The sequence below is a fragment of the Streptomyces sp. SAS_270 genome (genome assembly GCF_052543295.1).
Window position 1 is genome coordinate 1 of sequence record NZ_JBMNDS010000060.1, and the last position, 57434, is coordinate 57434.

General features: G+C 69.6%; 50 protein-coding genes and 2 pseudogenes (1 of these 52 running past the window's edge). 33 read left to right on the top strand and 19 right to left on the bottom strand.

Annotation, left to right across the window (positions count from 1 at the left end):
* Positions 1–100 precede the first annotated feature (100 nt).
* A pseudogene (locus ACN6LB_RS31580) lies at positions 101–1043 on the bottom strand (subtype B tannase); the annotation flags it as partial.
* Positions 1044–1390: 347 nt separating this feature from the next.
* On the opposite strand from ACN6LB_RS31580, the gene ACN6LB_RS31585 reads away from it, so the two are divergent.
* Entirely contained in the window at positions 1391–2341 is a 951-nt protein-coding gene (locus tag ACN6LB_RS31585) for an alpha/beta hydrolase fold domain-containing protein (RefSeq protein WP_445028829.1), read from the top strand.
* 52 nt (positions 2342–2393) lie between these two features.
* Here the strand turns inward: ACN6LB_RS31585 and ACN6LB_RS31590 are convergent, their stop codons facing one another.
* From ACN6LB_RS31590 to ACN6LB_RS31600, 3 genes are all read right to left on the bottom strand, one after another.
* Positions 2394–2909: a MarR family winged helix-turn-helix transcriptional regulator gene (locus ACN6LB_RS31590; protein ID WP_445028830.1), complete on the bottom strand. Its 516-nt coding sequence runs from the start codon at positions 2907–2909 to the stop codon at positions 2394–2396.
* Between the two features lie 188 nt (positions 2910–3097).
* Positions 3098–4033, bottom strand: a complete 936-nt coding sequence (locus tag ACN6LB_RS31595) for a bacteriocin fulvocin C-related protein (protein WP_445028831.1) — start codon at positions 4031–4033, stop codon at positions 3098–3100.
* A 222-nt stretch (positions 4034–4255) separates the two neighbouring features.
* A complete protein-coding gene (locus ACN6LB_RS31600; protein ID WP_445028832.1) occupies positions 4256–5560 on the bottom strand; it encodes a cellulose binding domain-containing protein in 1305 nt (434 codons plus the stop codon).
* Between the two features lie 559 nt (positions 5561–6119).
* Here ACN6LB_RS31600 and ACN6LB_RS31605 point away from each other — a divergent pair.
* Together ACN6LB_RS31605 and ACN6LB_RS31610 are read left to right on the top strand one after the other, a co-directional pair.
* Complete coding sequence (locus tag ACN6LB_RS31605; RefSeq protein ID WP_445028833.1) at positions 6120–7742, top strand: glycoside hydrolase family 43 protein; 1623 nt, start codon at positions 6120–6122, stop codon at positions 7740–7742.
* 44 nt (positions 7743–7786) lie between these two features.
* Positions 7787–8821 (top strand): annotated as a pseudogene (locus ACN6LB_RS31610) (endo-1,4-beta-xylanase); the annotation flags it as partial.
* Between the two features lie 60 nt (positions 8822–8881).
* Here ACN6LB_RS31610 and ACN6LB_RS31615 read toward each other — a convergent pair.
* A complete protein-coding gene (locus ACN6LB_RS31615; RefSeq protein WP_445028834.1) occupies positions 8882–11113 on the bottom strand; it encodes an alpha-L-fucosidase in 2232 nt (743 codons plus the stop codon).
* Between the two features lie 465 nt (positions 11114–11578).
* On the opposite strand from ACN6LB_RS31615, the gene ACN6LB_RS31620 reads away from it, so the two are divergent.
* From ACN6LB_RS31620 to ACN6LB_RS31675, 12 genes are all read left to right on the top strand, one after another.
* Positions 11579–12640 carry a sugar ABC transporter substrate-binding protein gene (locus ACN6LB_RS31620; RefSeq protein WP_445028835.1) on the top strand — a complete coding sequence of 354 codons (1062 nt, stop codon included), beginning with the start codon at positions 11579–11581 and terminating at the stop codon, positions 12638–12640.
* Positions 12641–12684: 44 nt separating this feature from the next.
* The gene (locus tag ACN6LB_RS31625; protein WP_445028836.1) at positions 12685–14247 is read left to right on the top strand and encodes a sugar ABC transporter ATP-binding protein; all 1563 of its coding nucleotides are present in this window, start codon (positions 12685–12687) and stop codon (positions 14245–14247) included.
* Positions 14240–15283 carry an ABC transporter permease gene (locus ACN6LB_RS31630; RefSeq protein WP_445028837.1) on the top strand — a complete coding sequence of 348 codons (1044 nt, stop codon included), beginning with the start codon at positions 14240–14242 and terminating at the stop codon, positions 15281–15283. Before ACN6LB_RS31625 ends, ACN6LB_RS31630 begins: the two co-directional genes overlap by 8 nt.
* 92 nt (positions 15284–15375) lie before the next feature.
* Positions 15376–16701, top strand: a complete 1326-nt coding sequence (locus tag ACN6LB_RS31635) for an enolase C-terminal domain-like protein (RefSeq protein ID WP_356143751.1) — start codon at positions 15376–15378, stop codon at positions 16699–16701.
* Complete coding sequence (locus ACN6LB_RS31640) at positions 16694–17593, top strand: amidohydrolase family protein (protein WP_445028838.1); 900 nt, start codon at positions 16694–16696, stop codon at positions 17591–17593. Before ACN6LB_RS31635 ends, ACN6LB_RS31640 begins: the two co-directional genes overlap by 8 nt.
* Positions 17584–18021, top strand: coding sequence for an RbsD/FucU domain-containing protein (locus ACN6LB_RS31645; protein ID WP_445028839.1), 438 nt, complete (start codon positions 17584–17586; stop codon positions 18019–18021). The genes ACN6LB_RS31640 and ACN6LB_RS31645 overlap by 10 nt, the downstream gene beginning before the upstream one ends.
* Complete coding sequence (locus ACN6LB_RS31650; protein WP_445028840.1) at positions 18018–19067, top strand: zinc-dependent alcohol dehydrogenase; 1050 nt, start codon at positions 18018–18020, stop codon at positions 19065–19067. Before ACN6LB_RS31645 ends, ACN6LB_RS31650 begins: the two co-directional genes overlap by 4 nt.
* Positions 19064–19825 carry an SDR family oxidoreductase gene (locus ACN6LB_RS31655; protein WP_445028841.1) on the top strand — a complete coding sequence of 254 codons (762 nt, stop codon included), beginning with the start codon at positions 19064–19066 and terminating at the stop codon, positions 19823–19825. The genes ACN6LB_RS31650 and ACN6LB_RS31655 overlap by 4 nt, the downstream gene beginning before the upstream one ends.
* On the top strand, positions 19822–20451 hold the full coding sequence (locus tag ACN6LB_RS31660; RefSeq protein WP_445028842.1) for a bifunctional 4-hydroxy-2-oxoglutarate aldolase/2-dehydro-3-deoxy-phosphogluconate aldolase: 630 nt from the start codon (positions 19822–19824) through the stop codon (positions 20449–20451). The genes ACN6LB_RS31655 and ACN6LB_RS31660 overlap by 4 nt, the downstream gene beginning before the upstream one ends.
* Positions 20448–21497, top strand: a complete 1050-nt coding sequence (locus ACN6LB_RS31665; RefSeq protein ID WP_445028843.1) for a sugar kinase — start codon at positions 20448–20450, stop codon at positions 21495–21497. The genes ACN6LB_RS31660 and ACN6LB_RS31665 overlap by 4 nt, the downstream gene beginning before the upstream one ends.
* Positions 21498–21555: 58 nt before the next feature.
* Positions 21556–22569 (top strand): aldo/keto reductase, encoded by a 1014-nt coding sequence (locus ACN6LB_RS31670; protein WP_445028872.1) that lies wholly within the window; start codon positions 21556–21558, stop codon positions 22567–22569.
* The gene (locus ACN6LB_RS31675; RefSeq protein WP_356149075.1) at positions 22560–23282 is read left to right on the top strand and encodes a FadR/GntR family transcriptional regulator; all 723 of its coding nucleotides are present in this window, start codon (positions 22560–22562) and stop codon (positions 23280–23282) included. The genes ACN6LB_RS31670 and ACN6LB_RS31675 overlap by 10 nt, the downstream gene beginning before the upstream one ends.
* A 60-nt stretch (positions 23283–23342) precedes the next feature.
* Here ACN6LB_RS31675 and ACN6LB_RS31680 read toward each other — a convergent pair whose 3' ends face one another.
* Positions 23343–23705 (bottom strand): hypothetical protein, encoded by a 363-nt coding sequence (locus ACN6LB_RS31680; protein ID WP_356149072.1) that lies wholly within the window; start codon positions 23703–23705, stop codon positions 23343–23345.
* A 107-nt stretch (positions 23706–23812) separates the two neighbouring features.
* Between ACN6LB_RS31680 and sigJ the strand changes: the two genes are divergently transcribed.
* The 3 genes from sigJ (at position 23813) to ACN6LB_RS31695 (ending at position 26274) form a co-directional block, all read left to right on the top strand.
* The gene (sigJ, locus tag ACN6LB_RS31685; protein WP_445028844.1) at positions 23813–24718 is read left to right on the top strand and encodes an RNA polymerase sigma factor SigJ; all 906 of its coding nucleotides are present in this window, start codon (positions 23813–23815) and stop codon (positions 24716–24718) included.
* Positions 24719–24925: 207 nt separating this feature from the next.
* The gene (locus ACN6LB_RS31690) at positions 24926–25276 is read left to right on the top strand and encodes a hypothetical protein (RefSeq protein WP_445028845.1); all 351 of its coding nucleotides are present in this window, start codon (positions 24926–24928) and stop codon (positions 25274–25276) included.
* A gap of 293 nt (positions 25277–25569) precedes the next feature.
* A complete protein-coding gene (locus ACN6LB_RS31695; RefSeq protein WP_445028846.1) occupies positions 25570–26274 on the top strand; it encodes a hypothetical protein in 705 nt (234 codons plus the stop codon).
* Positions 26275–26282: 8 nt separating this feature from the next.
* Here ACN6LB_RS31695 and ACN6LB_RS31700 read toward each other — a convergent pair whose 3' ends face one another.
* Complete coding sequence (locus ACN6LB_RS31700; RefSeq protein WP_445028847.1) at positions 26283–26855, bottom strand: TIGR03086 family metal-binding protein; 573 nt, start codon at positions 26853–26855, stop codon at positions 26283–26285.
* A 187-nt stretch (positions 26856–27042) separates the two neighbouring features.
* On the opposite strand from ACN6LB_RS31700, the gene ACN6LB_RS31705 reads away from it, so the two are divergent.
* Genes ACN6LB_RS31705 through ACN6LB_RS31720 form a run of 4 tightly spaced genes read left to right on the top strand, consistent with a single transcriptional unit; the run spans position 27043 to position 28578 of the window.
* Positions 27043–27405, top strand: coding sequence for an ArsR/SmtB family transcription factor (locus ACN6LB_RS31705; protein ID WP_356145675.1), 363 nt, complete (start codon positions 27043–27045; stop codon positions 27403–27405).
* Positions 27389–27910: an SRPBCC family protein gene (locus ACN6LB_RS31710; protein ID WP_445028848.1), complete on the top strand. Its 522-nt coding sequence runs from the start codon at positions 27389–27391 to the stop codon at positions 27908–27910. The genes ACN6LB_RS31705 and ACN6LB_RS31710 overlap by 17 nt, the downstream gene beginning before the upstream one ends.
* On the top strand, positions 27910–28203 hold the full coding sequence (locus ACN6LB_RS31715) for a hypothetical protein (protein WP_445028849.1): 294 nt from the start codon (positions 27910–27912) through the stop codon (positions 28201–28203). Before ACN6LB_RS31710 ends, ACN6LB_RS31715 begins: the two co-directional genes overlap by 1 nt.
* Before the next feature lie 45 nt (positions 28204–28248).
* Entirely contained in the window at positions 28249–28578 is a 330-nt protein-coding gene (locus ACN6LB_RS31720) for a dihydrofolate reductase family protein (RefSeq protein WP_445028850.1), read from the top strand.
* Here ACN6LB_RS31720 and ACN6LB_RS31725 read toward each other — a convergent pair.
* Positions 28562–29212 carry a TetR/AcrR family transcriptional regulator gene (locus ACN6LB_RS31725; protein WP_445028851.1) on the bottom strand — a complete coding sequence of 217 codons (651 nt, stop codon included), beginning with the start codon at positions 29210–29212 and terminating at the stop codon, positions 28562–28564. The genes ACN6LB_RS31720 and ACN6LB_RS31725 overlap by 17 nt on opposite strands.
* Positions 29213–29433: 221 nt before the next feature.
* Between ACN6LB_RS31725 and ACN6LB_RS31730 the strand changes: the two genes are divergently transcribed.
* On the top strand, positions 29434–30624 hold the full coding sequence (locus tag ACN6LB_RS31730; protein ID WP_445028852.1) for a CaiB/BaiF CoA transferase family protein: 1191 nt from the start codon (positions 29434–29436) through the stop codon (positions 30622–30624).
* A gap of 21 nt (positions 30625–30645) precedes the next feature.
* Here the strand turns inward: ACN6LB_RS31730 and ACN6LB_RS31735 are convergent, their stop codons facing one another.
* The 4 genes from ACN6LB_RS31735 to nhaC form a co-directional block, all read right to left on the bottom strand.
* On the bottom strand, positions 30646–31359 hold the full coding sequence (locus ACN6LB_RS31735) for a lysostaphin resistance A-like protein (RefSeq protein ID WP_445028853.1): 714 nt from the start codon (positions 31357–31359) through the stop codon (positions 30646–30648).
* 20 nt (positions 31360–31379) lie between these two features.
* Entirely contained in the window at positions 31380–32648 is a 1269-nt protein-coding gene (locus ACN6LB_RS31740; RefSeq protein ID WP_445028854.1) for an arginine deiminase, read from the bottom strand.
* Positions 32649–32691: 43 nt separating this feature from the next.
* Positions 32692–34149 carry a basic amino acid/polyamine antiporter gene (locus ACN6LB_RS31745; protein ID WP_445028855.1) on the bottom strand — a complete coding sequence of 486 codons (1458 nt, stop codon included), beginning with the start codon at positions 34147–34149 and terminating at the stop codon, positions 32692–32694.
* 114 nt (positions 34150–34263) lie between these two features.
* Complete coding sequence (nhaC, locus tag ACN6LB_RS31750) at positions 34264–35790, bottom strand: Na+/H+ antiporter NhaC (protein WP_445028856.1); 1527 nt, start codon at positions 35788–35790, stop codon at positions 34264–34266.
* A gap of 183 nt (positions 35791–35973) precedes the next feature.
* Between nhaC and ACN6LB_RS31755 the strand changes: the two genes are divergently transcribed.
* The 3 genes from ACN6LB_RS31755 (at position 35974) to ACN6LB_RS31765 (ending at position 38895) form a co-directional block, all read left to right on the top strand.
* On the top strand, positions 35974–36465 hold the full coding sequence (locus ACN6LB_RS31755; RefSeq protein WP_445028857.1) for a DUF1269 domain-containing protein: 492 nt from the start codon (positions 35974–35976) through the stop codon (positions 36463–36465).
* 79 nt (positions 36466–36544) lie between these two features.
* Positions 36545–37189 carry a hypothetical protein gene (locus ACN6LB_RS31760; protein WP_445028858.1) on the top strand — a complete coding sequence of 215 codons (645 nt, stop codon included), beginning with the start codon at positions 36545–36547 and terminating at the stop codon, positions 37187–37189.
* A 104-nt stretch (positions 37190–37293) separates the two neighbouring features.
* Complete coding sequence (locus ACN6LB_RS31765) at positions 37294–38895, top strand: alpha/beta hydrolase (protein ID WP_445028859.1); 1602 nt, start codon at positions 37294–37296, stop codon at positions 38893–38895.
* Positions 38896–39091: 196 nt separating this feature from the next.
* Here the strand turns inward: ACN6LB_RS31765 and ACN6LB_RS31770 are convergent, their stop codons facing one another.
* Both ACN6LB_RS31770 and ACN6LB_RS31775 read right to left on the bottom strand, forming a co-directional pair.
* Positions 39092–39436 (bottom strand): hypothetical protein, encoded by a 345-nt coding sequence (locus tag ACN6LB_RS31770; RefSeq protein ID WP_356145716.1) that lies wholly within the window; start codon positions 39434–39436, stop codon positions 39092–39094.
* Positions 39437–39692: 256 nt separating this feature from the next.
* Positions 39693–40712 carry a LacI family DNA-binding transcriptional regulator gene (locus ACN6LB_RS31775; protein WP_356145719.1) on the bottom strand — a complete coding sequence of 340 codons (1020 nt, stop codon included), beginning with the start codon at positions 40710–40712 and terminating at the stop codon, positions 39693–39695.
* 238 nt (positions 40713–40950) lie between these two features.
* Between ACN6LB_RS31775 and ACN6LB_RS31780 the strand changes: the two genes are divergently transcribed.
* The 7 genes from ACN6LB_RS31780 to ACN6LB_RS31810 all read left to right on the top strand — a co-directional run bounded on the left by ACN6LB_RS31780 (position 40951) and on the right by ACN6LB_RS31810 (position 51084).
* Positions 40951–42930, top strand: a complete 1980-nt coding sequence (locus tag ACN6LB_RS31780; protein WP_445028860.1) for a glycoside hydrolase family 127 protein — start codon at positions 40951–40953, stop codon at positions 42928–42930.
* Positions 42931–42986: 56 nt separating this feature from the next.
* Positions 42987–44228 carry a sugar ABC transporter substrate-binding protein gene (locus tag ACN6LB_RS31785; RefSeq protein ID WP_445028861.1) on the top strand — a complete coding sequence of 414 codons (1242 nt, stop codon included), beginning with the start codon at positions 42987–42989 and terminating at the stop codon, positions 44226–44228.
* Between the two features lie 70 nt (positions 44229–44298).
* Entirely contained in the window at positions 44299–45273 is a 975-nt protein-coding gene (locus tag ACN6LB_RS31790; protein ID WP_445028862.1) for a carbohydrate ABC transporter permease, read from the top strand.
* Between the two features lie 56 nt (positions 45274–45329).
* Positions 45330–46091, top strand: a complete 762-nt coding sequence (locus ACN6LB_RS31795; RefSeq protein ID WP_356142254.1) for a carbohydrate ABC transporter permease — start codon at positions 45330–45332, stop codon at positions 46089–46091.
* A 65-nt stretch (positions 46092–46156) separates the two neighbouring features.
* Entirely contained in the window at positions 46157–47926 is a 1770-nt protein-coding gene (locus ACN6LB_RS31800; RefSeq protein ID WP_445028863.1) for an RICIN domain-containing protein, read from the top strand.
* A gap of 132 nt (positions 47927–48058) precedes the next feature.
* Positions 48059–49273 (top strand): 4-hydroxybenzoate 3-monooxygenase, encoded by a 1215-nt coding sequence (locus ACN6LB_RS31805; protein ID WP_445028864.1) that lies wholly within the window; start codon positions 48059–48061, stop codon positions 49271–49273.
* A gap of 146 nt (positions 49274–49419) precedes the next feature.
* Positions 49420–51084, top strand: a complete 1665-nt coding sequence (locus tag ACN6LB_RS31810) for a serine/threonine-protein kinase (RefSeq protein WP_445028865.1) — start codon at positions 49420–49422, stop codon at positions 51082–51084.
* 39 nt (positions 51085–51123) lie between these two features.
* On the opposite strand, the gene ACN6LB_RS31815 is transcribed toward ACN6LB_RS31810, so the two are convergent.
* The 5 genes from ACN6LB_RS31815 to ACN6LB_RS31835 all read right to left on the bottom strand — a co-directional run.
* Positions 51124–54324, bottom strand: a complete 3201-nt coding sequence (locus ACN6LB_RS31815) for an amidohydrolase family protein (RefSeq protein ID WP_445028866.1) — start codon at positions 54322–54324, stop codon at positions 51124–51126.
* A 105-nt stretch (positions 54325–54429) separates the two neighbouring features.
* Entirely contained in the window at positions 54430–55386 is a 957-nt protein-coding gene (gene tgmB, locus ACN6LB_RS31820; protein ID WP_356142215.1) for an ATP-grasp ribosomal peptide maturase, read from the bottom strand.
* A 15-nt stretch (positions 55387–55401) separates the two neighbouring features.
* Positions 55402–55593: a putative ATP-grasp-modified RiPP gene (tgmA, locus tag ACN6LB_RS31825; protein WP_356142217.1), complete on the bottom strand. Its 192-nt coding sequence runs from the start codon at positions 55591–55593 to the stop codon at positions 55402–55404.
* Between the two features lie 266 nt (positions 55594–55859).
* Complete coding sequence (locus ACN6LB_RS31830; RefSeq protein ID WP_445028867.1) at positions 55860–57017, bottom strand: FAD-dependent oxidoreductase; 1158 nt, start codon at positions 57015–57017, stop codon at positions 55860–55862.
* Between the two features lie 130 nt (positions 57018–57147).
* Positions 57148–57434 carry the end of a TetR/AcrR family transcriptional regulator gene (locus ACN6LB_RS31835; protein ID WP_445028868.1) on the bottom strand. 442 nt of this gene lie beyond the right edge of the window, so only the last 287 of its 729 coding nucleotides appear in the window; its start codon lies off the right edge, out of view — the gene reads right to left on this strand; its stop codon occupies positions 57148–57150.

Here is a 57434-nt window from a genome sequence, read left to right on the forward strand (position 1 = left end):
GCGGAACTCCTCCGGATAAGGCTTGGGCACAGCGACATCCTTCCCACCCGCCCCACAGGGCAAGCCAGTTCAGATGTCACCCGATCGTGCGGCAGACCCTGTCGGCGTGCTCCAGGTCGGTGATGGGGCACCAGTCACCGCTGGCGAAGATCGCGTCGCTCGCGTCCGCCGCGCCCAGCTCCTTGAGGTACTTGTCGTAGAGCGGGCTGTCGCCGGACGCCCCGAGGAGGGCGGACAGCGCGCCGCCGGCGCTGGTGCCGGAGGAGACGATCCGGTCGGTGTTGCCGGGGATGCGGCCCTTGTTCGCGCGCACGTACCGCACGGCTGCCTTCAGGTCCACGATGGCGGCCGGGGCGGTGCCGTAGTAGGTGCCGTCCGCGTCGGTGAGGCTGCGGCCGCGCGCTCCCGGCTCCACGACGACGTATCCCGCGGCGAGAGCGAGCTTGGCGTTGCCGACCATTCCGCCCTGGGCGTTGACCTGCGCGTTGCCGCCGGACTGCACCTCACCCGTGCCGCTGGAGGCCGAAGCGCCGGCAGAGGCGCTCGCCGAGGCGCCGGGCGCACCGCCGCCGGGCATGCCGGTCATGCCTGCGCCGCCCACGCCGGTGGCGTCCGCCACGGACGACGGCATGTAGCCGCCCACCGAGTTGGCGAAGAGGATGGGGGCGTGGGTGGCGTCGACGGCCGTGCCGTCGATCTCCACGGGAACGCTGACGATCAGGCTCTGGTACTTCTCGTCCACCGGCTTGGTGACGTAAGTGACGGCCTTGTAGAAGTGGTACTTCACCGACTTGTCGCCGGCGTCCGTGGCGATGGTGGTGGTCAGTTCCGAATAGGCGTCCTTGTCGAACACCAGGGCGTCCGCGGCCGTCGACCCGTTCGTGCCCGACGCCTGGGCGTTCAAGGCGATGCCACCGACGGCCGCGACACCGGCCGTTGCGCCGAGCCCCATGACGACGGTCCTGCGCTTCACTGCCCTGTGCTTCACGGTTGCCTCTCCCCTACGCGACTCCGGACCGGCGCATGTCGTCCGGCCCGCTGATCTTGCACTTGCGAACGTAGGGGCCCGCATTCTCGATTGTCAACAATTCTGTTGACTTCACAGCACCTCCCTAGGCACTCACAGGCCAATCCCGACCGAGGCCGCTTTTCGGCCACCTACCGACGCCATGCAGCCGACCTCGAGGTGACGCGCGAAGCCTCCCCTCATTCCCTCGCGCACCTGCGCAACGCGGTGCGCCGCCTTGCACGCGGCCCCATGGCATCGCCGCCGTGCTACCTTCAACCCACTTAATTGCCAGGAATCCTGATAATGGGACTCGGCAATCAACCCAGCGATCGGTTCGGTGATCAGCTCACCGACCGAGCGGACTCGACCGAACGGAGCCGCATGTCTCTCCTGGCCCGGCCTGCGGTGGCCTCCATCGCCGCGAAGTCGATGCAACGTCTCGCCGTGCTGGCGGACCGACGCTCAGCGGGTCGCGGTTCCGCGGCCTCGCACCACACCCGTCTCCCCGAATTCCCGCGCACTGTCCACGAGTTGACGGTCCCCACCTCGGTCGCCCCGGCCCGGGCCACGGTGTACACGCCGGCAACGCAAGGCCCGCCCCCGCCGGTGCACGTGAACTTCCACGGTGGCGGATACGTCATGCCTCTGACGGAGATCGACGACCCGCTCTGCCGCTTCCTCGCCGCACAGGCGGGCGTCGTCGTGATCAACGTGGACTACGTGGTCGCCCCGCAGCACCGGTTTCCGGCCCCGCCGCGGCAGGCGTACGAGGTCGTTCGATGGGTCGCCGCGCACGGCGAGCAGAACGGCTGGGACGGGACTCGGCTCTCCGTGGGCGGCCAGAGCGCCGGAGGCGGTCTCGCCGCGGCGGTGGCCCGCCAGGCCCTGGAGGAGGGCGGGCCCTCACTCGCGCTCCAGGTACTCCACTATCCCCCGCTCGATCTCGCGACGAGTGCCAAGGACAAGCGGGCCGCCATCGCCAAGCCGCTGCTGCGCCCGTGGATGGCGGAGGTCTTCGACTCGTCGTACGTGCCCGACCCGCGGGACCGCGCCGACCGGCTCGTGTCGCCCGCCCATCCGTCGGACACCACCGACCTGAAAGGCATCGCCCCGGCCCTGGTGGTCACGGCGGAGTACGACCTGCTCAAGGCCGAGGGCGTACGGTACGCCGACCGCCTTCGCCAGGCGGGAGCGCTGGTCGAGCACTACGACGTACCGGAAGCGGATCACGGGTACGACGGCACCGACGACGAAAAGGCCCGAGAGGTCTACGCCCTGATCGCCCGTCAGGTACGGCGAGCTGTCAACGCCGGGGTGCCCGACGCCACTTGAGTGGGCCGGACGCACACCGAGGCGCCGAGGGACCGTCGAGGGGTCGAGGGGGTCAGGCAGTACCCGCCGGCTCGGTGGTCCCCTTGTCGAGCTCGGCGGCGGCGGAGAGGAAGTCGTCGACCATGCGGTGAAAGAGGGTCGCCAGCTGCCGCAGCTCCTCGGGAGACCAGTCGGCCAGGGCCATCTGCATGCCACGGGTACCCGCCTCGCGGATGCGGTCCACGGCGTCCTGCCCGGAGTCCGTCAGCTCGATGCGCTGCGCGCGACGGTCGTCGGGGTCGGGCACGCGTGTGACGTATCCCGACTTCTGCAGCTGCTGCACCTGCCGGGTCACGTGCGAGGCCTCCACCCCGAGCCGGTTCGCCAGCTCCCCCGGGCGCAGCGACTCCGTGTCCGCGATCTGCCGCAGCAGCGCCACCGCGGCCCGGTCGAGCGGGACGCCGGCCAGTGCCATCAGCCGTTCATGCTGCCGCGCCCGGCTGCCCAGGTACGTGACACGGGTCAGGGCCCGCTCGATTTCGGTCACTTCCGGCGATGCGGGACCGGCTCCCAGGGGTGGTGTGGACATACGCAACACTTTACCATCTTGTTGCGTAACTCAAGTAACTTCCTGAGGGCGCTCGTGCCGGGACCCGAGGGGTCAGAAGCGCTCGCAGTCGAATTCTGGAGCCGTGGTCAGTTCCGGAGCAGCGCACACACGAAGTTCTCCTCGACCGCGCGCGGACGAGTGGAGGCATTCATCGACCCCGGGTGGCCTCAGGGGGCGCAAACCCCGCTGCACGGGCCCAGCCACAGGGGACCGCAGCCGTAATCGGTCCAGTTGCACCACCACGGTGAGGAGTAGCACACCATGTCGCAGCTTCCGGTCCCCGCGCACTGGGAATTGCAGTCCATGACCTGGCTGCCCTCAGTGCTCCGAGGCGCCGCGCCTTGCGTGTCGGCAGGGCCCAGCGTCATGAGAATCGCCCGCGCCTCACTCTCGCCGAACGCCGCCGCAACCGCCGTCTCCAACCCTTCGGTTGCTCCCTGCCGGCGGCCCGCGATGATCTGCGGTGCCAGCCGCGTGGCGTCGTCGAGGACGGCGGACTGCTCGGCCGACAGACCGGGGTGTGCCTTCCGGTGGTTCGCGAAGTGCGCCACCCACAGATCGCTGCGAGCCGAAGCGGACAGCGCGCCGTAGATGGCGCGCCGATAGTCCGCGGGGTAGGCGGCGAACTCGGAGTAGCGGATGGGCAGTCGGTCACGGTTGGCCTTCACCCATCGCGACGCCTTGCTGCCCTTGGCGCGGGTCACAGCCTGCGCGGGTGAGGCTGCCAGACCGCCGGTGAGCAGAAACGTTCCCAGGGCCAGCCCCGGCACGGCCTTGAGGATTCCTCGACGGCTCGGGGGCCGCAGCGCATCGACGTCGCGGAGCGCACGCACCACCCGCAGCGAGTCCGACGGGCCCAACAGCCGCGCCAGGCGGAGGGACAGCGCGGTTCCGGTCCAGGCCCGCACACGGTCGCCGTTGACCGCCAACAAGGTCGGGGCCCACTCGGCCCCATCCCCCAGGGCACGCGTGCGCAGGCCGCGAATACGGGGTTCGGTGAGGCCCGCGATGGTCAACGTGCCGTCCACGGACGCGCGAACCCGGTCCACCACTTCTTCGCAGAATCGGCAGTCGGCGTCGAATGCCAATATCCACTCGGTCACAAGCCTCTCCCCACGTCTGGTGACAACCCGTCCCTGGTGCCCGTCCGCTGTGAGTTTTCAGGCCGACCCGTAGCGCGCCGTTCAGCACTTGCGCACTTCGGGTCCACCTGAAGAGAAGACATTTGCCGAGGTGTCTGGAAGCGTCAATCATTTCGAAGAGGATCGAAACGCTTTACATTCAGGCCGTGCTTGCATCGCGAGCACACCCGTTGCCAATCCACGTCATTTCGGTGAACTCCCTGTGGTGACGGCGCAGTCAGTGCCGTTGAGGGTGCAGGAGGTCGGCGGGGAGGTATCGCCGGTGTGGACGGCCTGGAAGCCGATGTCGACGGATGCGCCGGGGGCGATGGTGGCGTTGTGGGAGACGTTCCTGGCCGTCACCCGGCCGGAGGTGGGCGAGTAGTCGGCGTTCCATCCGGAGGTGATGCCCTGGCCGCCGGGCAGGGTGAAGGCCAGCGACCAACCGTCGATCGCGGTGGAGCCGGTGTTGGTGATGGTGATGTTCGAGGTCAGCCCGGAGTTCCACGCGCTGATGGTGTCGGCGACCCGGCAAGTCGCGGTTCCCGGCGGAGGGTTGGAGGTCTGGAACTGCGTGAAGAATTTCCACACCTCTGCCGGCAGCCAGGTCCTGGAGCCGCTGTCACCAGCGGCTCCGTCCTGCGGAGCGGCGATGTGTCCTTCGTCGAACGCCGCCCAGACGACCGGATGCCCGGCCGAACACCCCGAATAGGCGGTCACCCGGTGCGTCAGACTGCCCTGCGAAGGCTCGGGCGGGTTCTGTGCGGCGCAGCCGTTGTTCCTGACGAACCTGTCCCGCAGCGTACGTCCGCCGGAGATGCCGAGGACGTTGTCCCTGATGCCGTGCACCCCGAGGTAGGCGATGGGCTGGGTGCCGCCGCTGCATCCGCTGAGCTGCCCACCGCTCTGGACGGCGACCGCGCGGAAGACCGTCGCCCGGGAACACGCGAGCGCGTACGACATGGCGGCGCCGTAGCTGAAGCCCAGGGCGAAGCGCTGTGTCGTGTCCACGCACAGGTCCGCCTCGATCCGCCTGATCATGTCGTCGACGAGGGTGACGTCTTCCCCGCCGGAGTTGGCCCAGCCGTTGTCGAGGCCTTGGGGTGCCACGAAGACGGTGCTGTTGTTCGCCAGCCGCTGGAGCCCGTAGTAGGCCCAGGTGCCCGTTTCCACGGTGCGGCCCGTCGCGACGTCGGTGGAGGTGCCGCCCAGCCAGTGGAACCCGAAGACCAGCCGGTAGGGGTGGTTGCGGTCGTAGCCGTCCGGGACCTTCAGGATGAAGCTTCGGTTCTTGCCGCTGCTCTGGATCGTGTACGTGCCGCTCGTCAGGCTGGGGGTCTTGCCGCATCCGGCGCTCGCGGCAGCGGTGCTGACGGTCGCGGCGGCCGGGCCGGAGGCCCCGAGCGGGGTGCTCACGTCCTGGCCGCGACCCAGAGCCGTACCGCCCATGCTCAGGACGACCAGCACCGCGACCAGGACCGGCCATAAGAGGGATCTTGTCCTTGCCATCGTGCAACTCCCCTTCTGTTGGAGCATCGCCATAGGCGGACAGGGGTCCGCCGCGGGAGTGCCGGACGCGAAGCCCACGCCTGACCGCCCGGGCGCCATCGGCCCCTTTCGCGGCGGGAACCGTCGACTGGGACGCCTACGACTCTCGCGAGCACCTGGCGGGCGGTGCTGTCGTCGGCAGGCCGACACAAGACAGTGGATGACTGTCGCTCAACTGCGCACTCATGTCATGTGCATGACACTCACGGATTGTTCGGCATTCGATCCACTTTCGAATCGTCGATGTGACGGATATTAGGGAGATTCGTGAGGCTGTCAACTCTGCCCGCTGCCCAAAAATCTCCGTCACCGCACCCGACCAGCGCGTAGCGGTGCGAAACATTTCGATGCTACTGACGAATCATGCGCAACATATTGACGGGAGCTCTCAACCACCTACCATCCAGAATGCTCACCCGTCGACAACCGTTCGCAACCTCGAACGTCACGGGATCCATCCACCGAAGCGCATCACCGGCAGAGGGAACGACACATGGATATGTCATGCTCTCGTCAGCCAATGGACCGCCGCCGAGCGCTGGTCGCCGGAACCGGCCTGTTCACCGGTGCCTTCCTGCCTCTGGCCGCAGCCTCCGGGACCGCAGCGGCCGCTCCCGTGCCGGAGTCGCTCCTCGCGGCCGCCCCGGCGTACACGAACCCGGTCATCTGGCAGGACTTCGCGGACATCGACATCATCCGCGTCGGCGCCACCTACTACGCCTCCGCCTCGACGATGCACTACTCGCCGGGCGCACCGGTCCTGCGCTCGTACGACCTGGTGCACTGGGAGATCGCCGGTCACTCGGTGCCCGTCCTCGACTTCGGCTCCAAGTACGACCTGAACGGGGCCCGTGGCTACGTACGGGGTGTCTGGGCATCGTCGCTGGCCTACCGGCCGAGCAACAGGACGTTCTACTGGCTCGGCCAGATCGACTTCGCCAGGACCTACGTCTACACCGCCACCGCCGTCGAGGGGCCGTGGAGCCGGCTCACGACGATCGGTACGCCGTACTACGACGCGGGGCTGCTCGTCGACACCGATGACACCCTGTACGTGGCGTACGGGAACACCACCATCAGCGTGGCCCAGCTCTCTTCCGACGGCCGCAGCCAGGTCCGTAGCCGGCAGGTGTTCACCACGCCGTCGAGTGTCGGCACCCTCGAAGGCTCCCGGTTCTACAGGATCAACGGGCAGTACTACATCTTCCTGACCCGCCCCGCGAACGGACAGTACGTCCTCAAGTCGTCGGGCGGCCCCTTCGGCCCCTACACGATGCGGCAGGTCCTTCTCGACCTGCGCGGGCCGATCGCCGGCGGCGGCGTCCCGCACCAGGGCGGGCTGGTGCAGACGCAGGGCGGCGCCTGGTACTACATGGCTTTCGTGGACGCCTATCCCGGCGGCCGGGTACCGGTCCTCGCGCCGGTCACCTGGACCTCGGACGGCTGGCCCGTCGTTCAATTGGTGAACGGCGCCTGGGGCGCGTCGTATCCCAGCCCGGCCGTGCCCCCTCCGCCCCGCCAGGTCGCCCCCATGACCGGCGTCGACACGTTCGACGGCACCGGCCTCAACCCGAGTTGGGAGTGGAACCACAACCCCGACAACACCAAGTGGTCGCTCGGCAATGGACTGACTTTGCGCACCGCGACCGTCACCAACGACCTGTACTGGGCCCGCAATACGCTCACCCACCGCATCCAGGGCCCCACCTCCACCGCCACGGTCGACCTCGACCACTCGGCGATGCGGGACGGCGACCGGGCCGGACTCGCGCTGCTGCGTGACTCCTCCGCGTGGATCGGCCTCAAGCGCGACGGCGGCGTGACACGGGTGGTGATGGTCGGCGGGCTGACCATGGACGGCAGCTGGAACACCACCAGTACCGGCACCGAGCTCGCGAGCGCCGCCGTCCCGGGAGGCCGTATCCGGCTGCGCGCGACCGCGGACATCCGCCCCGGCGCACCACGTCCCGGAACCTTCTCCTACAGCACCGACGGAACCAACTTCACCCGCCTCGGCCCCGCCTTCTCCATGGGCAACGACTGGCGGTTCTTCATGGGCTACCGATTCGCACTCTTCAGCCACGCCACCCAGGCACTCGGCGGCGCGGTCCGCATCCCGCGGTTCGAACTGTCCACGCCCTGAACCGAGCACCACCCAACCCCCCACCAACCCGTACGAGGAGAACCATGAACCCACTGAACCGGCTCGGTCGTCGCCGAGCCTCGGTGTTGTCCCTGCTGGCCGTGGTCGCCCTGGTGACGCCGGGCGCAGCGAACGCCGCGCCCGAAGTGCCCGACGCCGTCCGGGCATCCACACTGGGCGCCCAAGCGGCCCAGTCCGGACGGTACTTCGGGACCGCGGTGGCCGCCGGAAGGCTCGGCGACGGCACGTACAGCGCGATCCTGGACCGCGAGTTCAACTCGGTCACGCCCGAGAACGAGATGAAGTGGGACACGACCGAGCGATCCCGCGGATCGTTCAACTTCGGCCCCGGCGACCAGATCGCCAACCGCGCGTCGGCCCGCGGTCAGCGCGTGCGCGGACACACCCTGGTGTGGCACTCGCAGCTGCCCGGCTGGGTGAGCTCCATCGGGGACGCGAACACCCTGCGCAGCGTGATGAACAACCACATCACCACGTTGATGAACCACTACAAGGGCAAGATCTACGCCTGGGACGTGGTCAACGAGGCCTTCGCCGACGGCGGCAGCGGCGGGCACCGCTCCTCGGTCTTCCAGAACCTGCTGGGCGACGGCTTCATCGAACAGGCCTTCCGCACCGCACGATCAGCCGACCCGGCGGCCAAGCTCTGCTACAACGACTACAGCATCGAGAACTGGAGCGACGCCAAGACCCAGGGTGTCTACCGTATGGTGCGCGACTTCAAGGCCCGCGGCGTGCCCATCGACTGCGTCGGCTTCCAGTCCCACTTCGGCGCCGGCGGTCCGCCGTCGAGCTTCCGGACGACGCTGTCGAACTTCGCCGCCCTCGGCGTGGACGTCCAGATCACCGAGCTCGACATCGCACAGGCGCCGACGGGCGCGTACGCGAACACGGTGAGGGCCTGCATGAACGTGCCGCGCTGCACCGGCATCACCGTGTGGGGCATCCGCGACAGCGACTCCTGGCGCAGCGGGGAGAACCCGCTGCTGTTCGACCGGGGCGGCAACAAGAAACCGGCCTACCAGTCGGCGCTCTCCGCGTTGGGCGGCAGTGCCGCACGCTGACAAGGTGGGCCCCGCCCTCGTGCGGGGCCCATCGCGCTTTCCCTTCCGTGCCGGTCAGAGGGTCGTGAAGGTCCACAGCAGATTGGTGCTACTGCCGTACGTCCACTGCTTGGTGACGGATCCCGAGGCCACGTTGCCGGCGCCGTCGAGCACCAGGCCTGTATTGCGGTTGGCGATCGAGCAGGTGCCGCCGCCCCGGTGGGTGATCGTCCACTGCTGGTTGGCGCCCCCGTTCCAAGCGGCCTGCCTGGCCGCGGACCCGTCGGACGTGGCGCCCCAGCCGTCGGCGACCATGCCGTTGGCGCGGTTGACCAGCTTGTAGTAGCCGCCTCCGACTTCCACCGCCTGCCACTGCAGGTTGGGGCTGCCGTCCCAGGTGTACTGCTTGAGATTGGAACCGGAGGCGACGTTGCCACCGCTGTCCAGGGCCAGGCCGTCGGTGACGTTGGTGATGCGGAAGTAGGCCGCCGGTTTGAACTGGACCTTCAGCGACGTGACCTTGTCGTTGTTGCCGGTGACCCGGAGGTCGGGGTTGTCGGCGGTGAAGGTCCAGGAAGTGCCGCTGAAGTTGTCGCCCGCGTAGCCGATGACCTGGTAGCCGGGGGCCAGTTGGAGGGAGGAGAGGGTGAGGGCGCCCAGGCCGGCCGAGGTCAGTTCGTCCGCCGTGTAGTTGCCGACGGCGAGCGCGGCGCTGGTGCCGGAGTAGTTGACGTCCCTGTATCCCGCGGCGCCGATGAGGGGCCGCAGGCCGGGGATGTCGCCGGAGAAGGCGAGCTTCAGGACGTAGGCGTTGGCGCTGTACGGCGCCGAGGAGGGCAGCGTGACCGCGAGGCCGGAGGAGTTCTGTGTGGGCGCGGGCAGGTCGATGTACGTGCCCGCGGTCGAGTCGAGCAGCTTCACGGAGGTCAGCGACGAGAGGCTGATCCGGTCCGAGTTGAGGGTTTTGATCGTCAGCGAGCTGCCGGGCCAGCCCAGGACGGTGGCGTACAGAACGTTGCCGGCCTTGTTGCGGGTGAAGCGGATGTCCTGCGCGGTACCGGCATGGGGAGTGGTGAACGAACCGCCGCCCATCTTGGTCGGTCCTTCGCCGTAGGCCGTCCAGGCGCGGGTCGAGTACACCGACTCGCCGAAGCGCTTCAGATGGTCGCCGATGCCGAGCAGGATGTCCTTCTGCTGCTGGGGGATGGTGCCGTCGGCCATCGGTGCGATGTTCAGCAGCATGTTGCCGTTCTTGCTGACCCGGTCGATGAACGAGTGCAGCATCTGCTGGGTGGTGTAGTAGCCGATGCCCTGGGTGTAGCACCAACTGCTGCTCGAGATGCTGTCGTCGGTCAGCCAGTAGGGGGCGGTCAGCTCGGCGGGACCTCCGCGCTCGTAGTCGAAGACCTCACCCTTGCCGTGCATGCCGTCCTTGTACGTGGCGACGACCTCACGGCCCCAGCTGTCCGCCTGGTTGTAGTAGTACGCCAGGAAGTTCAGACGTTGGGTCTCGTCGACGGCGTCGAGCTTGAAGTCCTGCCAGAGGATGTCGGGTTGGGAGCGGTCGATGACCTCCTTCAGCTTGTCGAACCAGAGCTGGTTCTCCGCGGCCGAGCCCAGCTGCCCGTAGAGCTTCTTGAGGCTGCTGTCCGTCTGGACGGGGACGTGTTCGTAGAAGCCGTTGAAGTGGTACGCGTGGTGCATGGCCACCAGCAGCTTGAGGTTCTTGGCGCGGATGGCTGTGGTGAAGAGCTGCAGCAGGTTCAGGCCCGGGCCCTTGTCCACCGAGTTCCACTCGTTGACCCGGCTGTCCCACATCGAGAATCCGTCATGGTGTTCGGCGACCGGGCCGGCGAACCTCGCGCCGGCGTCGACGAACAGTTGCGCCCACTCGTCGGGGTCGAACTTCCCGCCGGCCGACTTCAGCTTCGGCGCGAACTTCACGGTGTTGCCCGCCAGGTCCTTCGCTCCGTTGATGAAGTTGTGGTACGGCCATGCAGAGGGCTGGCCGTAGGTCGCGATGTGGTGCCGGTTGGCGTTGCTGCCGGCGTCGTACATGTTGCGCGGGTACCACTCGTTGTCGAAGGCGGGGACGCTGAAGGCGCCCCAGTGGAAGTAGATCCCGAACTTCGCGTCCTGGAACCACTCCGGGGCCGGCGTGTGCCGGTCGACCGAGTTCCAGTCGGGCGTGTACGTGCCGGTCGCCGCCTGCGCGACGGCAGTGCCGAACACGCCTCCGGCGACGGCGACCGCGGCCACGCAGGTGGCACCGGCCAGGAAGTGGCGTCGGTTGATCGAACTCGACATAGGACATCCCTGATGCGGAAGGGGGCGGGGGGAAGGCAGGGGAAAGTCAGGACCGGCGCGCTCTGAGGTACTGGGGCGCCGGATGTTACGCATGAAGGTCGACCATGTGCCCCGTGGATGTCAACGGGCGTGCAGGGATGTAAGACAGGACTTGACCAGGCGTTTTGCCCTATTTGCGCAGTTTCAAGCCATTTCCCGACCATCAAACATGGCATGTCTGCCGTAAGACAGATGGCCGGATCAAGGTCAACACCCCGCGTGATTGATGGGATGGATTCACACCTAGAGCCGCCCACCCTCGACGGCAAGGTCACCTGAGCTGCAACGATTACCTGGCTCGCACGAGAGGGTAGACAAGGCTCCCCGGCTCATCTAAAAATACATCCCATCTCTCCGCGACAGCTGCATACGGCTGTCGCTCCGGCGAAACATCTCCCGCTTCGGGACCAGCGCGAGGAAGTACCGATGAGACTCAGAACCGCCCTCTGCTCCGCCGCCTCCGCCCTGACCGCAATGGCTCTGCTGAGCGCATGCGGCGGCTCCGGCACCGCGGCCTCGTCCGACGGCAAGTCACTGGTCGGCGTGGACTACCCCCGCTCCGACACCGACTTCTGGAATTCCTACATCAAGTACACGCCCAGGTACGCGGGGCAGCTGGGCCTCTCGCTCAAGACCACCAACTCACAGAACGACGTCGCGAAGCTCACCGCCAACGCCCAGACGTTCATCAGCCAGGGCGTCAAGGGCATCGCCATGGCCCCGCAGGACACCGCCGCCATCGCGCCGACCCTCGCGCAGCTGGAGGCGAAGAAGATCCCGGTCGTCACCGTGGACACCCGCCCGGACAGCGGGAAGGTCTTCATGGTGGTGCGCGCCGACAACCGCGCCTACGGCGAGAAGGCCTGCCAGTACCTGGGCACCAAGCTCGACGGCAAGGGCAAGGTCGTCATGCTGGAGGGCGGCCTGGACTCCATCAACGGCCGCGACCGCACCGAAGCGTTCAACGACTGCATGAAGAAGAAGTACCCGGACATCAAGGTGTTCGGTGAGGCCACCAACTGGGACGGCGCCGTCGCCGCACAGAAGCTCCAGACCGACCTCACCGCCCACCCGGACATCAAGGGCATCTACATGCAGTCCAGCTTCGCCCTGTCCGGCACGCTCCAAGTCCTCAAGCAAAAGGGCCTGTTGGTCGGCCCGAAGGACAAGAAGCACGTCTTCGTCGTCTCCAACGACGGCATCCCCCAGGAGCTCAAGTCCATCACCGCGGGCAAGATCGACGCCACCGTCTCGCAGCCCGCCGACCTCTACGCCAAGTACGCCCTGTACTACCTCAAGGCCGCGATCGACGGGAAGAAGTTCAAGCCCGGCAAGACCGACCATGACAGCACCATCGTCCAGGTCCGCGCCGGTCTGCTGGAGGACCAGCTCTCCGCCCCGCTCGTCACCGCAGACGGCGGCACCTACGGCGGCGTTCCCAGCCTCAAGAGCGGCGACACGTCCCTGTGGGGCAACAACCTCGGCTGACCGCTGCCAACCATGCAACGGCTCACGAACACAAGGCGGTTGAGATGAGCAACGGGGAGCGAGCAGTCACCCCCGTGCCCGCCCCGGTGGACGGTGGGCGGGTCCTGGCGGACCCGCCTGTCGTCGAGGCGACGGGCATAGTCAAACGATTCGGTCCAACGGTCGCCCTCGACGGCGCCCGGATCACCATCAGGCCCGGCGAGACCCACGCGCTCGTCGGCCGCAACGGAGCCGGCAAGTCGACCCTGGTGTCCGTCCTCACCGGTCTCCAGGCGCCGGACGAGGGAACGGTCACCTTCGGCGGTGCCCCGGCACCGCGGCTCAGCGACCGCGACGCCTGGCGTCAGCGCGTCGCCTGCGTGTACCAGAAGTCGACGATCATCCCGACGCTGACCGTCGCCGAGAACCTCTTCCTCAACCGGCACGACCACGCGCGCAGTCGGCTGATCAGCTGGCAGGGGGTGCGCCGCCGGGCCCAGGAGCTGCTGTCGACCTGGTCCGTGGACGTGGATCCGCAGACCCCGGCCGGTGATCTCAACGTCGAACAGCGGCAGTTCGTCGAGATCGCCCGGTCACTGTCCTTCGGCGCGCGGTTCATCATCCTCGACGAACCGACCGCCCAGCTCGACGGCGCCGCGATCAACCGGCTCTTCGACCGGATCCGCGACCTGCAACGCCAGGGCGTGACCTTCCTGTTCATCAGTCACCACCTCCAGGAGATCTACGAGATCTGCGACATGGTGACGGTGTTCCGGGATGCCCGGCACATCCTGACCGCGCCGGTCGCGGACCTTCCCCGCGCCGACCTGGTCGCCGCCATGACCGGAGAGGCCGCCGCGGGCCGGCGCGAGGAACGTGCGAGCACCCTGGACGCCGCCGTCCCGGCCGCGCTGAGCGTCCGAGGACTCAGCAGCGGGACCTACGACGACGTCACGTTCCAGGTGGGCGCCGGCGAGATCGTCGGCCTCGCCGGGGCCGCCGGCAGCGGTCGTACGGAGGTCGCCGAGACCGTCGTAGGACTGCGCGGCGCCGAATCCGGGGAGGTGGAGATCGCCGGGAGGCGGCCACGGCAGGGCAGTGTGCCGGCCGCGCTGTCCGCGGGCGCCGGGTTCGTCCCGCAGGACCGGCACCACCAGGGGTTCGTGCCCGACATGTCGATCGCGGACAACGCCACCCTGTCCGTGCCCGGCCGGATCGGCAGCAACGGGTTCCTGAACCGCAGCCGTCGCGACCGGCTCGTCGAGGGCATGATCGAGAACCTGGCGATCAAGACGCCCGGCCCCGAGCTGCCCGTCTCCTCGCTGTCCGGCGGCAACCAGCAGAAGGTCGTCATGGCCCGGGCCCTCGCCGACGACCCCCGGCTGCTGGTCCTGATCAACCCGACCGCCGGCGTGGACGTGCGCTCCAAGGAGTTCCTCCTGGGCAAGGTCGAGGAGACCGCGGAGACCGGCACCGGGGTGCTCATCGCCTCCGACGAACTCGACGACCTGCGCATGTGTGACCGGGTCCTGGTGATGTTCCAGGGCCGAGTGACCTCAGAGATCGCCCGCGGCTGGCACGACCACGACCTGGTGGCCGCGATGGAAGGAGTGGATTTCCATGCCTGAAACCGTCCTCGCGGACACGTCCGCCCTCGAGGCCGCTCAGCCGCGCGCCAAGCGGACCGGCCTGTTCGGCGGCCGGATACCCGTGGCCAGGCTGCGGGACCTCGCGCTCGTCCCCGCGATCGTGGTCATCGCGGTCGTCGGCCAGATCGTGAGCCCGGTCTTCCTGCAGACGGACAACCTCATCAATGTCCTGCAGACCATGTCCGAGATCGCGCTGCTGGTCCTCGCACAGACGATGATCCTGATCGTCAAGAAGATGGACCTGTCGCTGGAGTCCACCATGGGCCTCGCTCCGGGTGTCGCGGCCTGGATGGTTGTGCCGGCGGGCGCCGGACACGGCCTGGGACTCCTGCCAGGTGCCTGGTCCATCCCCCTCACCCTCGCCGTGGGCGCCCTGGTCGGTGTGGTCAACGCGCTGCTGATCATCCGCTTCGGCCTCAACGGCTTCATCGTCACCCTCGGCATGCTGATCGTGCTGCGCGGCGTCCTCACCGGTATCTCCGGCGGCCAGACCTTCTTCCAACTGCCGGAATCGATGCTCTATCTCGGCACCGCCGAGTGGTTCGGGATGCCGGCCTCCATCTGGATCTGCCTGGTCCTGTTCGCCGTCGCCATCGTCGTCCTCGGCTGGACCGGCTTCGGCCGATCGCTGTACGCCATCGGCGGCAACGTCGACGCCGCCAAGGCCGCCGGCATCCGTACCGACCGGGTGCTGTGGATCGTCATCGTCACCGGCAGCGTGCTCGCCGCCCTCGCCGGACTGCTGCTGTCCGGACGCCTCGCCTCGGTCGCCTCCGCGCAGGGCAACGGCTACATCTTCACCGTCATGGCCGCCGCCGTCATCGGCGGGATCAGCCTCAACGGCGGCAAGGGCACCATGTTCGGGGCGTTCAGCGGCATCCTGCTCCTCTTCATGATCCAGAACGTGCTCACCCTGGGTGGCGTTCCCGCCCAGTGGATCGGCGCCCTGAACGGCCTCATCATCCTGGTCGCGCTGATCATCTCCCGCATCACGGGCGGCAAGGTCCAGGAGTGACCCGCGCGGCCCCTGCCGCCGGACTCCCCGCGCCGTTCCCCACCCCGTCACAGGTGGCCGTCCGCCCGCCTGCTCTCACAGGAGTTGCCGTCATGCCCTCAGCCGTGTCCGCATCCGCCCGCATCACCGCCCTGGACGTCCTCGACGTACGCTTCCCGACGTCCGAGCACCTGGACGGGTCGGACGCGATGAACCCCGAACCCGACTACTCGGCCGCCTACGTCATCCTGCGCACCGACGCCACGGACGGACTCGAAGGCCACGCGCTGGCCTTCACCACCGGCCGCGGCAACGACGTCCAGGCGGCTGCCGTCGCGGCCCTCGCTCCGCACGTGGTCGGCCTGTCCGTCGAGGAGGTCTGCGCAGACCTCGGAGCGTTCTCGCGCTCCCTCGTCCATGACCCCCAACTCCGCTGGCTCGGCCCGGAGAAGGGCGCCATCCACATGGCCACCGGCGCGGTCGTCAACGCCGCCTGGGACCTGGCCGCCAAGCGGGTCGGCAAGCCCGTATGGCGCTTCCTCGGCGAGATGCCACCGGAGGATCTGGTCGCACAGGTCGACTTCCGCTGGCTCAGCGACGCCCTCACCCCCGAGGAGGCGCTGGAGATCCTGCGCCGCGCCGAGCCCGGCCGCCAGGAGCGCATCGCCCGTCTGCTGGAGCGCGGTTACCCCGCCTACACCACCACCCCCGGCTGGCTCGGCTACTCCGACGAGAAGCTCGCCCGCCTGGCGCGGGAGGCCGTCGCGGACGGCTTCACCCAGATCAAGCTGAAGGTCGGCGCGTCGCTGGAGGACGACGTACGGCGCATGCGCACCGCTCGCGAGGCGGTCGGCGACGGCATCCGCATCGCCGTCGACGCCAACCAGAGATGGGACGTCGGTCCCGCGATCGAGTGGATGAGCGCCCTGGCCCCCTACGACCCGTACTGGATCGAGGAGCCCACCTCCCCGGACGACATCCTCGGCCACGCCGCCATCCGCAAGGCCGTCGGCCCGATCAAGGTCGCCACCGGCGAGCACATCGCCAACCGGGTCGTCTTCAAGCAGCTTCTCCAGGCCGGCGCGGTGGACATCGTGCAGATCGACTCGGCACGGGTCGGCGGGGTGAACGAGAACATCGCGATCCTGCTCCTCGCCGCGAAGTTCGGGACGCCGGTCTGCCCGCACGCCGGCGGCGTCGGTCTGTGCGAGATGGTGCAGCACCTGTCGATGTTCGACTACGTCGCCGTCTCCGGCACGGTCGAGGACCGCGTCATCGAGTACGTCGACCACCTCCACGAGCACTTCGTCGACCCGGTACACATCACCGACGGCCACTACGTGGCGCCCGCCCTGCCCGGACTCGGGGCGCAGATGCACCCGGAGTCGCTGAAGGAGTACACATACCCCGACGGCCCCGTCTGGTCCGCCCGTGTCTGACACACCGCACCTGGTCGACGCCCACCACCATGTGTGGGACCTCGACCACCGTTCGCAGCCCTGGCTGAACGAACCCGGCCTTGAACCCATCCGCCGTGCCTTCGCTCCCGAGGACCTGCGCACGTCGGCGACCCGGAGCATCGCCGGACGCCGTCTGGGCAGCACGGTGGTCGTCCAGTGCGTGACGTCCGTGTCCGAGACCCGTGAACTGCTGGCCCTGGCCGACGAGGACCCGCTCATCGGGGCGGTCGTCGGCTGGGCGGATCCGACCTCCCCTGCGGTCGGTGACGTACTCGACGAATTGCTGGCGGGGCCCGGCGGCCGCCATCTGCGTGCCGTGCGGCACCTCGTGCAGGGCGAATCCGATCCGCAGTGGCTCCAACGACCGGCCGTGGAACAGGGGTTGCGGGCGACGGCGGAGCGCGGACTCGGCTACGACGTGCTCGTCCGCAGTCACCAGCTGCCGCAGGCGGTCCGCCTCGCCGAGCGTCTCCCGGACCTGCCCCTGGTCCTGGACCACGCGGGCAAGCCGCCCATTGCCCAGCACGCGCTGGACGACTGGGAACGGGACCTCCGGAGGCTGGCCGCGCACTCCCAGGTGCGGTGCAAGGTGTCCGGTCTGGTGACGGAGGCCGATCACGAGAAGTGGACGGTCGACGATCTCCGGCCGGTGTGGAACATCCTGCTCTCCGCCTTCGGCCCCGACCGCCTGATGTTCGGCTCGGACTGGCCCGTCTGCGTCCTCGCGGGCGGCTGGAACCGCTGGGCAGCCGCCGTCGAGGAACTCCTCGCCGACTGCTCGGCCGACGAGACCGAGGCGGTTCTCGTCGGCACCGCGACCGACTTCTACCGCCTGTCACCCGACACGGAGGAGGGCACGCCGTGCTCCTGACCGAACTGCTGCACCCCGGCATGCTCGAAGCCCTGGCCGGAGCGGGCCACGGCGCCCGCGTCCTGCTCGCCGACGGCCACTACCCGGCGAGCACCGCCACCGCTGAGCGAGCGAGGACCGTCCACCTCAACCTCGCCCCCGGCCTGCTGGACGTCACCACCGTGCTCGACGTCCTGCTGCGGGCCCTGCCTGTCGAGTCGGCACACGTGATGGTGCCGCCCGAGGGTGAACCGGAGCCGCCCGCCATCGCCGAGTACCGCTCCATGCTGGCGCCCGTTCAGGTCGAAACGCTCGGCCGCTTCGAGTTCTACGACGCGGCCCGCTCCCCCGACCTGGCGCTGACCGTCGTCACCGCCGACATCCGTACCTACGCCAACCTGCTGCTGACCATAGGCGTCCGCGCCGAAGGGACCCTGACCCCACGATGACACTCGCTGTTCGCTACACCGCCGCCCGCACCCTGGACACGGCCCCCGCGCTCAGTGCGCCGCCCGGTCCCGGCGAGGTGCAGCTCGCCCCCGCCTACGTCGGCATCTGCGGCACCGACCTGCACATCTTCCACGGTGACATGGACGCCCGTGTCCACACACCCGCCGTCCTGGGACACGAGATGTCCGGCCGTGTCGTGCGCGTCGGCCCGGGCGTCGAGGGATGGCAGCCCGGTGACGCAGTCACGGTGATGCCGCTGCGCTGGGACGGTACCTGCCCGGCGTGCCTGAAGGGCCATCAGCACATCTGTCAGAACCTGGACTTCATCGGTATCGACTCGCCGGGTGCGATGCAGCAGCGGTGGACTGTCCCTGCCTCGACGCTGATCCGGCTGCCGGACTCCCTTCCCCTGGACCGGGCCGCGCTCGTCGAACCGACGGCGGTTGCCGTGCACGACGTGGGCCGGGCCGAGGTCGCCGAGGGTGAGAAGGTCGTGGTGGTCGGCGGCGGCCCGGTCGGCATCCTCATCGCGCTGGTCGCGCGGGCCGCGGGCGCCGAAGTCCGGGTGGTGGAACTGAGCGCCCACCGTCGGCTGCTGGCCGAGGAGTTGGGGCTGACCAGCTGGGACCCGGCCGACGTGGACGTGCCGGAGGCCGTCGGGCAGTGGACCTCCGGCGCGGGCGCGGACGTCGCCTTCGAGGTGTCCGGTGCGGCAGGCGGCGTGGACACGGCGGTGGAGGTGCTCGGCGTGCGCGGCCGTCTCTGCCTCGTCGCCATCCACCCAAGGCCCCGCGAGATCAACCTGCACCGCTTCTTCTGGCGCGAACTGACCCTCATCGGGGCCCGGTTGTATGACCGCTCCGACTTCGAGACGGCAGTGGCGCTGGTCGCGGACGGGACGATTGCGGCGGAGCGGCTGATCAGCAAGGTCGTGCCGCTCACGCAGGCGCCCGCCGCGTTCGAGGCCCTGGAGGGCGGCGGCAACGTGATGAAGATCCTCGTCGACTGCACCACCAACGACAACGCTCAGGGAGTCGCCGTATGACCGCCTTCGACCTCACGGGCAAGCTCGCAGTCGTCACCGGCGCCCGGCGCGGCATCGGGCGGGCCATGGCCCGCGCACTCGCCGAGGCCGGAGCGGACGTCATCGGGGTGAGTGCCTCGCTGGAGGAGTCCGGCAGCGCGGTGGAGAAGGACGTGGTCGCCGCGGGCCGTACGTTCGAGGCGATCCGCACCGACTTCGCCGATCCCGATGCCGTACGAGCCCTCGGCGCGGACCTGGCCGGACGTGAGCGCCCGGTGGACATCCTGGTCAACAACGCGGGCACCATCCGACGCGCGCCCGCAGCCCAACACTCGGATGAGGACTGGGAGTTGGTGCTCCAGGTCAACCTGAGTGCGCAGTTCGCGCTGACCCGGGCGGTCGGGGCGTCGATGGTGGCCCGCGGCCAGGGGAAGGTCATCTTCACGGCGTCGCTGCTCAGCTTCCAGGGCGGCATCACCGTCCCCGGCTACACCGCCGCCAAGCACGGTATCGCCGGACTGACCAAGGCGCTGGCCAACGAGTGGGCGTCGCACGGCGTCAACGTCAACGCCCTCGCACCCGGCTACATCGCCACCGACAACACCCAGGCCCTGCAGGACGACCCGGCCCGCAGCAAGGCCATCCTGGACCGCATCCCCGCCGGACGGTGGGGCCAGGCGGACGATCTGGCCGGCGCCACCGTGTTCCTCGCCTCGGACGCCGCCGCCTACATCCACGGCGTGACCCTGCCCGTCGACGGCGGATGGCTCGGCCGATGACCGCCGATCTGGCCACCGTGCTCCTGGGGGCCCGGCTCATGCCGGTGCTGACCGTCCCGTCCGCCGCGGCCGCCGGCCCGCTCGCCGACGCACTCGCGGCGGGCGGCGCCCGGTGCGCCGAGGTCACCTTCCGCACCCCTGACGCGGAGCACGCGCTCAAGGCGATGGCCGCGCACGGCGGGCTGACCGTCGGCGCCGGCACGGTCCTCACCCCCGAGCAGGCGGAACGGGCCGTGGCGGCGGGGGCCCGCTTTCTGGTCTCGCCGGGCTTCGACGAGGAGGTCGTCGCGAAGGGCCGGGAGCTGGGGGTGCCCGTGGTGCCGGGCATCGCCACCGCCACCGAGCTGATGCTCGCCCTGAAGGCAGGCCTCGACACCGTCAAGCTGTTCCCCGCCGAGCCGCTCGGCGGCCTGCGGATGCTTCGGTCGCTCGGGGCTCCCTTCCCGCAGATACGCTTCGTGCCGACCGGCGGCATCGGCGAGGACCGCCTTGCCGACTATCTCGCCGAACCCGCCGTCCTCGCCGTCGGCGGCAGCTGGATGGCGACGCCCGCGCACCTGGAGCGCGGCGACTACGACGAGATCCGCCGGATGACGGCCGCCGCCGTGGACAGGAGCGAGCGGTGACCGTCCAAGGCGCCGACGTCATCGCGCTGGGCGAGGTGATGCTCCGCTTCGACCCGGGCGAGGGCCGGATCCGCACCGCCCGGACCTTCCAGGTCTGGGAGGGCGGCGGCGAATACAACGTCGTACGAGGTCTGCGGCGCTGTTTCGGCCTGCGCACGGCCGTCGTGACGGCCCTGGTCGACAATCCGGTGGGCCGGCTCGTGGAGGACCTGATCCTGCAGGGTGGCGTCGACACTTCGCTGATCCGCTGGGTGCCGGGTGACGGCATCGGCCGTACCGCTCGCAACGGGCTCAACTTCGTCGAGCGCGGCTTCGGAGTGCGCGGTGCGCTGGGCGTCAGCGACCGCGCGAACACGGCCGTCTCCCAGCTGCGGAAGGGGGACGTGGACTGGGACGCGGTCTTCGCCTCGGGCCCACGCTGGTTCCACACGGGCGGTGTCTTCGCGGGGCTGTCGCAGACCACGGTGGACGTGGCGGACGAGGCCATGGCGGCCGCACGCCGGCACGGCGTCACGGTTTCCTACGACCCCAACTACCGCCCGAGCCTGTGGGACGGCCGGGGCGGTGCCGAACGGGCACGCGAGGTCGACCTGCGGCTCGCCCGCCATGCGGACGTCGTGGTGGGCGCACTGGGTCTGACCGGGCGGTACCCGGGCGATGTACGTGTCCCTCCCGAGGGGGTACCGGACGCCCTGGCGGAGGTGGCCGCCACGGTCCCCGCGGCCCAGGTTCTCGCGACGACGCTGCGGGAGGTCCCCTCCGCGGGTGTGAACGACTGGGCGTCGGCGGCCTGGTCCGCGCAGGCGGGGTTCGTCCCCGGCCCGATGATGTCCGCTCTGCACGTACTGGACCGCATCGGCTCCGGCGACGCCTTCGCCGCCGGCCTGATCCACGGACTGCTCACGGGCGCCTCCCTGGAGCGTGCCCTCGCCTACGGCACGGCCCACGGAGCCCTCGTCATGACCACCCCGGGGGACGTCTCCATGGCCTCCCTCACCGAGGTCGAGGCACTCGTCGACGGCGGCTCGGCCGCCGTCAGCCGCTGACCGGTCGCACAGCGGCCCGCACCACCCGCACTCCCGAGGAGCACCCTTGAGACAGTCCATCGGACGCCGGAAGATCACGAACACCTCTGTCGAGCTCACCGAACTCGGCTTCGGGGCCTCCGGCATCGGCAACCTCTACCGAGTCACCTCCGCTCGCGACGCCGAGGCCGCGGTCGAGACCGCCTGGGAAGCCGGCATCCGCTCTTTCGACACGGCACCGCACTACGGACTCGGTCTCTCCGAACAGCGGCTGGGCGCGGCGTTGCGGGGCCGGCCGCGTGAGGCGTACGTCGTCTCCTCGAAGGTCGGCCGCCTGCTCGTCCCCAACGAGCGGCCTCGCGGCGTCGATGACGAGGGGTTCGTGGTGCGGGACGATTTGCGCAGGCAGTGGGACTTCAGCCGTGACGGGGTGCTCCGCTCCATCGAGGGGACCTTGGAGCGCATGGGGCTGGACCGTCTGGACGTCGTCTACCTGCACGACCCCGACGACCACTGGAGGCAGGCCGCCGAGGAGGCCATGCCCGCCTTGGCGGACCTGCGCGATCAGGGGGTGATCGGCGCGATCGGGGCCGGCATGAACCAGACGGCCATGCTCGCCCGCTTCCTGCGCGAGACCGCCGCCGACATCGTGATGCTCGCCGGGCGCTACACCCTGCTCGACCAGTCGGCGTTGGACGACGTGCTGCCGGCAGCTCAGGAGACGGGCAAGAATGTGGTGGCGGTCGGTGTGTTCAACTCGGGCCTGCTCTCCCTGGACCGGCCCGCCGAGGGCATGAAGTACGACTACGAGGACGCCCCACCGGACCTGGTCGCCCGCGCCCTGGCGATCGCCGAGATCTGCGAGGCTCACGGTACGACCCTGCCCGCCGCCGCCATCGCCTTCCCCCACACGCATCGCACTATCATCAATGTCACCCTCGGTATGCGGAACCCGGAGCAGGTCGGACGAAACGTGGAACTCCACCATCAGCACATCCCCGAAGACGTCTGGGACGATCTTCGTGCCCAGGGGCTCATCAGGGCGGGCGTGCCCGCCGCGAACACGCAGGAGAGAGGTTCGCGGTGTCTTTGACGGACAAGGCCATCGAGCAGATCCGTGAGCTGATCAGCACCGGGGCGCTGCCCCCGGGGTCGAAGCTCCCGCCGGAGCCGGACCTGGCCGCCCAGCTGGGTCTGTCCCGCAACCTCGCCCGCGAAGCGGTGAAGGCATTGGCCGTCGCACGGATCCTCGAAGTCCGGCGGGGTGACGGCACGTACGTCACCAGCCTGCAGCCCAGCCTGCTTCTGGAGGGGCTCGGCGGAGCGGTGGAGCTGCTGCAGGGCGACTCGGGCGCCCTGCAGGACCTCATGGAGGTGCGGCGTCTCCTCGAACCGCTCGCCACCGCACTCGCCGCCACGCGCATCTCGGACGAGCAACTGGCCGAAGTGAAGAAGCACTTGGACGCCATGCGCGAGGCCCGTGACGATGTCGAGCAGCTCAACGCCCATGACGTGGCCTTCCACCGCGCCGTCGTCTCCGCCACCGGCAACGAGACACTCCTGACCCTTCTGGAGGGCATCTCCGGCCGCACACTGCGCGCCCGCATCTGGAGAGGTCTCGTGGACGACCAGGCCTCGGGCCGGACCCTCGCCGAACACGAGGCGATCTTCAAGGCTCTGGCCACCCGCGACGCCGCCCTCAGCCAGGCCGCCGCCCTGCTGCACGTGAGCAACACCGAACAGTGGCTCAGAGAGCATCTGCGCGCCAACGCACCCCTGCCCTCCGGAGCACGGCCGGAGAAATGACCGGTGGACGGCGCCTCACGCCGTCTCCGCTCCGATGCGCCGTCCAAACGCCTGACATCCTCAGCGCCGTGCCAGCGCCAGCACGCTCAGCCCGAACATCAGGACGCCCAGGGGGAGATGGACCGACGGTACGTGGGCGATGCCGAGCACGACCTGCACCGAGGCGAGGGCAAGGAAGCCGGACGCGTGCCAGATGGGCCGGGGGGAGCCGCCGCCCGGCTTCCACGCCAGCACCGCGGCAAGCACGTACAGCATCGAGGCCCCGTACATCACGCGGGCTCCGACGCTGTGCAGCGTCTCTCCGTAGGACGCGGTCAGCAACAACCCGGCGGAGACCGCCTGCAGGAAGATCGTCAAAGTCTGCAGGATGATCGCGATCTGCAGAAACGAGAAGCTGCGCTGTGTCGTCGCCTGGGTGGCCATGTCACGGTCCCCTGTTCCGCCCGGAGGCAGTAGATCGATAAGGTCTCATCAGCCCGACGACGCGGGCCCGCGAAAGGTAAGGCGACGAGGCGGTCGGGGGCACGGGGATGGCTGGGACGAACACCGATGAGTTCGCCGGTGAGATAGCCGGCGAGCGGCGCCAACTGATCAATGTCGCCTACCGGTTGCTCGGTTCACTGGCCGAGGCCGAGGACGCCGTGCAGGAGGCCTACGCGCGCTGGTACGCGTTGCCACGAAGCCGGCAGCGGGAGATCGTGTCCCCCGGCGCCTGGCTGACGACGGTCACCGGCCGTATCTGCCTGGACGTACTCGGCTCGGCGCGGGTCCGGCGTGAACGCTATGTCGGCGCGTGGCTGCCCGAGCCGCTGCCCGACCGTGCCGAGTGGGACCACGGCCAGGGCACCGACCCCGCCGACCAGATGGTCCTGGACGAATCGGTGACCATGGCCTTCCTCATCGTCCTTGAGTCGATGACGCCCGCCGAGCGGGTGGCGTTCGTCCTGCACGACGTCTTCCGCTACCCCTTCGCCGACATCGCCGGCGTCCTCGGCCGGACCCCTGCGGCCTGCAAGCAGCTGGCGGCCTCCGCGCGGCGCCGGGTGGGCGTCGCGCGCGCTCCCGTGACGGCGGCCGGACAGGCCGAAGCGGTGCGGCATGTCAAAGAGGCATGGGAGACGAAGAACATCGCGGCCCTCGTCGACCTCCTCGACCCGGCCGCCGTGATGACCGCAGACGGCGGCGGCATGGTCGGTGCCGTGCTGCGCCCGATCGAAGGCGGCGCGCGCATCGCCCAGTACATGGTCGCCATCGCCGACAAGGCTCCGGGGCTCGAACTCCTGGAGCGCTCGGTCAACGGTGCGCCGGGCCTGGTGGCCCAGCGTGCCGGAGTCGTCATGACCGTTGCCGCGTTCGATGTCACCGACGGTCTCGTCACCCGGATCTGGGCGGTCCGCAATCCGGAGAAGCTGCGGCCGTGGGCGCGGGACGGCTAGGGGGTGTCTTGAAAGTCCTGTGCGGTGCCCGCGGTGTTCGGTGCGTGCCCTCGGCGTGCCGGACGAAGGCCCTCGTACTGGACGTACTTGGGGCTTCGGCCGGTGCGGCGAGGGCGCGTGCCGGGCGCCGTGGGTGCTGTGCGGGACTTTCAAAACACCCCCTAGGGGTGCGGATCATGCTCGGGTAGGGCCCGCTACGCTGGCCGTATGTCTTCTGCTCTCGTTGTTGGTTACGACCCGCAAGCGATACCAGGCGTCGACGGAGAGGCTCTTCGCGCGGCTCTGGATGCGGAACTCGCCCGGTTCGGCGAGCACGGCATCGAGGCGGCCATGACGCTGGTCGTGTTCGACGAGTCGGCCGAGTCCATCCTCATCTCCTCGCTGACCGGGCACCCGTGGGATGTCGTGGTCATCGGCGGCGGGATCCGCAAGGCCGAACAGCTGCTTCCCCTCTTCGAGCGCATCGTGAACCTGATCCGCCGCCACGCGCCCCAGGCCGCCATCGCGTTCAACACCCATGGCGGGGACAGCGTCGAGGCAGCACAGCGGTGGCTCTGAACGCCGCCCCGCCGAACACGTCATGAGCCCGCGGGCCGAAAGCGGCAGCGGTGTCGGTGCCGGGTTCCTGCGCCAGTGGACCGCGTTGGCGTAACCAGCGGGCCGACCGCCCCGGCTGCCGCGACACTTGCGGATGTCCCGCTGTACCGCACTCTTGAGTCGCTCGAACTGACGGGGACCTTCACCGGGCGTAGCCTGATGACATGGACGCGGCCAGGGTGGTCGGTGTCGAACGGCTACTCAGGGGACCTACTCGTTCCGCCTGGCTGCTGCCCTGAAAGGGGTTGAGCGCCATGACGGAGGACCCGCCCGTTCCAGGCAGGGCCGGTGAAGACCCACTCAAGAGTTCTCCTGATCCAGAAGGACAAGCCCGTCAGGGGCAAGCAGTCGACAAGACCAAGTCCAAGAAGGAACCAGTTCTCGCGAATGTGATCGATCAGGCCAGGAACGCTCCGATTTGGTGGACGATTGTCGTCTGCGGAGGCGCAGTTGTTCTCGGGGAAATCCTGCTGTGGCTGGTCGATCTGTTCAATTGGCAGAACGGTCTGTCCCCGGCCCAAGTCGTAGGCGGAGTGCTCGCCATCGTCGCCATCATGTCCTACGGCGGTTTCTACATCGCCTCTCGACGAGCGCGGATCGCCATCACATCAAGTTTCCTGCTGACATTCCTCGTGATGCTGGCGTTCGTGCTCACAGTTCCCGCGATCGACAGCGGGGCGGACAAGAAACCTGTCCAGCACCCGGCAACGTCCGGCAGAGTTCCAGGTGCCGCCAGTAATGAGACTGCCGAGCAGGACTATGCCCACCAGTTGATGGGTGACTTCCGTTGGGTTGTGATGACCGTGATCATCGCGTACTTCGGAAGCGAGGCAGTGGTCGGCGGGACCAAGGTTCTGGCCGCGGGGAAGAAGGCCGACGACCATGCGGCCATGACGAAGATCCAGAGGTCCGATCGCGACCTGGTTGTCCCGCCCCCCAATGACGAGGAAGACGGTTAGCCGAACGGCTACGGGGACGGTACCGGCTCGCGTCCGAGGAATGCCACGAGCCGATCCACAGCTGACGCCTCATCGCCGACGGGAACGATCTCGCCGAAGGCCATGTCCTTGCCCCGGTACTCCGGCGGGAGGGTGGCCTCGGCACGGGTCAGGGTTTCCGCCGCTTCCTGGTCGGTGAAGGGGATCGGCTGCGCGGTGGCGACCGCCAAGTCCCAGCCGTGGGTCAGGTATTCCATGAGCGTCATGTTGAACACCGCTTCGGCCGGCAGTTTGTTGCTGCCGGTGACGGCGACTTCGCGGTCGAAGCCGTATTTCTCCCACCCGGCAACGAGGCCTGCCGCGGCAGCGCGGAATTCGGCTGCGGGGTCGTCGCCGCACCTGTGGTTCGCAGCGTCGCCCTCGTGGACCCGGCCGTGGCAGCCGGCCTCGAACAGCTGGAGCCACCCGACGATGTGGTTGACCAGGGTTTCGACGTCGTAGTCGGCGCACGGAGTGGGGAGGCCGAGCTGGTCGGCGTCGACGCCCTCGACAAGGTCGCCGGTCTTGGACAGGACACCCGCAAGAAGCTCGACTTTATCCATGGTCGAATTCTAGAAGCGGCTGTTGATCGCGGTCTTGAAGAAACGCGACACCGCGACTTCGCCCTCTCCATTCCGCCCCGATGCTTAAGCAGGGAAAACTCACCGGGTCCCGGCAAAACAGTCGGGCCGTGCCGGTCGTTGGTCACGCAGCCGTTGACACATGCCTATATAGGCATACGATGGCGTCATGGCACGAGCGGCGACGACCTCGGACGCGTTCAACGCGATCGCCGAACCGCAGCGGCGGGAGATCCTGGTGCTGCTGCGGGGCGGCGAGCGGCCCGTGACCGAGCTGGCGCGCGACCTGGGGATGAGCCAGCCGCAGGCGTCCAAGCACCTGCGGGTGCTCCGCGAGGTCGGGCTGGTACGGGTCCGCGGGGTGGGCAAGCAGCGGCTGTACGGCCTTGACGCCCAGGGTCTGCGGCCGGTCCACGAGTGGGTGGGCGGCTTCGAGCGGTTCTGGAACGAGACCTTCGACCGGCTGGACGAGTACGTGCGAGACCTGAATCAGGCAAGGCAGGAGGAACCACCGGATGACGACGACCAGTAGCGACGGAGAGCCTGACGGCGCGATCGCGGCCCGCGAGGTCGTGATCTCGCGAGCCATCGGCGCCCCACGGGAGCTGGTGTTCGAGGCGTTCACGCAGGTCCGGCACCTGTCGCGGTGGTGGGGACCGGAGGGGTTCACCACCACGACGCGGTCCTTCGAGTTCCGCGTGGGCGGGGCCTGGGACTTCGTGATGCACGGGCCGGACGGGACCGACTACCAGGAGTGGATCACCTGGCGGGAGATCGTCCCGCCGGAACGCATCGCGTTGCTGCACGGCGAGTCCCGCGACGACCCCAACGCCTTCGAGTCGGTCCTGGCCTTCGAGCCGGCCGGCGACGGGACCCGCATCGTGATGCGCACGGTGTTCCCCACCAAGGAACTGCGCGACGAGGCGGTGGAGAAGTACCACGCGATCGAGGGCGGCGAGCAGACGCTGCGCAACCTGGCGGCCTACGTCGCCGAAGTCACCCGGAGCCAGACCGCGCCGAAGGGCGCGGAAGGCTGATGGCCGGGAAGGTGTTCTTCAGCGTGACGATGTCGCTGGACGGGTTCATGGCGCCGGAGGCCGTGCCCGTCGAGCTCGTCTTCTCGCCCGAAGGCCGAAACGACCCGAGGGTCCGGCGCTGGATGACGAAGTGGTCGCAGCTGCAGGCGTGGGCGTTCCCGCAGCGGTTCTTCCGGGAGAACCTCAAGCTCGGCGAGGGCGGCGAGGAAGGACTCGACAACGACATCGCTCGGGCGACGTACGAGCGCACCGGCGCGAGCGTCATGGGCAAGCGGATGTTCGACGCCGGCTAGCCGGCATGGCCGCAGGAGGCGCCGTTCCACACTCCGGTGTTCGTCGTGACCCACACCAGGCGTGACCCGTGGGAGCGGCCGGGCGGCACGACCTTCCACTTCGTCAACGACGGCATCAACAGCGCCCTCGACCAGGCCCGCAAGGCCGCCGGCGACCGCGACGTCCGCATCGCAGGCGGCGCCGAGACGATCCAGGAGTACCTGGACAGCGGCCTGATCGACGAGTTCTCGATCACCCTCGCGCCCGTACTGCTCGGCACCGGCATCCGCCTGTTCGACCGCGTGGACCCGGACCGCCTCACCCTCGACCAGACCCGCGCGGACGCATCATCCCGGGTGACCCACCTGACCTACACCGTCAGGACCTGTGGGTGACGGGCGCCAGCCACAGCCCGAGCAGTGCGTCGATCAGGCCGGTGGCGGCGTCGTGCCAGTTGGCGCGGGGCGTGGGGGTGTTCTCGGCGAGCGCGCGTTCCCGCTCGGCGGACATGTGGACGATCAGCTGGCGTGACATGGCACCGCGTTCGGCGTGCACCTCGCCCGGCAGGTCGGGCAGGCAGCGGTTCAGGCCCTCGATGATCGGCCGCAGTGAAGCGGCGGCGAGGGACTCCTCGACCATGATCTCCTGTAGTGCGGGGTCCGTCATCACCTGGGCGCAGAAACGCGCGTACCAGGTAGGGCTGCCGAGCTCCGCCAGATGCTCCAGGACCGGACGTACCAGGCAGTCCACCCAGTCCCGTACGTCCGTGGAGTCGCCGATCTCCGCGAGGTGCCGTGCGCGGATCCGCTCGATCTGCACGGAGTGCTTGCGGGCGATCGCGCGGACGAGGTCGGCCTTGGTGCCGAAGTGGTAGCCGACGGCGGTGTTGTTGCCCTGGCCCGCGGCCTCGCTGACCTGGCGGTTCGAGACGGCGTACACCCCGTTCTCGGCGAAGAGCCGCTCCGCGGCCGTCAGGATCAGCTCCCTGGTCGCGTTGGCCTGCTCCGACCGCACCGTCCTGCCCGCCATGCTCACCACCGCACCGGGACTTCGCGCACATCTGCGACGGCCAGTCCCTAGAGCCGCCGCACGTCCTCCACCGCACCGGCGGGTTCCAGCGAACGAAGCCTACGCAACGACGCAGGCGAGGGCGGCGGCCGGGCCACCGTTGACAGGTGCTCGGGACGAGCCGTACAAAGCAGCGCAGAGGGCCTGTCGACAGGACCCCATGTCGACCAGGAACAGGACGCGTGACGGTGCAGCAGCTCCCCCTGTCCGGAATCACGGTGGTCAGTCTCGAACAGGCCGTGGCCGCCCCCTACGCCACCCGGCAGCTCGCCGACCTCGGCGCCCGCGTGATCAAGGTGGAGCGGCCGGGTGACGGCGACTTCGCCCGCCGCTACGACACGACGGTGCACGGCCACTCCAGCTATTTCGTCTGGCTCAACCGGTCCAAGGAGTCCCTCACACTGGACCTCAAGGATCCGCGGGGCCGTGAGATCCTGCACCAACTCCTCGACGGCGCCGATGTGTTCCTGCAGAACCTGGCCCCGGGCGCCACCGAACGGCTCGGCCTGGGCACCGACGCGCTCACCCGCCGCTACCCACGGCTGATCCCGTGCACGATCTCCGGTTACGGCACGTCCGGACCCTGGAGCGACCGCAAGGCGTACGACCTGCTGGTGCAGTGCCAGACAGGCCTGGTGTCGCTGACGGGCACCGCCGAGGAGTCGGTGCGGACCGGGATCTCCGTAGCCGACATCGCCGCGGGCATGTACGCCTACAGCGGTGTCCTCACCGCCCTGTTCACCCGGGCCACCACCGGCGCGGTGCACCCGGTGGAGGTGTCGCTGTTCGAGGCGCTGGCGGAGTGGATGTGCCAGCCCGCCTATTACACCCAGTACGGCGGCCGGCAGCCGGCGCGCCTGGGCACCCAGCACCCCACCATCGCGCCGTACGGCACCTACACCGCCGCCGACGGCAAGGACGTGCTCTTCTCCATCCAGAACGAGCGCGAGTGGGCTGCGCTGTGCGCGGAGTTCCTCGGCAGGCCGGAGCTGACCGACGACCCGCGCTTCGCCACCGGCTCCGACCGGGTGGCCCACCGCGAGGAACTGAACGTCGTCGTCGCCGAGCGCATCGCCCGCTCCGACGCCGAGGAGGTCATGAAGGACCTGGAGGACATCGGGGTCGCCTGCGCCGGGGTCAACAACGTCGCCGAGTTCCTCGACCACCCCGTCCTGGCGGGTCGCGACCGCTGGCGCGAGGTGGCGGTGCCCGGCGCGACCGTGCAGGCCCTGCTCCCGCCGGCCGACCTGGCGGGCGTGCCCGCGCGCATGGACCCCGTCCCGGCTGTCGGCGAACACACCGACGCCATCCTCGCCGAACTGGGCCGGGACCCCGAGGCCATCGCGGCGCTGCGCACCGACGCCGTCGTCTGACCGGCCCGGGCAGGAAGCCCCCTAGCGCAGCAGGAAGCCGAACACGTAGCCGAGGGCGTTGGTCGCCCAGTGCAGAGCCATCGGGGCGAGCAGGCTGCGGCTGCGGTGGCGCAGGTAGCAGAACAGGCAGCCGGATGCGGCGGTGAACAGCACGGAGCCGATGTTGGCCACGACCGCGCCGAGGACCGAGTGGCCGAAGAGTGAGCCGAGTGCGGGCTTGTCGTCGGTGAGGTGGAGTGAGGGGAGGATGTGCCAGAGGCCGAACAGCACGGACGAGAACAGTGTCGCCGTGAGGACGGGGCGGATCCTGAGCACCAACCCGTACAGCACGCCGCGGAACGCGATCTCCTCCAGCAGTACGGTGCCGAGCGGGACCGTGACGAGTACGCGCAGGGCGACCTCGGCCCCGCTCAGCGTGCTGGTCCGCTGGTCCTCGAACAGGTCGCGGGTGAACGGCAGTACGGCCGCGCACAGGTAGCCGACCGCGACGATCCCGATGAGCGCGGCGGCCCAGCGCAGTCCGCTGCCGAGGGTTCCCGGGGCCAGGCCGATGTCGGCCCAGCCGCCACCGGCCCGGAACATGATCCCGATCAGCACCGCGGAGACGACGACCGCGGTGAGCAGGATCCAGGAGCGCGCCCAGCGGTTGTTCGCCAGGTTGGTGAGCACCAGTACGGCGACCACGACCGCGACAGCAACCTTGGTGGGGAGCGGCCGCGCGGTCGCACGGCGCACCGTGGACACCATGCCTGCGCTCAGAAGTCGACGGGCTCGCGGATGAGCGGGCACGTCATGCAGTGGCCGCCGCCGCGCCCGCGGCCGAGTTCGGCGCCGACGATGGTGATGACCTCGACCCCGGCCTTTCGCAGCAAGGTGTTGGTCTGGGTGTTGCGGTCGTAGGTGAAGACCACGCCGGGCTCCAGGGCGACCGCGTTGTTTCCGCTGTCCCACTGCTGGCGTTCGGAGGCGTAGACGTCGCCGCCGGTTTCCACCACGCGCAGCTTGGCCAGCCCGAGCGCCTTGGCCACGACGTCGACGAACGGCCGCGCGCCCTCGTCGGTGATCTCGATGCCGGGTGCCCTGTCGGCGGGGCGCAGGGAGAAGGTGTGCACCGCGTCCATGATGGTCGGGTAGAGCGTCACCAGGTCGCGGTCGGCAAAGGTGAAGACGGTGTCGAGGTGCATCGCGGAGCGCAGCTTCGGCATGCCGGCGACGACGACGTGCTCGGCGGCGCCGTTCGCGAACAGTGCCGCGGCGACCTGTGTGATCGCCTGCCGGGAGGTGCGTTCGCTCATGCCCATGAGGACGACGCCGTTGCCGACCGGCATGATGTCGCCGCCCTCGAACGTGGCCTGCCCCCAGTCCTGTTCGGGGTCGCCCCACCAGACGGAGGAGTTCACGAAGTCCGGGTGGAAGGCGTAGACCGCCTTCATCAGCAGGGTCTCGTCGTGACGGGCGGGCCAGTACAGCGGGTTGAGGGTGACGCCGCCGTAGAGCCAGCAGGTCGTGTCGCGCGTGTAGAGCGTGTTGGGCAGGGGCGGCATCAGGTACTCGCGTACGCCGGTGGACTCGCGGACGAGGGCGAGGTACCCGGAGCGGAACTCCTCCGGAAGGTCGGCGGTGGCCAGACCGCCGATGAGGTACTCGGCGAGCTGCTGCGGCGCGAGGGTCTCCAGGAAGGCCCTGGTGTCGTCGATCAGGCCGGTGCCCACCTGGTTGGCGACGATCTTCCGGTCGAGCAGCCAGGCCCGCGCCTCGGGATTCGCCATGGTCTGCGCGAGCAGGTCGTGCAACTCCACCACGTCGACGCCCTGCCTGCGCAGTTCGCCGACGAAGTCTGCGTGGTCGCGCTGGGCGTTCTCCACCCACATGACGTCATCGAAGAGAAGGTCGTCGGCGTTGGTGGGGGTGAGTCTGCGGTGGGCGAGGCCCGGTGCGCAGACCAGCACCTTGTGCAGCCGGCCGACCTCCGAGTGGACGCCGAACGGGGGCTGGGAGGCGGTGGCGGGGGCCTGGGCTGCCATGTCGTGCCTTTCTGGGAGCTGTTTCGTCCGTGCAGGGGGCGGGTCAGATCTCGATCCAGCCCACCGCCAGCGCGACGACGCCGAGCACTGCCCCGGCGATCGAGACGGCGAGGATGACGAGTTCACGGGGCGAGAAGAGGCGCCTGTTCCGCTCACGGCGGGCCATGACGAACAGGATCGTGGCGGGTGCGTAGACGATGAAGGACACGAGGACGTACTTCAGCCCGGCGGAGTACAGCAGGAAGAGCATGTACACCGTGGCGAGCAGCGCGACGACGAGTTCGCGGGTGTGCCCGCTGCGGGCCTCGGCCGGCGTGCCGCGTTCCGCCGTCGCGATCTTCACGGCGAAGCCCGCGGCGAGGACGAAGGGGATCAGGGACAGTGCGCTGGTCAGGTCGAGTGCGAAGTTGAAGGCGTCATCGGAGAACAGCGTGATGACCAGCACGACCTGGGACAGCAGCGTGGTCATCAGCAGTGCGGGCACGGGGACGTCGGCGGCGGTGGACCGGCGCAGGAAGCGCGGCATGTCGTTGTCCTTGGCGGCCACGAACAGCACCTCGGCGGCCATCAGCGTCCACGCCAGATAGGCGCCCAGCACGGAGACGATGAGCCCGACGCTGACGAAGACCTTGCCCCAGGTGCCGACCGCGTGCTCCAGTACGCCCGCCATGGACGGCTGGCGCAGCTCGGCGATCTCGCTCATCGGCATCAGGCCGTACGACACGATGGTGACCGACGCGAAGACGGCGAAGACGCTCAGGAAGCCGAGGATGGTGGCGCGTCCGACGTCCTCGCGGCGCTTGGCGTGCCGCGAGTAGACGCTGGCGCCCTCGACGCCGAGGAACACGAAGACCGTGGCGAGCATGGTGCCGCGGACCTGGTTGAACAGGGAGCCTGCGTAGTCGGCGCCGCCGAAGTTGTCGGCGAAGACGTCCGCCTTGAAGTAGAAGAGCGCAAGCACGATGAAGACCAGGATCGGGACGATCTTCGCCACCGTCACGATCCTGTTGATGGCCGCGGCCTCCTTGACTCCGCGCCGGATGAGCAGGAAGAACCCCCACAGCCCGACGGAGGAGAGAACCGCCGCCAGGACGGTGTCCCCCTCCCCCAGCGAAGGTGCCACGGCGCCCACGGTCGACATGATCAGCACCCAGTACGTCACGTTGCCGACGCAGGCGCTGGCCCAGTAGCCGAAGGCGGAGAAGAAGCCGAGGTATTCGCCGAAGCCCGCCTTGGCATACGCGTACACACCGGCGTCGAGGTCGGGTCTGCGGATCGCCAGGGTCTGGAAGACCAGGGCGAGCATCAGCATGCCGGTGCCCGCGATCACCCAGGCGATGAGCGCGCCCGCGACTCCGGTCTCCTGGGCGAAGCGACGCGGCAGGGAGAACACACCGGCGCCGACCATGGAGCCGACGACCATCGCGGTGAGCGTCGGCAGGGTCAACTTGGCCGCGACCGACGCTGCGTTGGAGCTCTCAGTGGCCTCGGCCTGGCTCATGTTCCACCTGCTCGGTGCGGTGTGGTGCGGCTGTTGCCGCCTGGTCGCCCCTGGTCGTCGAGATGAACGGTGAACAGTGACACCCTCGGACATTTCATAATGTCTTGCATTTTTTTACGGCCAACTGCCGGAGCTCCTCTTCTTCCCCTCGTGCTCCGACTCCGACAGGTCGGTCTTCTCGATCTTGAAGCCTGTGATGCCGTAGAGGACGCTCAGGGCTGGGCTGGCGTAGTTGAAGACGGCGTACGGCACATAGGAGAGGGTGGCCACGCCCAGGACGGCGCCCATGAAGGCGCCGCACGAGTTCCACGGGACGAGTGCGGAGGTCACCGTGCCGCTGTCGGCGGCGAGACGGGACAGGTTGGTCGGGGCGAGATTGCGCTTGGCGAACTCCAGCCGGAAGATCCGGGACGGCAGCACCAGGGCGATGTACTGGTCGCCGGCGACCACGTTCAGCCCGAACGCGCACACGAACACCGTCAGGAAGAGGCGGCCCGTGGTCGTGGCCGACCGGATGAGCGGATCGACCAGTCGCGCGATCAGCCCGAACTCCTCCAGGAGTGCGCCGAACGTGACCGCGCCGATGATCAGCCACAACGTCAGCAGCATGCTGTCCATCCCGCCGCGGGACAGGAGGCTGTCGATCTGCGGGATGCCGGAGCTGATGGAGAACCCGTTGGCCATCGCGCGCCAGACACCTTTGACCGACTCGGTCACCACGTTCCCCGAGCCCTCGACGAAGTCCCGCATCACCGAGGGCTGGAGGAACGCGCCGAGGAGGCCCGCGAAGAGCGCGGAGGAGATGAGCGCCAGGGTGGCCGGCACCTTGCGGATCGACAGGACGGCCAGCAGGACCAGGGGCAGCAGGTTGAGCGGCGTGATGTGGTAGATGTCGCCCAGGCTCTGCAGCTCGATGTCCTCGCCCACGGGATTGTGCACGTCGGGCCCTTTGACCAGGCCGAGGACGACGAAGACGACGAAGGCGATCAGGAACGCCGGCAGGGACGTCCACGCCTGCCGCTTGATGTGCTCGTGGACGTCGACCTTCACCATCTGAGCCGTGAGCACGGTCGTCTCGGACAGAGGTGAGAGCTTGTCGCCCAGGTAGGCGCCGGAGATGACGGCACCCGCCGTGATGGCGGCGGAGACTCCGACCATGTCCGCGATGCCGACCAGGCCCACCCCGATGGTGCCCGCCGTGGTCCAGGAGCTGCCGATGCTCATCGCGATGGCGCCGCAGATCACGGCCGTGGTCGCGTAGTACCAGCTCGGGGAGAGCACCTGGATGCCGTAGTACACGAGCGTCGGAATCGTGCCGGAGAGGTTCCATACGCCGATCAGGGCACCGACCGCGAGCAGGATGAAGACCGCGCTGGTGATCGAGGACAGCGCGCCCTGCCCCGCACGCTGGACTGCCTGCCAGGTGTGGCCGTTCTTCATCGCCACCAGAGCGGCGGCCATCGCGCAGAGGACCAGGGCGACTTGGATCGGTCCGTCGAGGGCGTCCAGTCCGAACAGTGCGAGGGAGCCCGCCACGAGAACGGCCAGCACGACCATGGGCAGGACGGCGTCGGCGAGTGAGGGCTCATGTGCGGGGCGGTTGCGGTTCTCCGTGCCGTCGCTCTGCGAATCGTCGCTCAAGGCCAACTCCTCGATCGCTGTCGCGTTCAGGCGGTTGCCCAGCTGACCAAGGCGACATTAGCGACAAAAGCACATCACGGCGCAGCGGCCGGAGTGGCCTCGCCAGCCACCGACATGCAGGATGTATCTGTCCAAACCATATGAATCCGGATATCCGCTTGCTTCTGTACCGAGGAGGACGCCTTGTCGGAACTCATCGTGATCGGCTACGACGACCCGCAGGTCGCCGACAACGCGTACGAGGCCGTTCAGGGACTGCAGAAGGACTTCGTGGTCAACCTGACCGGACTCGCCGTGGTCTCGGTCGACCAGGAGGGCAGGACCCACGTCGACACCCCCAACCGGCTGGTCGGCGTCTCGGCCGCGTCGGGAGCCCTCTGGGGCACCGTCTTCGGCCTGCTCTTCCTCGTCCCCGGCGTCGGCCTGCTCGCGGGCGCCGCCTTCGGCGGTCTGTTCGGCAAGCTCGCCAAGTCAGGCGTCGACGACCGTTTCCGGGACCAGGTCCAGGAGCTCCTCAAGCCCGGTTCGGCGGCCGTCGTGGTCATGGCCTCGAAGATCACCGAGGACAAGTTCGCCTCCGCCATGCAGCCGTTCGGCGGCACCGTCCTGAAGACGTCGCTGACGGACGAGGACGAGAAGGAACTCTCCGAGCACCTCGCCGGGCAGGCGGACTGAAGCGCCGCACGACCGCCTCCGTCCGCCCGGGAGACCCCGCGGCCGCACCCACCGCCCGACAGGAAAAGGAAGGTATGCCATGAGTGTTGTCGGACCTGGGAGGAAGAGACCGCGACGCCGGCACTCGCTCGCGGTCGCGCTTGCCGGGCTCGTCACGGCGGCGCTGGGCACGGCCTCCCTCGTGTCCTGCAGCACGGACAGCGACCGCGACAGCGGTTCGACGTTCAGCCCGACACCGACCGGGCCCGACACCGCGTCGTTCTCCGGCACCTCACCCTCCGCGCTCGCCTCGATCGGCGCGTCCGTCAAGGAGTCCGCCCGGGCGGCGGCGTCGGCCGCGGCCTCGTCCGCCTCTGCCGCGGCATCGGCCTTCGAGGCCTCGGTCTCGGCCGACGTGGAGCGCGCCAACGCGGCCGCGCGCAAGGAACTCGCGGGCGTCGACGGCCGGGGCAACGCGACGTCCGAGGTGGCGCTCACCGGCAAGCCGCGCTCCCAGACGGGCGGTCTGCTCGTTCTCGTCGTGAACATCACCAACAAGACGGACAAGACCGCCTCGTATGCGGTGCAGGTCGACTTCCGGGACCCCGACGGAAAGGTCGTCGAGACCCGTTACGTCGGCGCACAGGATCTGAAACCCGGCGGGAGAGCCCAGCCGCTCGCCATCAGCCGGAAGCCCGCCCAGCCTCAGCTGACCGCAGAAATCGCCAAGGCACAGCGGTACTGAGCGCGATGCCACCGCGCACGCCGGGTCGCGTAAAGGACTGGGCGCGCCGTCACGCGGGCCCCGCGCCGGTCGTCCGGCGTGCCCCGTCCTGGGGCGGGACCGCCATGGCGACCGCCTTCTACTGCCTGTCCTTGACCCCGTCGCTGCTGCCGCGTGCCTGGTGGCTGCAAGGGCTCGCCGCCGGTGTCACCGCGGCGGTCGGCTACGCCGTGGGCGCCGTGCTGGAGTCGGCGACCAGGGCCCTGGCCCGACGGGCCGGCACCGATCCGGGCCCTGGCGCGCGGCGGGCCATGTGGCCGGTGCTGGGCACTCTCGCCGCCCTGGCCGTGGTGGTGGTGACGGCCCGGAGCGCGGGATGGCAGAGAGAGGTGCGGCGGGCGGTGGCGATGGACCCGCACGTGGCGTGGTGGCAGTGGATGTGGGTGCCCTTCGTCGCCGCGGTGATCACCGCGCTTCTGCTGTTGGCGGCCCGCACCGTGCGGCTGGCGACGCGCATCGTCGCCCACGCTCTCGGAGCGCACGTGCCCCGCCCCGTCGCGTACGCCACCGGTACGGCGCTGATCGCTCTCGTCATCGTCGGCGTGGTCCAGGGCTTCCTGCTCTCGACGGCCCTGCGTGTCGTCGAGAGCGCGGCCTCGCTCACCGACCAGGGCACCACGGAGGGCATCGTCCGGCCGGACCTCGCGACGCTGTCGGGCGGCCCGGGTTCCGCCACGCCGTGGGACAGCCTGGGGGCCAAGGGCCGCGACTTCATCGGCAGCGTCACTCCCCGCACCGAACTCGCCCCGTTCGCAGAGGGGCGCACCGTGAAGGATCCGGTACGGGTCTACGTCGGGCTGCGATCGGCCGACACCCTCAAGGAGCGGGCCGCGCTGGCCGTACGTGAACTGGAGCGCACCGGCGGCTTCTCCCGCAAGGTCCTCGCCGTCATGGGCACCACCGGAACGGGCTGGGTCAACGACCAGGGCAGCAGACCGCTGGAGTACATGTGGGCCGGCGACAGCGCTCTGGTGGCCATGCAGTACTCATACCTGCCGAGTTGGGTCTCCGTCCTCACCGAGGACGAGGCCGCCGACGCGGGCCGGGCGCTGTTCGACGCCGTGCACGACAAGTGGCAGACCCTACCGGCCGACTCGCGCCCCCGCCTGGTCGTCTACGGCGAGAGCCTCGGCTCCTACGCCATGGAGACCGCGGTGGGCGGTTCCCTGCCGGCGCTCACGTCCGAAACCGGCGGGGCCCTGTTCATCGGCCCCACCTACAGCAATCCGCTGTGGAAGAAGATCACAGCGGACCGGGAGGCGGGCAGCCCCGCATGGCGCCCCGTCGTCGACCGAGGCGTCGCCGTACGTTTCGCGCAGGTCCCCGAGGACTACGGCATCCCGAACGCGCCCTGGCGGCAGCCTCGTACGGTCTACCTGCAGAACGGCTCGGACCCGGTGATCTGGTGGTCGCCCGGCCTCGCCTTCCACCAGCCCGACTGGCTGGACCGGCCGCGGGCCCGCGACGTCTCCCCCGCCATGCAGTGGTACCCGCTGGTCACCTTCTGGCAGGTGGCCTGCGACCTCGCAGGCGCGGACAGCGTCCCCGACGGCTACGGGCACCGCTACGGGGCGATGCCCACCAGCGCCTGGGCGCAGATCACCCGGCCGCCCGGCTGGACGGACGCGGACACCGCGCGCCTGGCAGATCACCTCGCCGCGCAGTAGACCGCCGAGGCCACCCGCCACGATGAAGGCCTGGCGAGGCATCGCAACCCGGTACGACTAGACACCGGAGCGCTACCTCGCCGACCTCCACCTTCGCGCCGCGACGATCTGGGTCAACGACCGCCTGCAGACACTCACTTGATCACGACTGGAAGCCTGAGGAAAATCCTGCTTCAGCCGCTTGGCCTGCGTGAGTTCAGTCCCTGACCTGCGTGTCGATGAACCTCGCGTTGGTCCGCTGGGGCGCGCCGCACACGGCCACGGACTTCTGGTACCACTGCTTCCACGGCCCGTAGACGATGGACACATTGCCGTTGATGCCGTCGGTGCAGCGGATCTTGGCCCGCTGCTCTCCCGGGCCGAAGTTGCAGGTCGAACTGATCGAGTAGGTGTTGATCTCATGGAACCCGCAGCCGTGCGGCGCGGCGCTGGCCGGGGTGGCCAGGGCGATGGGCGCGGCCATGGCGATGCCGCCGAGCAGCAGCGGTGTCGAGAGGAGCGAGGTGAGCTTCCTCTTACCGAACGTCTTCCTGTTGAGCACAAGATCCCCTATTGTTCGGGCCGGCTGGTCAGGCCGGCCGCGCGCCGTCGGTTGTGGATCACCGACAGGCTGGTCGGGAAGCACGATACTGATCCGTCGCCGATCATGTCCATGCCTTTAGGAATGCATCGAATCGCGACCAAGGGTTGCTGCGGGCGAGGTCTTTGATGCACATCATCGCGGCGCGAAGGTGGCGGCCGGCGAGGTAGCTCTCGGGCGTTTGGCGGTACCAGGGGGCCTCCGCAAGCGGCGACGGTCACGAGGACTCGCGCACCACCAGGCGGCACGGGACGGTGTGCACGCCCCTGGCCGGTCCGACGTCGATGGCCTCCAGCAGCTTCAGCGCGGCGATGCGGCCGATCTCCGTGAGGTCCATGTCGATCGTGGTCAGGGGTGGGCGGCACGCCAGCGCCATGGTGTCCCAGTTGTCGTAGCCCACGATCGCGATCTCACCGGGGACGTCGCGGCCGCGTTCGCGCAGGGTGTCCGCCACGCCCCGGGCGATCTGGTCGTTGCCGCAGAAGAAGGCGTCCGTGTCCGGTGCCGTGCGCAGGACCGCGTCGGCGGCGCGCCGTCCCCATGCCTCGCTCCACTCCCCGAAGTGGACGCGGCCGGTGGCCAGTTCACGTGAGGAGCGCTGCAGTGCCTCGACCGCGTGCTGGGCGCGGTCGCGCGCGGCCGCGTGGTGTTCGGGGCCGGTCACGTGGGCGATGCGGGTGCGGCCGATCGACAGCAGGTGCTCGATCGCGAGGTGGGCGCCGCCACGGTCGTCCGAGACCACGGACGTGTCCGCCGGGTCGGTCGACGGCGACAGTGCGTAGACGGTGGGTATCGGCTCGACGCCCTTCAGCGGGGGGCGCGGGTCCGTCCGGCGGCCGGTGACGATGATGCCGTCCACCCTGCGGTCCACCAGGTTCTGGAGGTGGTGCTGCTCGCGGATGGTGTCGCCCCGGGTGTCGCAGAGCAGCACGGAGATCTTCCCCGCGCCCAGTGCGTCCTCGGCGCCGAGCAGGACGGGCGTACTGAAACGGCCGATGCCGTCCGTCGTCATCAGACCGACCGTCCAACTCCTGCCGGTGTGCAGGTTCTGCGCCTGCTGGTTGGGCCGGAACCCGAGCCTCTCCACGGCGTCCAGCACCCGCTGCCGGGTCTCGGGCCGCATCCGGCCGCCGCCGTTCAGCGCCTTCGAAGCCGTGCCCACGCTGACACCTGCCAGCGCGGCGACATCCGCGAGCTTGGCCCGGCCGGCGGAAGGAGATCCTGGAGCAACGGTCACGAGCAATCCTTTTCCCCGACGTCATCCTTGACGTCGCTGTCGACGGCAGCGGTCCGCTCATGCTCGCAGGCGCCAACGCCGAGTTCCAGTCCACGGGCAAAGGAAAAATATTGCGGGCACGCCTCTTGACCACACTCCCCCGGTCACCCTCTACTTTCGAGGCAGGAAAACGGTTGCTCAAACAAGCTCCGAATTCGCCCTGCCGAACACCGTTCCGCCTCCACCCTCCCGGAGAACCATGCCCCGCACACGCTCCGCCGTGCCCTCCCCCGACCCCTCGGCCCCGTTCGAGCGGGCCGGCGCCCCAGCGGGCCCGGTCCGCCTCGGCCCGGACGCCCATGCCGCGTTGCGACCCGCCCGTGCCGCCGTGAGCACCGGCTTCTGGCACGGCCGCCGTGCGGCCAACGCCCACACCTCCATCCCGCAGGGCCCGGACCTGCTGGAGTCGGCGGGAAACCTGCACAACCTGCGGCTGGCGGCGGGCACGGCCGCGGGAGAGTTCCAGGGCGCGTACCCCTTCGTGGACACGGACGTCTACAAGTGGCTGGAAGCGGCGGCCTGGCAGCTCGCCCAGGAGCCGACCGACGACCTCTCGGCCCACGTCGAGCGCATCATCGCCCTCGTCGCCGAGGCCCAGCAGCCCGACGGCTATCTCAACACCTGGTTCCAGCTCGTCAAGGGCGGTGAGCGCTACCAGGATCTGCGCTGGGGCCACGAGCTGTACTGTGCGGGACACCTGATCCAGGCAGCGGTCGCCCATCACCGGGCCACCGGACGCCCCGAACTCCTCGACGTCGCCCGCCGGTTCGCCGACCATGTCGACTCGGTCTTCGGTCCGCCGTCCAGCGGCAGACCCATCGACGGCGTGGACGGCCACCCCGAGGTCGAGACCGCGTTGGTCGAGCTGTACCGCGAGACGGGCGAACGCCGCTACCTGGACCTCGCCGGCTACTTCGTCGACCGCTTCGGCCACGGCCTGCTCGGCGGCGAGGCCTACTGCCAGGACCGGGTGCCGCTGCGCGAGGCGACCGACGTCGAGGGGCACGCCGTACGCCAGCTCTATCTGCTGGCCGCCGCGACGGACCTGGCCACCGAGACGGGGGACGCCGAACTGCGCGCCGCCGCCGAGCGGTTGTGGCGGGCGATGACCAGCACGAAGACCCATCTGACCGGCGGTCTCGGCGCGCACCACGACCAGGAGGACTTCGGGGACCCGTTCGAGCTGCCCAACGAGCGTGCTTACTGCGAGACCTGCGCCGCCATCGCCTCCGTCCAGTGGAGCTGGCGCATGGCGCTGCTCACCGGCGAGGCCCGCTACAGCGACCTGATCGAGCGCACCCTCTACAACGGCTTCCTCGCCGGTGTCTCCCTGGACGGCGAGCGCTGGCTCTACGTCAACCCGCTCCAGGTCCGCGACGGTCACACGGACACCGGGGGCGACCAGTCGGCGCGCCGTACCCGTTGGTTCCGGTGCGCCTGCTGCCCGCCGAACGTCATGCGCCTGCTGGCCTCGCTGGAGCACTACCTGTCGTCGAGCGACGGACAGGGCCTGCAGATCCACCAGTACGTCACCGGCCGCTACGCCGCCGACCTGGACGGCACGCCCGTCGCCGTGAGCGCCGAGACCGACTACCCCTGGCACGGCGCGATCTCCCTGACCGTCGAGGAAACCCCCCTCGACCGGCCCTGGACGCTGTCGCTGCGCATCCCGCAGTGGTGCCGCGAGTACCGGGTGCGGTGCGGGACCGAGGTGTACGACCACACCGATGCCCCCGTCACGGACGGCTGGCTGCGCCTGGAGCGCAGCTGGGCGCCGGGCGACCGGGTCGTCCTGGAACTCGGCCTCGAACCGCGCCTCACCGTGGCCGACCCGCGGGTGGACGCCGTACGGGGCTGTGTGGCCGTGGAACGCGGCCCGCTCGTGTACTGCCTGGAGGAGGTCGACCAACCCACCGGCGGCCTCGACGACATCGTCCTCGACATCACGCGCCCGCTCGCCGTCAAGCCCCGCCCGGACCTGCTCGGCGGTGTCACCACGGTCGTTGCCGCCGGTCACCGCCGACGGCTCCCGGACGGCGACTGGTGGCCCTACCGGCCCACCTCGCCGGACGACGACGCGCCGCAGCACGGCGAACCCGTCGAGCTGACAGCGATCCCCTACTACGCCTGGGCGAACCGGCAGGACGGCAGCATGCGCGTCTGGCTGCCCACCTCCTGACCTGGCTTCCCCTCCCACCCGCGCCCCTGAGCACTCATGACAATGAGGTCACCGCAATGAGACACACCCGCCGCACCCTCCTGACCGCCGTGGTCGCCGTAGGCACCCTCGCCTCCGTCACCGCCTGCGGCGGAGGTTCCGACTCGTCCGCCTCGTCCGGCAAGTCGGCCACGTACGCGTTCTGGGACCCGTACCCGCAGTTCGACGCCTCCTCCGACTGGGGCAAGCGCGTCACCCAGTGCGGCACCGAGGCGGGTGTCAAGATCAAGCGCACCGGGTACGACACCACGGACCTGGGCAACAAGGCGCTGCTGGCCGCGCAGCAGGGCAACGCCCCCGACGTGATGCTGGTGGACAACCCGGTCGTCTCCACGCTGGTGGAGGCGGGGATCCTCAACAAGACGAGCGACCTCGGCCTGGACACGGCCTCGTTCCAGAAGAACATCATCGGCGCGGGCACCCTGGACGGCGCCGCCTACGGCATACCGATCGGCGCCAACACGCTCGCCCTCTACTACAACAAGCAGATCCTGTCCGCCGCGAAGGTCGACCCCGCCTCGATCAAGGACTGGACGTCCCTGACGGCCGCGCTGCAGAAGGTCAAGGCCGCCGGGAAGAAAGGCATCACGTTCTCCGCCATCAACACGGAGGAGGGCAGCTTCCAGTTCCTGCCCTGGTTCTGGGGCGCGGGCGGCGACCTCACCAAGCTCGACTCGGCGCAGGGTGTGGCCGCGCTGTCGCTGTGGAAGGGCTGGGTCGACGACGGCTACGCGCCCAAGGACGTCCTGCAGAACACCCAGACCACCAGCTGGCAGGAGTTCGCCACCGGGGAGTACGCCTTCGGCGAGAACGGCACCTGGCAGCTCGGCAACGCCGACAAGGCGAAGTTCGGGTACGGCGTCGTCAACATCCCGGCGCAGAAGGGCGGTTCGGCTCCGGTGCCGACCGGCGGGGAGTTCGTGACGGTGCCGGTGCAGAAGGACACCGCGCGCTACGACGTCAGCAAGAAGATCGTCACCTGTCTGACGAGTGCCAAGAACCTGCTGCCCACCGACACCACGCTCACGTATGTCGCGCCGGTCGCTGCGGTGCAGGCCGAACAGGTCAAGGCGAACCCGAAGCTGAAGCCGTGGGTGGCGGCGGTGGCCGCGGCACGCGGGCGCACCAGCGGTGGACTGGGCACCAAGTACCCCACGATCTCCCAGCCGTTGTGGACCGCCGTGCAGTCGTCGCTGTCCGGAGGCAAGAGCCCCAAGGACGCCCTCTCCACCGCGCAGGCGGCGGCCGGCAAGGGCTGAGTCCCGCGCGCGGCGCCGCGGGCCGCGGCGCCGCGTCCCGGCATCTCGCCATCCGTATCCAGGAGTTCGTATGACCCTCGCCCGAGTCGACCGTCCGAAGCGGTCGCCGACCACGGCCCCCGCCACGGACGCCGCCGGCCCGTCCGGCCCGACGGCCCGCCGCCGGCGCCGCAGAAGCCGGCTGACCGCGCTGGCCTTCGTCGCCCCGCTCGTCGCCTACCTCGTCGCCTTCTATGCCTATCCGCTCTACCGCAACCTCGACCTGAGCCTGCGCAACTACACGGTCCGGTCGTTCGTCGACAACGACGCACCGTTCTCCGGCTGGGACAACTTCTCAAAGGTGCTGAGCGATCCGACCTTCTCTCCCGCGTTGCGCAACACGATGGTCTTCACCTTCGTGTCGATCGCGTTCCAGTACGCGGCCGGGCTGGCGCTCGCGGTCTTCTTCAACCGGCACTTCCGGCTGGCGCCCACGCTGCGGGCGCTGTTCCTCATCCCGTGGCTGCTGCCGCTGATCGTGTCGGCGTCGACGTGGTCGTGGATGCTCAACGGCGAGTCCGGCGTGGTCAACTACGCCCTCCACTTCGTGGGCGTGGCCCCCGTCGACTGGCTGACGTCGCCGCACTGGGCGCTCACCTCGGTCATCCTCGCCAACATCTGGATCGGCATCCCGTTCAACCTCGTCATCCTCTACAGCGGGCTGCAGAACATCCCCGGGGAGCTGTACGAGGCCGCGTCCCTGGACGGGGCGAGCGGCTGGCAGCAGTTCCGGCGGATCACGTTCCCGCTGCTGCGGCCGGTGTCGGCGATCACGCTGCTGTTGGGCCTGGTCTACACACTCAAGGTGTTCGACCTGATCTGGATCATGACCAAGGGTGGCCCCGGCGACTCCTCGTCGACGCTGGCGACCTGGTCGTACCAGCTCGGATTCGGCACGCTGCTGCCCAAGTTCGGCCCGGGAGCGGCCGTCGGCAACGTCCTCATCCTCATCGCCCTCGTCTTCGGTCTGCTCTACATCCGCGTCCAGAGGAGGCAGGAGACGTGAAGTCCCGCGCGAGTTCCCGCCGTTACACCGTCATCGGCGTACTGCTGACCGCGATCATGCTCTTCCCGGTCTACTGGATGCTGAACGTGTCCCTCACCCCGCAGCAGGACATGCGCAAGTCCCCTCCCGACCTGTTCCCGCTGCACCCCACGTTCGAGGGCTACCGGGCCGTGCTCAACGACCAGCTCCCGTACCTCGGAACGAGCCTGCTCATCGGAGTCGGCACGGTCGTGGTCACCCTCGTCCTCGCCGCACCCGCCGGTTACTCGCTGGCCATGCTGCGGCCGCGCGGAGCCGGTGCACTCGGGCTGGTCCTGCTGATCGCGCAGATGGTCCCCGGCATCGTGATGGCGATGGGCTTCTACGGCATCTTCCTCAACCTGGGCCTGCTGAACGCCTGGTGGGGTCTGATCATCGCCGACTCCACCATCGCCGTGCCCTTCGGCGTCATGATCTTCACGGCGTTCATGTCCGGCATCCCGGGCGAGTTGACCGCCGCCGCCCGGATCGACGGCGCGAGCACCTGGCGCACCTTCCGGTCCGTGGTGCTGCCGGTGAGCCGCAACGCGGTGGTCACCGTCTCGCTCTTCAGCTTCCTGTGGGCCTGGTCCGACTTCGTCTTCGCCAACACCCTCGACAGCGGCGGCGACATGCGACCGATCACCCTCGGCATCTACCACTACATCGGCAACAACAACCAGGAGTGGAACGCGATCATGGCCACCGCCGTCGTCGCGTCCGTGCCCGCAGCCGCGCTCCTCGTCCTCGCCCAGCGTTATGTCGCCGCCGGCGTCACCGCGGGCGCGGTCAAGGACTGACCGTACAGCGCCACTCGCCCCCGCCCCACGTCCTTCTTGTCCGCCCCCCTGGGAGAGCCGCACCCATGTCCTTCTCCGCCATCAGAACAAGCCGACGCCGATCGGTCGGCCGTGTCACCGCCACGGCGCTGGCCGCCACGCTGGCCACCGTCACCGCCGCCCTCACCGGTGCGCCCGCCGAGGCCGCACCCACCTCGGCCACCACGCTGGTCGTCAACGCCGACCAGACCCTGCGATCGGTCACCCATGTCGCCACGGGCAGCCTCTACGGACTCGCCGACGCGAGCACGCCCAGCGACAGCCTCACCCAGGCGCTGAAGCCGAACACCTTCGTGCAGATGGCCCCCGGCGGCAAGCAGTTGCCCAACGGTGAGCCGAAGCCCGCCGGTGATTCCCTGGTCGTCGCGTCCAAGGCCGCCAGGGCCGGCGCCAAGGTCGTCGTCCGGATGCCCGACTGGTACCCGAACTTTCCCTACAAGTGGGTGAGTTGGAGCGACTGGCTGTCCGCCGTCGACACCCAGGTCGCTTCGGTGAAGTCCTCCGGCGCCGGCAACATCAGCGCGTACGAGCTGTGGAACGAGCCCGACTGGACGTGGGACACCACCAACGCCGGTGCCTTCGACGCGGGTTGGGCGCGCACGTTCAAGGAAGTGCGCGCGAAGGACACCTCCACGCCCATCCAGGGGCCCAGCTACTCGTCGTGGAACCAGGGCCAGATGAGCACGTTCCTCACGGACGCCAAGGCGAGCGGCACCGTGCCCGATGTCATCGCCTGGCACGAGCTGCAGGGCAGCAGGGACATCGCCGCCCATGTCTCCGCCTACCGCTCCCTGGAGAGCAGCCTCGGCATCAGCCCTCGGCCGATCTCCATCGAGGAGTACGCCACGCCCACCGAGATAGGGGTGCCCGGCTCCCTCATCGGCTACGTCGCCAAGTTCGAACGCACCGGCGTCCGCGACGCCGAACTCGCCTTCTGGAACCACTACGGCACCCTCGGCGACACCCTGACCGACACGGGTGGCTCGCCCAACGGCTCGTACTGGCTGTACAAGTGGTACGGCGACATGGCCGGCAACATGCTCACGACCACGCCACCGGCGCAGACAGGCATCGACGGCGCGGCCTCGCTCACCGGTGACGGCAGGCAGATCAGCGTCGTCTTCGGCGGAGGCAGCGGCTCAACCGCCGTGAAGGTCAACGGACTCGGTTCCCTGTCGGCGTTCGGCAGCACGGTGCACGTCAAGCTGGAGTACACCCCGTCGAAGGGCCGGACCACGGCCGTCGCCTCCCCGTTCACGATCTCGGAGTCCGACTACACGGTCTCCAACGGCTCCATCACCGTCCCCGTCGCCATGAACGCCTCCGACGGCTACCACCTGGTCGTCACCCCCAGCGGCACCTCCACTTCGCTGGCCGGGCGCTACCAGATCACCAACAAGAACAGCGGGCTCGCCCTGGACACCCAGAACGCCGGTACGGCACAGGGCACTTCCGTGGTCCAGGCGACCTCGACCACGGGCACCGACCAGAACTGGACGCTGGTCGCCGCGGGCTCCGGTCTCTACAAGCTCGTCAACCAGAAGAGCGGCCTGCTGCTCGGCATCACCAACGCGGGCACCGGCGACGGCGGTACGGCGCTGATCTGGGGGGACAACGGCACGGCCGACCACCTCTGGCAGGTCATCCCGGCGGGCGGCGGCACCTACAAGATCGCCAACTACAACAGCGGTCTTCTGCTCGGCGTCACCAACATGAGCACGTCGTCCGGCGCACAGGTCCTCCAGTGGAGCGACAACGGCACGGCGGACCATCTGTGGACGCTGACTTCCCGCTGAGGCCACCCGCCTCCAGCTGAGACCGAGGCCCGGGACACCGTTCCCGGGCCTCAGGTGATCCGGCGGCCGCCTGAGCAGCCGTTCTTCATGAGGGAAGACGCCCGGTCGTCGTCGCATCGACATAATGCTCGGATGACCTCCCCCACACCCGCCTCCATACCGGCAGAGCAGGTCCCCGTCGTCATCATCGGCGCCGGACCGGCCGGGCTCACCGTCGCCAACATCCTGCGGGACGCCTCCGTCGACTGCGTGGTCCTGGAGACCGAGAGCAGGACGTTCATCGAACAGCGGCCCCGCGCGGGGTTCATCGAGGAGTGGGCCGTGCGAGCTCTCCGACGACGCGGCCTTGCCGACCGCCTCGTGGAGCGCGCGCAGGCCCACCACGAGTGCGAGTTCCGCTTCGAGGGGGCGCGGCACCGGTTCGAGTACGCCAAGCTCTCCGGGGACCGTCATTTCGTCTATCCGCAGCCGCTGTTGGTGACCGACCTGGTGCGCGCGTACGCGGACACCAAGGAAGGCGACATCCGCTTCGGCGTACGCGATGTGGAAGTGCACGACATCGACACCGACCGCCCCTCGGTGTCGTACACCGATCCCGAGTCGGGTGAACACCGGCGGATCGCCTGCGCGTTCATCGCCGGGTGCGACGGCGCACGGGGGGTGACCCGCACCTACGTGTCGGCCCATGGGGGCCGCATCGCGCGCCGCGACCACGGGGTCGGCTGGCTGGCTCTGCTCGCCGAGGCGCCGCCGTCCTCCGACTGTGTCGTGTTCGGTATCCATCCGCGCGGATTCGGCGCCCACATGGCCCGCAGCCCCCAGGTCACCCGCTACTACCTCGAGTGCCCGTCGGGCGACGACCCGGCCAACTGGCCGCATGAGCGGGTGTGGTCGGAACTCCACGCCCGGCTGGCCGTGGACGGCGCCCCGCCGCTGGCCGAGGGTCCACTGATCGAGAAGCGGGTGCTCGACATGCACAACTACGTCGTCGAGCCGATGGTGTACGGGCGGCTGTTCCTGGCGGGCGATGCCGCCCACCTGGTCGCGCCGATCGCGGCGAAGGGCATGAACCTGGCGGTGCACGACGCCCTGTTGCTCGCGGACGCGCTGGTGGCGTACGGCTCGGGCGACGACAGCGGACTGCGCGGCTACTCGGCGGCCTGTCTGCGGCGGGCGTGGGAGTACCAGGAGTTCTCCCAGTGGTTCGCGGAGTTGCTGCACGGCCCCTCGTCGGGCGATCCCTTCCGCGCGGGATCCGCCGGCGCGCGGCTGCGACGGCTCCTCGATGCGCCGGGCGCGGCTGCCGCCTTCGCCGAGTCGTACATCGGCAAGGCGTTCACCGGCTGACGCGGCAACCCGAGCATTCGCAAGCTTGCGCGATTCCGGCTCGGTTACAGGAAATTCGAAGCCGGATTCGCACTTCTTTGAGCACTCAACGTCACGCCCGCCGTACTTCCTGGAAAGCATGGGCCGGTGCGCAGCGAGGGATGACGATGGTCAAGGTGCAAGTCTCCACGGAAGAGTTGGTTGCCGGAAGATACCGTCTGTTCGAGGTGGTTCACCGGGAAGCGGGACGCCCCGGCTGGCACGGCCAGGACGTCGAGTTCGGGCAGCCCGTCGCCGTGACCCGCTCGCGGCTGCCGGACGACGGACAGGAGGAGACGGCGCACCGCGTCGCGGCCCGGATCCGGCGCGAATCGGAACTCCTCGCGGCGGTCTGCCCCGGGCGGGTCGCCGCGGTCGTCGACGTCATCCATGACAACGGTGTCCTGTGGACGGTCGCGGAGCGGCCGGAAGGGACCCCTCTGGTGGAGCTGCTGCGGCACGGCCCCATGGAGCCGGTCCGTGCGGCCCGTCTCGGGCTCGCCCTGCTCGACGTCCTCGAAGCCGCCCACCGCGAAGGAGTGACGCACGGCGATCTCAGCCCCGGCCAGGTGTACGTCCAGGAGCGGGGCAGTGTCGTCGTGAGTGGCTTCGGACTGCTGGGCGCCACCCCCTCGCCCCGCACCACCGCGCCGTCGTACGCATCCCCGGAACAGGCCCGCGGGGAGGACAGCGGGCCGGCCGCGGACCTGTGGACCCTCGGGGCACTCCTGTACGCGATGGTCGAGGGCCGGCCGCTCTTCCGGGACCGCGGCCGCCTTTCGGCCACGCTGCGCGCAGTGGACCGGCTGCCGCTGCGCCCGCCCTTGAACGCCGGACCGCTCGGGCCCGCCATTCAGGGGCTGTTGCGCAGAGACCCGCTGGAACGCGTGCCGGAGCCGATCGTCCGCGCAGCCCTCACGCGCATCCTCCGCGACGACGCAAACGCCGAGACCGATTCCGACGCCGTCGGCTCGGCGCCCACCACCGCGCTGCCCCTCGTAATGGACAGCTACTCCGCACCCGGCCGGACGGGACGGAGGGGGCGGGCCGTCAGCCGGCCCGTGGTGGTCGGTGTGGCGCTGGTCTTCACCGGGGCCTGCTTCGCGGCCGTCACCGCGGCGGGCGGGCTGCTCGACCGCAGCTCCTCCGCCTCCGATCCCACCGTCTCGCCCTCTTCCCCTGCGTCAGGCAGTCCGGCCCCCGCCCCCACCTCCACCTCCACCGGGCAAAGCGCGGCGCCCGCACCTGCGTCACCGACACCGCGGTCCCCGACCCCGACCCCGACCCCGTCCCCGACCAGCCCCGCCCCCGAGAAGTCGGCCGGAAAGGGCCTGCCGTCCGGCTTCCACCGCTACGTCGCGCCCCAGGGCTTCTCCATCAATCTGCCCGACGGCTGGAAGCCCCTGCAGACCCGTACGAGCGATGGCCTCTCCTACCGCGTCACGTTCGGCGCGGCCGGCGACCCGCGCACGCTGGCCGTCACCTACAGCGAACAGCTGGGTCCGGACCCCGTCGCCATCTGGCAGGCGCTGGAACCCTCACTGCGCAGTGAGTCCACCGGCTACGAACGCATCGGCGACATCCGCGCCGTGACCTACCAAGGCCACAAGGCCGCCGACATGGAGTGGCTCTTCGAGTCGGACGGGGTCCAGGAGCGCACGTTCGGCCGCGGTTTCCTCCTCGGCGACCACCGGGGCTACTCGCTGCGCTGGACGACCCCTGCCGACGACTGGAACACGGCCGGGAACGAGCAGGCGCTGGACGTCTTCCTCGGGTCCTTCCAGGGGACCTAGAAGAGCGCCCAGCGGCCGCTGAACCCAGGGAGGTATGCCTCAGGTGCCGGCGTCGCAGCAGCCGTCCCGCCGCATCAGCCGTCCGACGTCGAGCCAGTCGTCGTGCGCCGCCTGCGCGCGCCGCGTCGACGGCTCGAACGCCGCCACCAACTCCTGTGTCTCATAAGGAGTTCCGCCCCTGAGCACGGACACCGTCCGCACCAGGGTGTCGAAGTCCTCGAAGGGGTCGCCGTCGACGATCGTCACGTCCGCGAGCCTGCCCGGCTGCACGGTGCCGAGGTGCCGGTCGAGGCCGAACAACCGGGCCGGCAGCACCGTCGCGGTACGCAGCGCGGCCGCCGGCGACAGTCCCCCGCGGTGCAGCGCGCGCAGGCCCAGATGCAGTGAGAGCCCGACGGGCACGAGCGGCTGGTCCGTGCCGAGGGCGACGAGCCCGCCCGCGGCCAGCACGCGCCGGTAGATGTCGGTCTCCGTGCGCAGGGTGGCGAGTTGGGCCGGGGTCGGTGCCGTCCCGGCCGACTGCCGTACGGCGGCGGTGTCCCACGGCGGCATCACCACGGTGACCCGTGGGTCGTCGGCGAGGCCGGGATCCGCGCCGATGAGGGGTGCCGAGGTGAACGGCGTGGCGATGAGCGCGAAGTTCACACCGTGGGCGCTGTAGATCTCCAGTACGTCCTCGTAGGCACGCCCGGACGCCGTCGTCGCGTGCCCGGACTCGGCTCGCTGGGTGGCTTGCAGATGGGTCGTCAGGTCCTGGCCGACCTGGACGCCCGGCGACAGCAGGTGACCGCCCGAGCGCACCCCGAGGCGCTCGTGCGCGAACCGTGCCGCCTCCTCCATCACCCAACTCGGGGCCCGTACATAGGTTTTCACGAAGTCCCAGTCGAGTGCGGCGCCGCGTTCGAGCGAGCGGCGCAGCCCCTCCCTGGTGCGATGGGCGCGGCCCATGCTGTACGCGACGCGGGAGCCGTCGAGGAGTTCGCCGGTGGTCAGCAGCCGGGGTCCGGCGAGTTGCCCGGTGGCCACCGCCTCCCGGATGCGGGCCTGTTCGTAGGCGAAGCCGCCCAGGGACACGGCGGTGGTGATGCCGTACGTCAGCTGGCCGACGGTCTGCCGCCCGCCGTAGGTGCTCTGCCACGGGTGGGTGTGCGTGTCCCACAGTCCCGGGATGACGGTCCGCTGGGAGGCGTCGATCCTGCGGAGCGCACCCCTGCCGCGGGCGCGGTGCGGTTCGACGGCGGTGACGCGTCCCGCGCGGACGACGATGTCGACGTCGTCGCGCACGTTCTCGCCGGTGCCGTCCCACAGCCGTCCGGCGTGCACCACGGTGTCGGCGGGGGCGGGCCTGTGCTGGTCCAGCGGCACGCGTACGGTGCGGGCGGCGCCGCCGTCGACGCCGATCAGCCGTAGCCGGCCGCCCGACAGATACAGCAGCGTCTTCGCGTCCCCTGACCAGGTGGGGTGGTCGGCCGGTTCGTCGGTGAGGGTGCGCAGCGCTCCGCGCGGGGTGCCGTCGGGGGCGACGGGCAGCAGACAGAGCGCGGATTCCACGACTACGGCCATCCAGCGCCCGTCGGGCGACCAGACGGGCCCGGAGTCGTACCGGTCGGCGATGCTGACGTGGGGTGCGACGGCGTGCAGACGGTCGGTTCCGGTCGTGGTGTCGACGATCCGGATGAGGTTGTAGCCCTCGCGGAAGCGGAGGTTGAGGCGGCCGCGGTCGCACAGGGCGAGGTAGCGGCCGTCCGGCGACCAGCTCGGCCGGCCCGGAAGGCCGCCCCCGCCGAGGGGCGTGAGGAGGACGCGTTCCTCGCCGGTCGCCAGATCGCGGACCACGAGCCGGCCGGTCATGTCGAGGCAGGCGAGCCGGGTCGCGTCGGGCGAGAGCGCCGGATGCACCCGGCCGCCCGTCGCGAGCGGGGTCTCGGCGCCCGTGGCGAGATCGCGCCGGTACACGCCGAGCAGTCCGTCGCGGTCGTCGGCGTACAGCAGGGACCGTCCGTCCCGCGCCCACACCGGTGCGAGCAGATAGCGGGTGAGCGCGGACTGCCTCAGTCGCTCGGGCGGGCGACCGCCCGAAGTGCCCGCGAGCCACAGTGAGTTGAGGGCGGCGAACGCGATGTGCCGGCCGTCGGGGGACAGCGCGGGCAGATGGATGCCGCGCACCGGCCGCACCCGCTCATCGCCGAGGTCGTACTCCTTGAGCCGGTATGCCGGCCGCTCCACGGGCAGCGCTCCCTCGAAGGGGATCGTCTCCGTCCGCCCCGGCTCCTGCGGCCGTACGAGGGTGAAGTGGCCGTCCACCGTGAGCAGGAGTTCGCCCGCTTCCGTCCATCGTGGGGGCACGGGGGCGATGTCCCCGGCGACGGTCACGGGTGTGCCGTCGACGACGAGCGTGCAGGAGCCGTTCGGGGCCGCCGTGGTCCGCAGATAGGCGAGGCGTCTGCCGTCGGGCGCCGGCGCCGGGGTCATGACCTGCGCCGCCTGGGTCTCGGTGTGCTCGACGGTGACCGGGCCTGCGCCGTCGGCCGGGACGGCGGCGACGGTGCGGGCGTCCACGCCGAGCCCGAACGGGGTGGTGACGGCCTTGGCGCGGACGAAGAGAATCCGTCGCCCGTCCGGCGCCCAGGCGGGGTCGAAGTCCTCCCACGGCCCGTCCTGGAGGGGACCGTCCTGCCCGGACAGCCCCGTGACGCGGGTCAGTTCACCGCTTTCGAGATCAAGGACGTGAATGCGGTACGGGCTTCCCGTCACCGGGTCGCCGCCGCGTTCGGAGGCGAAGGCGAGGCGGGTGCCGTCCGGCGACCAGGCCGGGCCGCGGTCGTCCCACGGGCCGTCGGTGCGCTGCCGTACGTCCGATCCGTCGGGGCGCATGGTCCACACGTGGAAGCCGCCGCCCCGGTAGGCGCAGAACGCGATGAGCTTGCCGTCCGGCGCGTGCACGGGCCGGTTCGGTTCGAGGCCCGCCGGGGTGAGGGGCACGGCCTTGCCTCCGGTGCGCGGCAGCGACCACAGGACGTTCTGGACCTCGGCGATCAGCCGGTCGCCGCCCGGTGCGAGCGTCGCCGAGCCGTTGGTCGCTTCGGTGAAGGACAGGGAGAGCCCGGCGCGGGTCCGTGCCGTGGCCGGTGCGGTGCCGAGAGCTGTGGCGGCGCCGGTGGCGCCCGCCACGGCGAGCAGTTGACGTCGGGAGAGGGACAAGGGCTGGGACAGAGCGGTGCTGCTGCGGTCACGGTCCATGACACAGCACGCTTGCGTATCGCAAAGCCCGTGAGCAACACCCCTTTCACGCCAAACAGGTTGGATCTCGCCTGGTCCGCGTCGCCCCCCGCCGGCGACGGGCCGTCAGGCCCTGCGTTCCGGCGAACGGCGGTCGGCCCGCCGCTGCGCCAGCCAGAGGGCGACCTCCTCGGCGATGGGTTGCCCGGTCTCCAGTTCGACGAAGCCGAACTGCCCACCCTGGTTGCCCTCCAGGAACCACCAGACGCCGTCCTCGTCCTCCGCGAAGTCGAAGGCGGCGTAGGCGAGCCCGGCCAGGGCCAGGTACTCGTGGACCGATCGCGCGATGCGGTCGGGCACCACCGCGATCTCCCACATGTGCCCCGTGTCGCCGAAGCGCCCGTCCACCTGCCCGGGTCCGGCAGCCTTGCGAGCCGCGAACATACGGGGGCCTATGCAGGTCAGCCGGATGTCCGCGCGCTTGGGGATGTACTGCTGGAGCAGCGCCGGACCCGCGGCGACACCGGAGAAGTCCGCGTCGGGGCCGATCAGGGTGGTCGGCAGGGCCACCGGCGGGTCGCCGGGCGGTGGCCCCGAAGCGGACTTCACCACCACGTCGCGGTACTCCTCCACGAACTGCTGGGCCACTTTCGGGGCCGTGGTGATGACGGTGGGCGGCACCGCGAAGCCGCTGCGCTGAGCGACCCTCAACTGCCACGGCTTGTGGCGGGCTTGTTCGGCGCGGCGCGGGTGGTTCATCCACCGCGTCGACGCGGAGTAGAGCATCCCGAACAGCGCCTGCCCCGTCTCGGCCGTGAGCCAGGGCGAGGGCTCCGGCGCGTGGGCCGCCGGCTCGCCCGGCCGACGCAGCCAGACGGACCGCAGGCCGCCCATGCTGAGCACATGCCCGTTGACCGACAGATAGCCGTCGAAGTCACCGTGGGCGTAGTCGGCGGAGAGCACCGCTTTGCCGGGCAGGTCGGCCGGGTCCAGGCGCACGACGGGCACGCCCCGCTCGTACAGTTTCGCCACCACCATGTCGGCCGTGACGTCCTGTTCCGCCGTGAGAATCAGTACGGTCATGCGCGCGCGAGGCCGTCAGTCGTCGAAGTGCGTCTGGGAGCCTGCGGTGGACGTCGTGGTACCGGCGGCCATGAGAAGCGCGCGGTCACTGACGGCCGGGCGGCCGTCGTCCAGCACGTTCAGTTGCAGCGAGGCGTCGTAGTGGTAGGGGGTGGGTACGGCCGACTGCCCTTGAGGCAAGGCGTAGTTGAGGGTGAACGGTCGCACGAAAGAACCTCCCGTTGTCTTACGATGCTCTGCACTCACCCTTACGTGTCACGACCGTAAGCAATTCATCACTTTCCGACACATCGGGGTGAAGGTCATCACATCGCATCGCTTCAAGCTTGCTGGTTTCTGGCGTCTTTTCTTGTCTGTCGGTTTTGTGCCGGCGCCTGTCGGCTCCGTTCCGGCCAAAGCTTCGGCCAATGCTTCATTCTCCGTAACGTAAACGCCGTCCTTACCCAGGAGAGTTCCCGCGAAGTGCTCTCGCATTAGTCGATGGCGCCGGCGACGTGGTGACCGGCCATCAGGTCGACCAGAGCCTGTGAGGCGTCCGGACCGAAGCACAGGTCGAGGCCGGCCGCGGAGTCGGCCGCGGCCGACTCGCTGCGCGGGAAGAGCGCCAACTCGTAGGCGGCCAGCGCCGTTTCGATGTCGCCGGGATGCGCGGCGAACGCGGTGGCGAGTTCGGCCCCGTCGAGCATGGCGAGATTGGCGCCCTCGCCCGCGAACGGGGACATCAGGTGGGCGGCGTCGCCGAGCAGGGTGACACCGGGGACACGCTCCCAGCGGTGGCCGACGGGCAGGGCGTGGATCGGCCGCGGCACGAGCGGACCGTCGGCTTCGGAGACGAGAACGCGCAGTCGCTTGTCCCAGTCGTCGAAGTGCGCGAGGAGAGTCGCCTTGGCCGCTTCGGTGTCGGTGAAGTCGATGGGGCCCGAAGTCGCCCAGTCCGCCGGTGTTTTGAGGGCGGCGTAGACATGCAGGGAACCGTCGGTGTCGCGGTGCGCGAGGAATCCCTTCTCGTCCGAGAGCGCGAAGAGCATGCCGCCTCCGACGACACCGGCGGCTTCGGGGTGCCGGATGTCGGCGTCGAGCAGGCTCAGTTCGACCATGGAGAGGCCCGAGTACGCCGGGACGGCGTCGGAGACAAGTGGGCGCACCTTCGACCAGGCACCGTCGGCACCGATCAGCAGGTCGGTGGTGAAGGTCTCCCCGCCGTCGGCGAGCGTCACCTCGTGCCGGCCGTCGATGAGCGTGCGTGCACCGGTGACCTTCGCTCCCCAGCGGACGGTGCCCTCGGGCAGCGAGTCGAGCAGGATGTCACGCAGCGCGCCGCGCGAGACCTCGGGCCGCTCGCCGTCCTCGCCGTCGTTCTCCATCAGGACGGTGGCGTCCTTGTCGAGGATGCGGGTGGCCTCGCCGCCGGCGTGGACGATGGCACGGAACTCCTCGAAGAGGCCGGCGGCCCGCAGCGCGGCCTGCCCGGACTCCACGTGCATGTCGAGCATGCCGCCCTGGGCACGAGCGGCCGGTGAGGCGTCCAGGTCGAACACGGCGGCCCGGATGCCGTTGACGTGCAGGACACGGGCGAGGGTGAGGCCACCGAGACCGGCGCCGATCACGGCTATGGGGTGATGAGACGTCATGGCGTGCACCTTTCGGATGAGGAAGAGGAGGAGGAAGGGGAAGACGAGGGGGAGGTGGAAGGGTTCTGCAGCGCGAACTCCTGGGACAGGCCACAAGGGCGGACGTTGGTGGCAGGCTCGGAGTCCTGCGCTAAAGGGATTCGGCGGCGGCGCCCCCGCCGGCTTCGGTCTCCGGCCGAGGTGTGTGCTGCACTCCGCTGATCAGGGCATGGAAGCCCCAGGTCAGGCGGGCCGGGCCGGGTCCGGAGAGCAGTTCGGTGCCGAGTCCGGCGAGGTGCGGGTGCGTCGCGGCGGAGGCCCCTCGCAACGCCGCGGCGAGCGCGTTCCACTCACGGTCGGCGTCGGCCGGGTCCTTCTCCCCCTCGGCGTGTTCGGCCGCGGTCGCGGTGGCGAACTGCAGCAGCAGATCGACTGCCC

Excerpts from the sequence above, each read along its gene's own strand:
- ACN6LB_RS31585 (WP_445028829.1), top strand. The coding sequence starts at position 1,391 with ATGTCTCTCCTGGCCCGGCCTGCGGTGGCCTCCATCGCCGCGAAGTCG.
- ACN6LB_RS31590 (WP_445028830.1), bottom strand. The coding sequence starts at position 2,909 with ATGTCCACACCACCCCTGGGAGCCGGTCCCGCATCGCCGGAAGTGACC.
- ACN6LB_RS31600 (WP_445028832.1), bottom strand. The coding sequence starts at position 5,560 with ATGGCAAGGACAAGATCCCTCTTATGGCCGGTCCTGGTCGCGGTGCTG.
- ACN6LB_RS31605 (WP_445028833.1), top strand. The coding sequence starts at position 6,120 with ATGGACCGCCGCCGAGCGCTGGTCGCCGGAACCGGCCTGTTCACCGGT.
- ACN6LB_RS31615 (WP_445028834.1), bottom strand. The coding sequence starts at position 11,113 with ATGTCGAGTTCGATCAACCGACGCCACTTCCTGGCCGGTGCCACCTGC.
- ACN6LB_RS31620 (WP_445028835.1), top strand. The coding sequence starts at position 11,579 with ATGAGACTCAGAACCGCCCTCTGCTCCGCCGCCTCCGCCCTGACCGCA.
- ACN6LB_RS31625 (WP_445028836.1), top strand. The coding sequence starts at position 12,685 with ATGAGCAACGGGGAGCGAGCAGTCACCCCCGTGCCCGCCCCGGTGGAC.
- ACN6LB_RS31630 (WP_445028837.1), top strand. The coding sequence starts at position 14,240 with ATGCCTGAAACCGTCCTCGCGGACACGTCCGCCCTCGAGGCCGCTCAG.
- ACN6LB_RS31635 (WP_356143751.1), top strand. The coding sequence starts at position 15,376 with ATGCCCTCAGCCGTGTCCGCATCCGCCCGCATCACCGCCCTGGACGTC.
- ACN6LB_RS31650 (WP_445028840.1), top strand. The coding sequence starts at position 18,018 with ATGACACTCGCTGTTCGCTACACCGCCGCCCGCACCCTGGACACGGCC.
- ACN6LB_RS31655 (WP_445028841.1), top strand. The coding sequence starts at position 19,064 with ATGACCGCCTTCGACCTCACGGGCAAGCTCGCAGTCGTCACCGGCGCC.
- ACN6LB_RS31660 (WP_445028842.1), top strand. The coding sequence starts at position 19,822 with ATGACCGCCGATCTGGCCACCGTGCTCCTGGGGGCCCGGCTCATGCCG.
- ACN6LB_RS31680 (WP_356149072.1), bottom strand. The coding sequence starts at position 23,705 with ATGGCCACCCAGGCGACGACACAGCGCAGCTTCTCGTTTCTGCAGATC.
- sigJ (WP_445028844.1), top strand. The coding sequence starts at position 23,813 with ATGGCTGGGACGAACACCGATGAGTTCGCCGGTGAGATAGCCGGCGAG.
- ACN6LB_RS31690 (WP_445028845.1), top strand. The coding sequence starts at position 24,926 with ATGTCTTCTGCTCTCGTTGTTGGTTACGACCCGCAAGCGATACCAGGC.
- ACN6LB_RS31695 (WP_445028846.1), top strand. The coding sequence starts at position 25,570 with ATGACGGAGGACCCGCCCGTTCCAGGCAGGGCCGGTGAAGACCCACTC.
- ACN6LB_RS31700 (WP_445028847.1), bottom strand. The coding sequence starts at position 26,855 with ATGGATAAAGTCGAGCTTCTTGCGGGTGTCCTGTCCAAGACCGGCGAC.
- ACN6LB_RS31705 (WP_356145675.1), top strand. The coding sequence starts at position 27,043 with ATGGCACGAGCGGCGACGACCTCGGACGCGTTCAACGCGATCGCCGAA.
- ACN6LB_RS31710 (WP_445028848.1), top strand. The coding sequence starts at position 27,389 with ATGACGACGACCAGTAGCGACGGAGAGCCTGACGGCGCGATCGCGGCC.
- ACN6LB_RS31715 (WP_445028849.1), top strand. The coding sequence starts at position 27,910 with ATGGCCGGGAAGGTGTTCTTCAGCGTGACGATGTCGCTGGACGGGTTC.
- ACN6LB_RS31725 (WP_445028851.1), bottom strand. The coding sequence starts at position 29,212 with ATGGCGGGCAGGACGGTGCGGTCGGAGCAGGCCAACGCGACCAGGGAG.
- ACN6LB_RS31740 (WP_445028854.1), bottom strand. The coding sequence starts at position 32,648 with ATGGCAGCCCAGGCCCCCGCCACCGCCTCCCAGCCCCCGTTCGGCGTC.
- ACN6LB_RS31745 (WP_445028855.1), bottom strand. The coding sequence starts at position 34,149 with ATGAGCCAGGCCGAGGCCACTGAGAGCTCCAACGCAGCGTCGGTCGCG.
- ACN6LB_RS31760 (WP_445028858.1), top strand. The coding sequence starts at position 36,545 with ATGAGTGTTGTCGGACCTGGGAGGAAGAGACCGCGACGCCGGCACTCG.
- ACN6LB_RS31765 (WP_445028859.1), top strand. The coding sequence starts at position 37,294 with ATGGCGACCGCCTTCTACTGCCTGTCCTTGACCCCGTCGCTGCTGCCG.
- ACN6LB_RS31780 (WP_445028860.1), top strand. The coding sequence starts at position 40,951 with ATGCCCCGCACACGCTCCGCCGTGCCCTCCCCCGACCCCTCGGCCCCG.
- ACN6LB_RS31785 (WP_445028861.1), top strand. The coding sequence starts at position 42,987 with ATGAGACACACCCGCCGCACCCTCCTGACCGCCGTGGTCGCCGTAGGC.
- ACN6LB_RS31790 (WP_445028862.1), top strand. The coding sequence starts at position 44,299 with ATGACCCTCGCCCGAGTCGACCGTCCGAAGCGGTCGCCGACCACGGCC.
- ACN6LB_RS31795 (WP_356142254.1), top strand. The coding sequence starts at position 45,330 with ATGCTCTTCCCGGTCTACTGGATGCTGAACGTGTCCCTCACCCCGCAG.
- ACN6LB_RS31800 (WP_445028863.1), top strand. The coding sequence starts at position 46,157 with ATGTCCTTCTCCGCCATCAGAACAAGCCGACGCCGATCGGTCGGCCGT.
- ACN6LB_RS31805 (WP_445028864.1), top strand. The coding sequence starts at position 48,059 with ATGACCTCCCCCACACCCGCCTCCATACCGGCAGAGCAGGTCCCCGTC.
- ACN6LB_RS31810 (WP_445028865.1), top strand. The coding sequence starts at position 49,420 with ATGGTCAAGGTGCAAGTCTCCACGGAAGAGTTGGTTGCCGGAAGATAC.
- ACN6LB_RS31815 (WP_445028866.1), bottom strand. The coding sequence starts at position 54,324 with ATGGACCGTGACCGCAGCAGCACCGCTCTGTCCCAGCCCTTGTCCCTC.
- tgmB (WP_356142215.1), bottom strand. The coding sequence starts at position 55,386 with ATGACCGTACTGATTCTCACGGCGGAACAGGACGTCACGGCCGACATG.
- ACN6LB_RS31830 (WP_445028867.1), bottom strand. The coding sequence starts at position 57,017 with ATGACGTCTCATCACCCCATAGCCGTGATCGGCGCCGGTCTCGGTGGC.